This window comes from Acetobacter ascendens (assembly GCF_001766235.1).
In the GTDB taxonomy this organism is placed as follows: domain Bacteria; phylum Pseudomonadota; class Alphaproteobacteria; order Acetobacterales; family Acetobacteraceae; genus Acetobacter; species Acetobacter ascendens.
The window spans coordinates 2,677,501-2,735,171 of sequence record NZ_CP015164.1; the positions used below are offsets into that span (position 1 = coordinate 2,677,501).

Here is a 57,671-nt window from a genome sequence, read left to right on the forward strand (position 1 = left end):
TGTTGTCAGGTCTTAACGGATTGACTTGGCTTTTGGAGCATTCCAGGAAATAGCTCTGGCGTATAGACCGTACCCGAAACCGACACAGGTGGACTGGTAGAGAATACCAAGGCGCTTGAGAGAACGATGCTGAAGGAACTAGGCAAATTGCTCGTGTAACTTCGGGATAAGCGAGACCCGTTGGTGGGCAACCATTGGCGGGTGGCACAGACCAGGGGGTAGCGACTGTTTATTAAAAACACAGGACTCTGCGAAGTCGAAAGACGACGTATAGGGTCTGACGCCTGCCCGGTGCCGGAAGGTTAAGAGGAGGTGTGAGAGCACTGAATTGAAGCCCCGGTAAACGGCGGCCGTAACTATAACGGTCCTAAGGTAGCGAAATTCCTTGTCGGGTAAGTTCCGACCTGCACGAATGGCGTAACGACTTCCCCGCTGTCTCCAGCATCGGCTCAGCGAAATTGAATTCCCCGTGAAGATGCGGGGTATCCGCGGTCAGACGGAAAGACCCTATGAACCTTTACTGCAGCTTTACAGTGGCATCAGAGACATTCTGTGTAGGATAGGTGGGAGGCTTTGAAGCAGGGGCGCCAGTTCCTGTGGAGCCATCCTTGAAATACCACCCTGAATTTTTCTGATGTCTAACCGTGGTCAGTTAGCCTGATCCGGGACCCTGTATGGTGGGCAGTTTGACTGGGGCGGTCGCCTCCCAAAGTGTAACGGAGGCGCGCGATGGTGGGCTCAGGCCGGTCGGAAACCGGCTGTTGAGTGCAATGGCATAAGCCCGCCTGACTGCGAGAGTGACAGCTCGAGCAGAGACGAAAGTCGGCCATAGTGATCCGGTGGTCCCGCGTGGAAGGGCCATCGCTCAACGGATAAAAGGTACTCTAGGGATAACAGGCTGATCTCCCCCAAGAGTCCACATCGACGGGGAGGTTTGGCACCTCGATGTCGGCTCATCACATCCTGGGGCTGGAGCAGGTCCCAAGGGTTCGGCTGTTCGCCGATTAAAGTGGTACGTGAGCTGGGTTTAGAACGTCGTGAGACAGTTCGGTCCCTATCTGCCGTGGATGTTGGAGACTTGAGAGGATTTGTCCCTAGTACGAGAGGACCGGGATGAACATACCTCTGGTGCACCGGTTGTCGCGCCAGCGGCACCGCCGGGTAGCTAAGTATGGAAGGGATAACCGCTGAAAGCATCTAAGCGGGAAACCCACCTCAAAACTAGGTCTCCCTGAGGGTCGTGGTAGACCACCACGTTAATAGGCCAGGTGTGAAAGCGTGGTAACACGTGCAGCTAACTGGTCCTAATCACCCAATAGGCTCACTCTCTTACTGTCCCCTTAAAAGGACAGCCCGTGCACAGAAATCATCCATATAGACGCCTACTTCTTCATACCAACCGTCCTCCACACACCCTCTACAGGGTGGACTGGATGACCTGGTGGCCATGGCGGGGAGAGATCCACCCGATCCCATCCCGAACTCGGCCGTGAAAACCCCCAGCGCCTATGATACTGTGGCTTAAGCCACGGGAAAGTCGGTCGCCGCCAGGTCTTCCAATCCACCCTACTCAAATATTACCCCAGCAAATTTCAACACACTTACAACCGCGGGGTGGAGCAGCCCGGTAGCTCGTCAGGCTCATAACCTGAAGGCCGCAGGTTCAAATCCTGCCCCCGCAACCAAGCACAGTTTCTGAAACCCCGCTAAGTCCCTGACTCGGCGGGGTTTTGCGTATGTGACACGTCTCAACAGGCGTCTAAATCACTAGAAAAATACATAATGGTGTCCGCGGCGGGATTCGAACCCACGGCCCCAGGATTCTTACCACTTCAGCTTTCACTGCCGCCGCATCATAATACGCAACGTTCGTGGTCTGGACTGTCCCTTTGCCTTAAACCTGAAAACCTCAGATCGTTAGGCACTGCCCGTCCAGTCTCTACACCTTCCTTGTTCTATAAAAGCACAAGGCTTGGCTCGGGATTGGCACAATCTGTTTCCCAGATTAAGCGTTCCCCGACTTTGAGCAGATTCACTATAATGTTTCCAATTATAGTGCCCAATTAAATAGGAATCCTGTGCTCTATCCTGCTGAGCTACGCGGACACACGCTTTTCGTATACTGAAAGAGGTTGATACGAACAAGAGATAAAACGAACGGGCCTATCGTCTCGCCTGCATGGCTGCCCGTGCTGTTAAAGTGGAAACATATCGCCGGCACAGCAAAGCATCGGGGCTTCCTGTTTGTTTGCAGGCATATTCCAGAGCCTGCGTTTCTTCCACGGCTTTAGTAAGAGCTGGGAGAGACCACAACTCTAATGCTCTGTTAAAACTTGCTGTGCGTTTGAAAAAAACCGGGGGACGAAGTGCTTTAATGGCATCACTGCGGCTAATTCCCGCAGCCATAGCAGCTCTTACACGGCGTAGCCTATGCAGATGCCCTAGAAAAGATCTGGCAATGGCAATAGGGCTTGTATCCTCCGCCAATGCTCTTTCTAGGGCCGTGTCTGCGGCAATACGATTGCCCTCTGTTGCAGCAAAGGCAGCATCTTCCAAAGAAACGCTACCGGCATCTCCTATGCTTGCTCGGACATCATCTAGCGTTAGGCTGCCAGAAGCACCCGCATACAAACATAATTTTTCTATTTCACTACGCGCTGCGGCACGGTCTGCACCAAGCCGGCTGGTCAACCAATGCAAGGCATCAGAATCAATGCGTACATTATGTTCTGCCAGCATGCGCGTAATAGAGGATTCTAGATTACGACCTTCTTCAGGATAACAGCCGATACTAGCGCAGTTGGGATGTTTTTCCAGAAGGTTGCGAAGCTTGGAGCGCGATGAAAGACTCGGAGCTTCCAGTATAACGAGGGTATCACTGCTTTGAGCCAAAAAAGCTTCTAATGGCTTGAGCAGGGAATCGGATGTATCACGCACACGCACCACACGACGCCCTCCCATAAAGGAAAGAGCCGTTGCTTCTTCCATCAGCTTGTCATGAGTTTCACGGTCAAGAACCGCAACCCGGAATGGATCATCTGCTGATCCGGCTATTTTAATAACAGCGTCCTGAGCGCGTTCTTTAATAAGCCCTGTATCTTCACCATGCAGAAGAAGGATGCGCCATGCTCCAGGATCAGCCAGAACGCGGGATAGGTTGCGGGCGTCTATCTTCATGAAATAAAAGCCGGCTTAATACTGGCTTGGCCCGCCACGCCCAGTTGCCATATCTGGAATTGCATCAGCACCTTCCTGTTCCATAGGCACTTCTTTGTCAGATTCGGGCATGGCTGTTGGAATGGGATAAAAAGCTTTTGGCCCTTGATCACGTGAGACAGCCGGAGCCGCATGAGTGCGGAACCACGTAGAAACCTGCTGAGTAATTTGCTCACCAAGGGTTTGGGCTACACGCCCCATAGCTGTTTCGTTGTTCAATGTCTGGGCAAAATACTGTTCGTATGTGTTGGTGTAACCATCCATTGTGGTGGTATCACCTTGCGCCAGCACTTTGGGGTTTTGTTCTACAGTTAGCAATTGCCAGTGGGCATGGCCGGTAATACGCGTGCGCCCGGATGTGTTGTCTGAGTGAATGTCGATCGCTTCTGCATTGAAGGAAGGCATCACAATCAGTGTGTATTTATGTGGGTCTTCTGGTCCATCTGCAGCCATTTGCTGCTGCAAGGCCAACCGTAACTGCTGGCCTGTGCGTTCTGGTATATTGGCAACGTAAATTTCTTTAAGTTCTGAGTTAACATCTACGTTGTTCTTCCCGTTTTCTCCATACAGAGGCTGAAAGCCGCAACCGCTCAGCACAACTGGCAGAGCAACCAGTGGTGTGATTGCCAGAGCAAGACGTGCGGAGCGAAGGAGAAAACGGGAATAAGCCATTAGCCTGCCGTTACAAAGTTAACAATACGGTTGGGAACATGAACGCGTTTCACAATGCGTTTGCCTTCTAAAAGCCGCGCCACGTTGGACTCTGCTTCTGCGCGGGCAACAACAGTTGCAGCATCTTCATCTGGTTGCGCTTCAATAGTGCCACGCAGTTTGCCCATAATCTGCACAGCAATCGTAATATGCGTTGCTGTAAGCAGATCTGGCTGCGCTTCTGGCCAAGGCTGCTGTGCAGCCAAACCAGCAGAAGGCATAACCAGCGCAAACATTTCCTCAGCCAGATGTGGCATCATGGGTGCGCAAAGGAGGCAAAGTGCCTGTGCAGCTTCACGGCGTGCAAATGCCATACCGGGAACAGCCGCAGATTTTTCAGCTTCTGCCAGAGCAGATGTCAGTTCATGAATACGCGCCACAGCCACGTTAATGGCAAAGCCTTCCAGAGCTTCCGTTACGGCAGCAATGGTGCGGTGCGTGGTGCGGCGTAGTGTATCAGCCTGACGATCAATGTCTGTAGGGCATTCTGTTGTGGCAGGAACATCCTGCGCAACTGTGCGAATGGTGCGGAACAAGCGCTGGCTAAAACGGGCGGCACCAGCCACGCCAGCTTCTGTCCATTCCATGTCGCGTTCAGGCGGGCTGTCAGAAAGCACAAACCAACGGGCCGTGTCAGCGCCAAAGCGTTCAATAATGGCAACAGGTGCAACCGTATTCCGCTTGGATTTGGACATTTTTTCCACACGGCCAACGGTTACGGGCTCGGTGGTGCCGCGTTTCACACAGCCATTTGCTGTGCGTTCCACTTCTTCTGGATATAGCCAGTTACCCGCTGAATCCTTATAGCTTTCATGGCTTACCATGCCTTGGGTGAACAGCCCGGCAAAGGGTTCATCCACATCCAGATGCCCAGTGCGGTGCATGGCGCGGGTGAAGAAGCGAGCATACAGCAGATGTAGAATGGCGTGTTCAATGCCACCGATATACTGATCGACAGGTAGCCAGCCATCGGCCGCGGCTCTCACCGTGGGGGTAGGTGCATGCGGTGCTGTAAAGCGAGCAAAATACCAAGAGCTATCTACAAACGTGTCAAACGTGTCTGTTTCACGCGTGGCGGGCTTGCCGCATTGCGGGCAAGTCGTGTGCTTCCATGTGGGATGATGGTCCAGCGGGTTGCCCGGTTTATCAAAAGACACATCATCTGGCAGCTCAACAGGAAGTTGCTCATCCGGCACGGCAACCGGTCCGCAATCTGCGCAGTGAATGATGGGGATAGGGCAACCCCAATAGCGCTGGCGGGAAATACCCCAGTCACGCAGGCGCCAATTGACCACACCTTGCCCGATGCCCAGACCTTCCAACCGAGAAATGGCTTCTTTCCGTGCTTCTTCGGTGGAAAGACCATCAAGGAAGCCGGAATTGATCATGGTGCCATCGCCGGTATAGGCGGTGGTGGTGATAGTAAAATCAGCCTGATCTTTGCCAGTAGGCAAAACAACAGGAGTGACAGGCAAGTTATATTTATGTGCAAAGTCCAGATCGCGCTGGTCACCAGCCGGGCAGCCAAACAGAGCGCCTGTGCCGTAATCCATCAGCACAAAATTGGCGATCCAAACCGGAAAGCTTTTATCCATAAACGGATGGTTTACCCGTAGGCCTGTATCAAAACCGCGCTTTTCAGCCGTTTCCACGGCTTCTACAGATGTGCCAAGCCGGCGACATTCTGCCACAAATTCTGCCGCTTGTGGGTTCTGTTTGGCTGCCCATGCAGCTAACGGGTGATCTGGAGCAATAGCCAGAAAGGACATGCCAAACAGCGTGTCTGGTCGGGTCGTGAATACTTCTACAGCGTTCAGATTTTCATCAAGCCCAGCAGGTGGCTGATGGAGAGAGAAACGCAGTTTTGCCCCTTCAGAACGGCCAATCCAGCGTTCCTGCATGGTGCGCACACGTTCTGGCCAGCGGTCTAGCGTTTTAAGCCCATTCAGCAGATCTTCAGCAAAGTCCGTAATTTTCAGGAACCACTGTGAAAGCTGCTTTTTCTCAATAGGGGCACCAGAACGCCAGCCTTTGCCATCAACAACCTGTTCATTTGCCAGAACGGTCTGATCAATTGGGTCCCAGTTAACCCAGCTTTCACGTCGTTCAACCAAACCACCTTTCAGAAAATCCAAAAAGAGCTTCTGCTGTTTGCCGTAATAGTCTGGCAGGCAGGTTGCAATTTCTCTATCCCAGTTCAGAGAAAAGCCCAGACGCTGCAATGTGCCGCGCATGGTGGCAATATTGTTCAGCGTCCATTCCTTGGGGTGCACGCCACGTTCACGCGCTGCATTTTCTGCTGGCAGGCCAAACGCATCCCATCCCATAGGGTGCAGCACAGAAAAACCACGTGCACGCTTGTAGCGGGCAATCACATCTCCCAATGCATAGTTGCGCACATGCCCCATGTGTAGCTGCCCAGACGGGTAGGGAAACATTTCCAACACATAGTATTTGGGCTTGTTCGCTGGGGGAATGTCAGGAACGGTGAAAATATCGGCATCTGCCCAGGCTTTCTGCCATTTGGGTTCAACCATATTGAAATCATAGGACGTGGGCGTGCTGGAAGACTGGGACATGAATATTCTGTGTCTAAGACCTGATGAAGAGGAATGTGAAAAAAGGCGCCGGGATAAAATTAGCTATCCCGGTTGCCATTATCGGCCCGCAGCTTACGTGCGCGAGAGAGAATGCGTGCTGCAATATCAGATGCGGTATTGGGGGCTGGTGGTGTATCCACCCATTCTTCCCCCTGTTTGATCTGGCGGAACACGCTCAGGCGCAGGGCATCGGAACGCAGGCGCTTGTCCAAAATAAAGGCCGTTACCTTAAAGCGTTCATCATGGGCAGCAGGTGGGGTGTACCAGTCTGTCAGGATAATACCGCCTTCTGCATCTGCGGTAGAAACCGGCAGGAAAGAAAGGGTATCAAGGGTTGCGCGCCACAAATAGGCATTTACGCCCCCTTTGAGTTCTGCATCACCGCCAGATGCTCCGCGATCTTCGGCTAGCAGATGGTTGCGCGGTGCTGTCAGACCATTGTCTGATCTATCACCTGAAGAGCACGCAGCTAACAGGCCAATACTCGCACATGCGGTAAGCAGGGTGCTGGCGCGGCGAAACCCGGCAGGCGCGTGGCTGGCGGCGGGACGGCAGGGCATGAGACGACGAAGCATGGTGGCGGTACGGCTCCTTCAGCGCTGGGTATCCGTGTTTCCCGGTCGCCTTTGCAAATGTTCAGGTCTGGCTTCGGGGTCAAGAGAGTATTCTGCTTATCTCATATCCTTTCAGTTCTGTCCCGCCAAGCATTTGCTGGGGAGAGATGTTCAACCGCGTGTTGAAAATACAAGCAAGGCAAGGGAAATCATGCCCAGAAAACGTAAGTGCGATTGATGCTGAATGGATAAAATATAACTCAGCGTGTTACGGCAACACAGTTTAACCCCTGCTGCTTTAAGGACATGCAGATTGTGTCTGTCTGTGCGGATGGTAGGCCCGCCAGGCGTGAACGCCATACAGATTGTCCGCTACTTTTAAGGGCAATCCGGTCTATGCGGTCTTCCGCACGGGCTAGAGCGGGGGTGGATTGATGCGCAATCTGGATGGCATGCTGCGCTCTTTCTTGCGATGAAAAGGCACCAATTTGGATAATAGCGCCACCAGAGGGCGTATTTTGTTGCCATATCATAGCAGGCCCAGAAACAGGCACAGTGTTTGCGGCCTGATAGGCTGGCGGTGTGTTTGTTATTGGTTGGGTATCAGCCGAAGAGGATACCGGAATGGCACTGGTATCAGAAGCGGAAGGCGCTGGTGGCTCTATGTCATCTGTAATGGGGGGCGCGATCCCCGGTGAGGCAATGCTGGCAACTTGTTGAGCAGGCGCAACCGCTACAGCAGGTGTGATTGTTGGGGCTTGGGTGTCTGCAATGGCAATCGTGCTTGCTGGCGTAATAGCGCTTGGTACTGGATCATTCAGATGCGGCGTAACAGACGCCAGATAAGCTTTGGCATAAGAAGGCAGGGCCGTATGGCGCGTACGGTGGTTTTCCATACACTGGGGCCCGCAACTGTAAGCGGCCAGAAAATCAGGAGAACCAAACCTGTCATACAGTTGGCGGATGTAACCACTGCCCGCCATAATGTTGTCGTGCGGATTATAGAGGTCAGAGCCAAGCTGGTAGCGCTTGGCGAGTTCCCGGTAAGTGTCTGGCTTAATCTGCATAAGCCCTACGGCACCATGCACGGAGCGTGTTAGATGGCCATGCATATATTGGTGGCCCCCAGATTCCTGCTGCATTACAGCTCTGATCCATGCCTGAGGGATGGAAAAGCGGGTGGAGGCTTCCTGAATATAAGGCCCCCATTTATCTACGGCTGGGCCGGGTGGATTGTAGCTGGAACGTGGCTGGTTCGCGCAGCCTGCCAACATGGCAAGGCTGGCAAAAGCCATTAAAAACCGCTTTTTCTGACGCAAAGAGACAGCCAAAGAACAACCCATACGCAAAGACATGTTGCTTATGGTGCGCTGAGCGCCTTTGTGATGCAATCCTGATTTTATGCGAATGATGTAGAACTGGTATTTTACGGCGTTTTATGTGTTTTGGCAGCTACTTTACGTACCAGATCCGGGTTGGTGCGGCGGATCTGCCCTGCCCGTAAAACGCTGGCAGTGGAATAGGCAGGAGAAGCCACCCATTCTTGCAGAAACTGCAAGTCGGACAGACTGTCTCGTGTTTTATGCCCTGCGGAAATATTTGTGTTCTGGTGTCTCATGTTCAGTGTCGTGTTAGGTTTACGCAACATGGCGCAGATCCTGTGATTGTCCTGTATTTATTGTTGGATTGTCAGACAGAGGCCCGAAAGAGTTTGGGTTTGCCCAGCTTTTGAAAAACTGCGCTTTGTAAGGCAATAAGATTATGTCAATTTCAAGAACAAAAGCTCAAAATAACTTTTTTATTACAATATTATTGAGCAGATTATTCTTTAGGTTACGAACGTTTTTTATTCTGATTTTTCAAAATATCCGTACCCAAAGTTTCTAAAGCTTGCCGTAAAGGGCCTTCTTCCATTTCGGGAAGTGTGCAGGTTACGCCGGGTTTTTGGAGCTTTCTGCGTTGTGGGCGGGGGCGAGTGCCTGCGGCTGGGTCTTGCACAAAGCGCAGGCGGCTTACCAAAGGCTCCCCACACCATGTGTTGATACGTGTAATAAGCGTATCTCCCAGATGCTGAAGTTCCATGGCAACAGGCCCAGCGCACGCAATGGTTAATGTGCCAGCAGAAAGGCGGCGTGGGCTGGTAACAGCAGCATGTGCTGGGCCCACCACATCTGGCCACTGGCTCATCAACATAGCGCCTGTGGGAGAACGACGGCGAAAAGCCGGTGCCGTAACGGCTGGCAGCAGCGCAGCAAGGCTGCGCAAGTTTCTGGCGCGTGGCGGAGGGGCGGCTTCCGGCTTTTGGGGGCTACGGCGCGTGCTGCGGCTTTTAGGTGTTACAGCCTTGCCGCCGTTGGCTTCCTTCTTCATAACTGCCTCCGTGACACATCCATCAGCCCATGCATTGCTTCATTGGTATGACCGACACCGCCGCACTCTGCCGTGGCGTGTTGTCGGCCAATCTCATCCAGATCCGTATCGGGTATGGCTGAGCGAGATCATGCTACAGCAGACCACTGTTAAAGCGGTTGCTCCATATTATCTACGCTTTACAGAAAAGTTTCCGACAGTGCAGGCTTTGGCAAGTGCTGATCGGGAAGACGTTTTGGCCGCATGGGCGGGGCTAGGCTATTATTCCCGCGCCCGTAATTTGCACGCTTGTGCGCAGGCCGTGGTGGCTCTTGATGGGTTTCCGCAAGATGTTCAGGGTTTGCGTGCTCTGCCAGGTATAGGCCCATATACGGCGGCTGCGGTGGCGGCCATTGCTTTTGGTGTGCCTGTGGTGCCTGTAGATGGCAATGTGGAACGTGTAACGGCGCGCTTGTTCGCTATTACGGAGCCATTGCCGCCAGCCCGTAAAAAGTTGGCGCAACTGGCCATAACATTAAATGCAGACCCAGAAGCGCAGGAACGCCCATCTGACTTTGCACAGGCTTTGTTTGATTTGGGTTCTTCCCTGTGTTCACCGCGAGCACCGGCATGCGGCTTGTGCCCGTGGCAAGGGGAATGTGCTGCCCATAAACAGGGTATTGCAGCGGAATTGCCGCGCAAGCTGCCTAAGGCAGAGCGCCCTGTACGTTACGGCGCAGCCTTTCTTGCCCGAGATGCAGCAGGGCAGATTCTATTGCGTAAACGGGCAGAGAAAGGGCTTTTGGCCGCCATGACGGAATTGCCCGGCACCGATTGGCGATTAGAAAACTGGAGCGAGGCAGATATTTTGCAAGCAGCTCCGTTTGCGGCAGCCTGGAAGTTAGCAGGGCGTATTAAGCATGTGTTTACACATTTTACCTTATATCTGGATGTATATGTGGCCCAGATAAAGCATTTTTCCAATCAGGCTGTGAGTGATGGTTTTTTAGTGCCTGTGGAATGTGTGAAAGATACAGCATTACCTTCTGTTATGCAGAAATGCTTTGAAAAAGGTTTGAGCTGTTTGAAAGAAAAGAAGTTATAAACATGGTTTTTCATCATATTCCGCCCCAGCCGCAACACGCACAGGCAGCTCCGCGCGTTGGTATTCTTCTGGTTAATCTGGGCACTCCGGATGATACGGGATACCGGGCCGTACGCCGTTATCTTTCCGAGTTTCTGTCTGACCGCCGGGTAATAGAAGGGCCTCCGGCACTTTGGCAGCCCATCTTGCAAGGGGTTGTGCTTACAACCCGCCCACGCAGAAGCGGAAAAGCCTATGCGCGCATATGGAACACACATAAGGATGAAAGCCCCTTACGCACCTATACGCGCCATCAGGCTGAAGCATTGAGCGAGCGTTTTGCTGCACAAAACGTGCCTGTTGCATGGGGTATGCGTTATGGCACGCCGACTATTGCAGAAGCAGTGCATGAATTGCTTGAAAAAGGGTGTGATCGCATTTTGTGTATGCCGCTTTATCCGCAGTACAGTGCCACAACAACAGCAACAGCGAATGATCAGTTGTTTCGTGCGCTGATGCGTTTGCGTAATCAGCCTGCCATACGCACGCTTCCATCGTTTCCAGATCATCCGGCTTTTATTAAAGCCATTGCAGATTCTGTGCGTCTGGCAGAGGCAGAAGCCGATATTCCGTTTCAGATGGTTGTCGCATCCTTCCACGGTTTGCCGGAAGAATATGTGCGCAAGGGTGATTCCTATCGGGCAGAATGTGAAAGAACTGTTGTGGCTTTACGCAAAGCTTTAGGACGGGATGAAACAACCCTGCCCATGACTTTCCAATCCCGATTTGGGCCAACCAAATGGTTGGAGCCTTATACGGCACCATTTATCGCCGGTTTGCCTGAAAAAGGCATTACCAGCATTGCGGTTGTAACGCCCTGCTTTATGGCGGATTGTTTGGAAACATTGGATGAAATCGGCAATGAAGTGAGCGAAGAATTCATACAGGCAGGCGGGCAGGAATTTACGCAGGTGCCATGCCTGAACGATACGCCTGCCAGCATTGATCTGCTGGAAGCTTTAGCGCATCAGGAACTTGCTGGCTGGCTATAAGGATTTTGCCAGCCGGCTAGGGGCATGCCTGTGTGGGATTCTACCCGGCTAAGGTTTTAGGTGCTTTTACACGTGGCGCTGGTGTTTTGTCTGGAAACAGGCAGGGGTTTTTAGCATTGCAGCGCCAGCACTCAGGTTTTCTGGCTTTACAAACATATCTTCCCTGCAGAATCATCCAGTGGTGGGAAGGCTGGATCATTTCCAGAGGAATGCGGGCTTCCAAAGCTTTTTCAACAGCTTCCACTGTTTTGCCTCGTCCCAGCCCAGATCTGTTAGCTAAACGGAAAACATGCGTATCTACCGGCACGGTAGGCTTATGGAACGCAACATTTAGCACCACGTTTGCTGTTTTCCGGCCTACACCAGCCAGTTTTTCCAACTCATCCCGCGTGCCCGGCACTTCGCCCTGATGGTCTTCTACAAGTTGGCGGGAAAGTTCGACAACATTTTTGGCCTTATTACGCCACAGCCCAATGGTGCGAATAAGTTTGCCCACTTCTTCTTCCCCCAGTTTCACCATGTCTGCAGGAGTAGGGGCGGCCTCGAACAAAGCAGGTGTTACACGGTTGACGGAGGCATCTGTCGCTTGGGCTGAAAGCACAACGGCTACAAGTAGCGTAAAAGGTGTTGTGTAAAGCAGTTCCGTTTGAGCATCTGGCCATGCTTGGGAAAGGTCTGTCAGAAAACTGTATATTTCCTGTGGGGTCATATCCCGTGGTGCAATGGCAGTAGGTCCGCTACTTTGTGTTGCTGAGGCCGGTTTTTGGGCTGTCGTGCGTTTTTTTGCACGCGGCTTATCAGCCAGTTTATCTGAGTTTACGGGGACTGCAGTGGTGAGTTTTTTGGCCATATATACAGTGTAACGCGTCTGGCCGTCTGGCGTCCATGCTGATGCGTATTCCGTGTTTGCAGGGCTTTATGTCTCGGGATACACAACGGACCGGTTCTGTTTTTCAGGTTTTTATCATGTCGCAAACTTCAGAAAGTCATGTCGAATCCGAGCGTAAGGCATCGCTTTTTATAGATGTGCTGAAGTTTGTGGGGCGGCGCTGGATGGCGTTTCCAGTGCCCTTAACCATAACAGTCGGAAGCATTCTTGCTGCTACGGTGGCCGATGTGCTTATGCCTTTGGCCGCAGGACGTTTGGTAACAGATGTTTCTGCTCCGGCGGTGCAGGCAGGCAAAGTGCATGATGCACTCTGGATGCTGGGTGCCATGGCTGCATGCGGGTTCGGGAATGTGCTGTTAAAGCGGTACGCTTATTTGGGCATTACGCATCTGACCACTCAGGTTATGCAGAAAATAGGTTCTGAAGCTTTTGCACATGTACAAAAGCTTTCTGCGGAATGGCATGCCAATACGTTTGCAGGTTCCACTGTCCGGCGTTTAACACGCGGTATGGGGGCTGTGGATATGCTGGATGATACGTTGCTCCTGATGTTGATACCCGAAGCATGTTTGCTGGTGCTGACAACTTTGGTGCTAGGGTGGCACTGGCCCTTTATGGGGGCCATTCTGGGTGTGCTTTCCATTTTGTTTGTTGTGCTTTCTTGCACGTTAACTCTGCGTTACGTGGCACCATCTGCACGGGCGGCCAATGCGTGGGATAGCCGCATGGGGGCTGCCTTGGCAGACGCCATAACCTGCAATACGGTTGTAAAAGCTTTTGGTGCAGAAAAGCGTGAAGAAAGCCGGCTACAGGCACTTATTTCCCAATGGCGAAAAGCCACTATTTATACATGGACCAAAGGCACAGACAGCGCCAACATTCAGGCAGCCGTTGTTATGTGTATGCGTCTTGTTTTGGCAGGCGCAGCGGTTTGGTTATGGTGGAAGGGGCGTGCAGGCCCGGGTGATGTGGCCTACGTGTTGACCATGACTTTTTTGGTGCAGGGATACCTGCGCGATATTGGGCAGCAGGTTTCTGTGGTGCAGAGATCTGTTAATGAAATGGAAGAATTACTGGCGTTGTGGCGTACGCCTGCGGCGGTAGCAGACCCTGCCAACCCAGTGCCCTTGCAAGTGAATGCAGGGGAAATCCGCTTTGAACATATCTTATTCAAATATCCGGGGCAGGAGAGGGCTCTTTTTACTGATCTCTCCATTACGATTGCTGCCGGTAGTCGGGTAGGCTTGGTGGGGCCTTCTGGTTCAGGAAAATCAAGTTTCATCAAACTGCTACAGCGCTTTTATGTGCCACAGTCAGGCAGAATTTTGATTGATGGCATAGATATTGCACGCGTGCGTCAGTCTGATTTGCGAGAAAAAATTGCTTTAGTGCCGCAGGAAGCCGTGTTGTTTCATCGAAGTCTGGCAGAAAATATTGCTTATGGCAGGCCAGGTGCTACGCCAGAGCAAATTGCGCAGGCTGCTCAATTAGCGAATGCCTCTGGTTTTATTGATAGGCTTCCCGAAGGGTACCAAACGCTGGTGGGCGAGCGTGGTGTAAAGCTTTCAGGAGGGGAGCGTCAGCGCATTGCCATTGCTCGTGCCTTTTTGGCGGATGCCCCCATATTGGTGTTGGATGAAGCCACTGCCAGTCTGGATTCCGAATCCGAAGCGCTGGTGCAAGAAGCAATGGAACGCCTGATGACAGGCCGCACGGTTTTGGTAGTGGCACACCGCCTTGCCACTGTTGTCGGGTTGGATCGGATTCTGGTTTTTGAGCACGGCCAGATTGTAGAAGATGGTGCTCATACAACACTGATACAGCAACAAAACGGGCTGTACCGCCGGTTGTATGATTTGCAGTCCCTTTAACGCGCACTAGCGCGGAAAAATCTGTAAATAAGGAGCTTGGAGAAATTTCTATCTCTGGCGGAGGGGAAGGGATTCGAACCCTCGATACGACTTGACATCGTATAACGGTTTAGCAAACCGCCGCCTTCAGCCACTCGGCCACCCCTCCGCCGAAGAGTGCGAACATACACGACGTTTGCATCGCTGCTTTTAGGGGGTTCAACGCGTTCCGTCAAACCCCCTGAAAACTTATTTTTTCAAATTGTAGATTTTAGCCGTCTAGCTGAGCCTTCAGGGCCGAATTTACCAGAGCAGGGTTTGCCTTGCCTTTGGTTTCCTTCATGACCTGACCCACAAAGAATCCGAACAATTTGTCTTTGCCGCCACGGTATTCTGCCACTTTATCCGCATGTTTTTCCAAAATAGCGGCAATGGCAGCATCAATCACACCTGTGTCGGTAACCTGCCGGAGGCCTTTGCGTTCCACAATGGCATCCGGGCTATCGCCGGTTTCCACCATGTCTTCAAACACTTCCTTGGCGATCTTACCGTTGATGGTGCCATCAGCAATCAGATCAAGCATTTTACCCAAGGAGGCCGCACTGACAGGGCTGGTTTCTATGGTGTTGCTGGTGCGGTTAAGGGCCGCGAACAGATCACCAATTACCCAGCTTGCTGCCAGCTTGCCATCGCGCCCTTTGGCCACGGTTTCGTAAAAATCAGCTACGGCCTGTTCTGCAACCAGCACACCGGCATCGTAGGATGGAATGCCATAGTCTTTCTGGAACCGGGCACGCTTTGCATCCGGCAGTTCTGGCAGCTTGGATTTCAGATCATCCACCCATGCCTGTTCTACCACCAGTGGCAGCAGGTCAGGATCTGGGAAGTAGCGGTAATCATGCGCATCTTCCTTAGAGCGCATGGTGCGGGTTTCACCGCGGCCTGGATCAAACAGGCGTGTTTCCTGATCAACCTCGCCACCGTTTTCCCAGATTTCAATCTGGCGCGTGGCTTCCACTTCAATGGCCTGCATAACAAAGCGGATGGAGTTGACGTTCTTGATCTCGCAACGGGTGCGGAAAGGTTCGCCCGTTTTGCGCACAGAAACGTTTACGTCAGCACGCATGGAACCTTCTTCCATGTTGCCATCACATGTGCCCAGATAGCGCAGAATCTGGCGCAGCTTCCGTAGGTAAGCCCCGGCTTCTTCTGGTTCGCGAATATCGGGTTCGCTCACAATTTCCATCAGGGCCACGCCTGCACGGTTCAGGTCCACAAAAGATTTTGTGGGGTCCTGATCATGCAGCAGCTTACCGGCGTCTTGTTCCAGATGCAGACGGGTAATGCCAATCTGGCGTGTCTCGCCGCTCTGAAGCTCAATTTCGATAGAGCCCTTGCCGATGATGGGATGCTCGAACTGGCTGATCTGGTACCCCTGCGGCAGGTCGGCGTAAAAGTAGTTTTTACGGTCAAACCGGCTGAACAGGTTGATCTGGGCATTCAGCCCCAACCCGGTGCGGATAGCCTGCGCCACACATTCCTTGTTGATAACAGGAAGCATACCGGGGAAGGCCGCATCAACAAGGCTTACCTGTGTGTTTGGGTCGCCCCCAAATTTTGTGGAAGCACCGGAAAACAGCTTGGACTGGCTGATAACCTGTGCATGCACTTCCAGCCCCACCACAATTTCCCACGGGCCGGTTTTACCTTCAATTACGTAGCTCATGCGCCTGCTCCCGCATGTACGGACGGAAGGTGCGTAAAGCCTGCCGCCGCTTCCAACGCGCCGCCAATAGACAGCACGGTTTCTTCATCAAAATGTTTGCCAATTACCTGCAACCCCAGCGGCAGGCCATTACCATTTAGCCCCACCGGAACGGAAAGGGCAGGCACGCCGGCCATGCTAGCTGGCACGGTAAAGATATCGTTCAGATACATCTGCACCGGGTCATCCATGTTTTCACCCTGCGCAAAGGCAGCAGATGGCGCGGTGGGAGTAAGCAGCACATCTACGTTTTCAAACGCCTGTTCAAAATCACGCTTGATAAGGGTGCGGACTTTCTGGGCTTTCAGATAATAAGCATCGTAATAGCCAGCAGAAAGCACGTAGGTGCCCATCAGAATACGGTTGCGCACTTCTGCACCAAACCCTGCGGCGCGTGTAGCTTCATACACGCCATCCAGCGTGGGAGCGTCCTTGCGGATACCAAAGCGGATGCCATCATAGCGCGCCAGATTGGATGAGCATTCAGCCGGAGCAATAATGTAATATGTGGTCAGACCGTATTTGGTGTGCGGGAGAGAAACATCCACAATCTCGCAGCCCGCTTCTTTCAGCCACGCAATACCCTGTTCCCACATAGCCACAACTTCTACTGGCAGGTTGGGGGAGCGATATTCTGTGGGAATACCCACGCGCAGGCCTTTTACACTTTTGCCAACAGCTTTGCTGAAAGCAGGTACAGGGCGGTTTGAGCAGGTGCTGTCTTTTTCATCAAAGCCAGCCATGGCTTCCAGCATCAGCCCGGCATCGGCCACGCTGCGTGTCATGGGGCCAGCCTGATCAAGCGAGCTTGCGAAGGCAATGGTGCCCCAGCGGCTGCAACGACCATAGGTGGGTTTTAGCCCTACAATACCGCAATAAGCGGCAGGCTGACGGATGGAACCACCTGTATCTGTGCCTGTAGCGGCAAGGCCCAAGCCAGCAGCAACAGCAGCGGAAGACCCACCGGAAGAGCCACCGGGCACCAATGTGGCGGAGGGATCATCCTTGCGCTTCCACGGGCTTGCCACCGGCCCGAAAGCCGATGTGATGTTGGCAGAACCCATGGCAAATTCATCAAGGTTGGTTTTGCCAAGGAAAACCGCACCAGCTTTTAGCAGGTTGGCCGTTACTGTGCTTTCATAAGGCGGCACAAAGTTTTCCAGCATTTTGCTGGCAGCCGTGGTGCGCACGCCTTTGGTGCAGAACAGATCTTTGACGCCAATAGGTAGACCATCCATAAGTCCGGCAGTGCCTGCGGCGTAACGGGCATCTGCTGCATCTGCCGCGGCCAGAACTGTTTCTTCTGGCAGCACAGTAATATAGGCGTTCAGCACCGGGTTCAGGCGGGCAATGGCGTCCAGCTGGGCTTTGGCCAGTTCCCGTGCAGAAAATTTACGGGCGGCAAGCCCTTCACGCGCTTGGGTGAGCGTCAGTCCGGTCAGCATTATTCCACCACCTTGGGTACTGTATAGAAGGGGCCAGATGTTTCTGGCGCGCAGGCCAACAGGGCATCACGGCAGTTGCCGTCTGTTACCTTATCTTCCCGTTGGCGCAGGGTTTCGGTTTCTGTCCCCACCATGGGGGGAACGCCTTCCACATCCACTTCGGCAAGCTGGTCAATCCAGCCCAGAATACCGTTCAGCTTCTGGCGTGTGGCTTCAAGCTCATGCTCTTCCAGCCCGATACGGGCCAGTTTGGCAATGCGGCGGGTGGTCGCAAGGTCTAGCGACATGAAAGCGGACCCCTCTTTTCTTGATCTCAATAGGAAGAAAGCACCTAGCATAATCGCGCGAAAGGCAACATACCGTCCATATGACACTGCTTAGCCTGACAGACCTTGTTGCAACCCTGCCCAGACACGCACGCCTGCTAGGGATAGACCCCGGCAAAAAGCAGGTGGGGCTGGCGCTTTCCGATGTTTCCCGCATGGTGGCTTCACCATTTCAAACGGTAAAACGCGGGAAACTGGGGCAAATGGCCAGCTTTATTCGTGATCTTGCCAAAGAACACGAAATTGGCGGCATGGTTGTGGGGATTCCGCTTTCTTTAGATGGGTCCTTTGGCCCGGCAGCGCAGGCTAGCCGTGATTGGGCGCTTGCGCTTTCGGAACAGACAGGTTTGCCCGTGTGCCAGTGGGATGAACGTCTTTCCTCATCCGCAGTGAATCGTATGCTTATTAATGAGGCCGATCTCTCCCGCGCACGGCGAGCGGAAATGGTGGATCGGCTGGCTGCAGCATACATCTTGCAGGCCGCGCTGGATTCCCTGCCGCGTTAAAACGTGTTGGGCGGTACTGCCACGGATGTGGCGTACATTTGCCATAAAGCCTTTGAATACTTACCTTTAACGATATGGTTTTCACTTAAGAGGATGTATCTCGTGTCTCATTATTCTTTTCGGACGGCCGCTACAACTCTGCTGGGCGCTGCCATGTTTGCTATAAGCCTGCCTTGCGCCCATGCTGAAGAAGGCGCTTTGGGCCGCGCATGGGATAACACCCGTGAAGGCACCGAGCACGCGTGGAACAAGACCAAGGAAGGCACGAATAAGGCTTGGGAAAAGACAAGCAACGGCACAGAAAAAGTGTGGGACAAAACCAAGGACGGTTCTCGCAAGACCTGGGACAAAACCACCGAGGGCAGTGAAAAAGCGTGGGATAAGACCAAAGAAGGCACCCATAACGCTTGGGATAAAACCCGCGAAGGCACTGAAAAAACTTGGGACAAAACCAAGGAAGGCTCTCACAAAGTTTGGAACAAGACGAGCGATGGCACCGAAAAGGCTTGGGATAAAACCAAGGACGGTTCCCGCAAAGCTTGGGACAAAACCAGTGAAGGTACTGAACACGCTTGGAACAAGACCAAGGAAGGCACAGACAATGCCGCGCATGATGTTGGCCGGTGGGGCCAGAACACGTTCTCTGATGACAAAAAATAACGCTGCATAACGGCATTAAAAAGCCCGCTCTACCTTACGGCGTGTCGTCAGTTAAGCAGGATGATGATTGAGGCGAACTGCACGGCTGCGAGGAAGGTCGATTTCAGTTTATCGTAGCGGGTTGCGATAGCGCGAAACTGCTTGAGTTTATTGAAGAACCTCTCAACAAGGTTCCGTTCGCGGTAGAGAGAAAAATCGGTTTTCCGTCGTGTCGTTCTGTTGCGTTTTGGCGGGATGACCGGGGTAATCCCGCGCTGTATCAGCCGATCGATCAACCTGTCCGCGTCATACGCCTTGTCAGCAAGGAAAGCATCCGGTTCGATGTTTTCCAGAAGTGGTTCTGCCTGGGTGATATCGGCATCCTGTCCCGGTGTGATGCCGAGTTCCACTGGATTGCCCAGAGCGTCGCAGATGGCATGGATCTTTGTAGTTAGCCCGCCTCGTGATCGTCCGATGGCCTGATCCGTGCCCCTTTTTTGAGAGCTCCGGCACTATGCTGATGCGCTCGGACAATTGTGCTGTCGATCATCATGTATTCGTTGTCGTAATCAGCGGCCAGATAACGAAATATCCGTTCGATGACGCCGCTTTCACACCAGCGGCGCAGACGCCGGTGCACGTTTTTCCAGTCACCGAAACGGGCAGGAAGGTCGCGCCATGGAATACCCGCGCGATAGCGATACAGCACCGCCTCCACGAACAGACGGTTGTTCACCGCAGTGCCGCCGACATAGCCTTCTCGACCAGGAAGAAGATCCTTTATCCGCTCCCACTGGTCATCGCGTAAACTATAGCGCCGCATCTGTCTGTCTCCCCAAAAAAACGGGAAAACAGTCAGCACACGCAGACACAAAGTACAACCCTCACGTGCCACTCTCAGGGCTTAACTGACGACACGCCGTAGGTGGTAGGCGGGTTTTTTTATTGGTGGAGGAAGAACAAGGGGCCGGAATATTTAATGTTTGATATGTGCGGCTTTGCGCATTTTTAAATTATGCAAAGCGTGAAGTCGTTTGCGAAAAGAATTTTGTATTTGCAGCCAATACGCGCCAAACGCTGTCATTCTGGCCTCCTGTTTTTCTTAATCGTTATTTTTAAGAATAAGCAGGAATGATGGCCTGACTATGACAGTATATTTGGAGAATTTATCCTAATTTTATAAATACCTGATAATGCAAATAAAAAGGCGGCCCTAAAAAAGGCCGCCTTTTTGCTGGTTACGGCAGAAAAATGCAGATTAGGCTTTTGCTTCTTCCAGCAGAATCTGTTCGATGATGTCCAAGCCTTCATCAACCAGTTCATCAGATGCCGTAAGTGGTGTCAGGATACGAATGGTAGCGCCCTGCACACCACAAGCCAGCAGAATCAAGCCTTTTTCACAGGCACGGGCACACAGTTTGGAACCAAAGCCCTTACGCTGTTCTGCACCTGCATGGCGTTCCAGAATATCAAAGGCAACCATTGCACCCAGCCCACGTGGCATGCTGACAGGCAGCATATCTGTGCGTTTGTGCCAGCCTGCAATGCGGGCTTTCAGGCGTTCGCCCATGCTGTTGGCACGGTCCAGCAGCTTTTCTTCTTCAATAATATCCAACACAGCCAGACCAGCAGCACAGCCCAGCGGGGCGCCAGCATATGTGCCACCCAAACCACCCGGAGGAACCGAATCCATTAGTTCCGCACGGCCGATTACGCCGGAAAGCGGGAAGCCACCTGCCAGAGATTTGGCAATGCACACCAGATCCGGTTCTACGCCAGAATGCTCAATACCAAACAGTTTGCCAGTACGGGCAAAGCCGCTCTGCACTTCATCGGCAATCAGTTTGATGCCGTGTTGGTCGCAAATAGCGCGCAGTTGTTTGAGCAGCGCTGTAGGGGCAACGCGGAAACCACCTTCACCCTGTACGGGCTCAATAATAATGGCAGCCACATTGTTGGGGGAAATATCAGCCGCAAACAGGAAGTTCAGCATCTTCAGGCTGTCTTCGACCGTGATGTCATGATCATCGGGGAAGGGAATATGGTAAACTTCGCCCGGCAGTGTGCCGAAAGGTGCCTTGTAAGGCAGCACCTTACCCGTAAGTGCAGAAGCCAGCAGTGTGCGCCCATGGAAGCCACCGCAAAAAGCAATGACGCCATTACGACCAGTTGCTGCACGCGCAATTTTTACAGCATTTTCTGTGGCTTCCCCACCCGTAGTGAAGAAGATGGTTTTGGCATCGCCAGAAAACGGTGCGCGGGCATTCAGCTTTTCGGCCAGCTCAATATAGGGCTCGTAAGCAGAAACCTGAAAAGCCGTGTGGGTAAAACGGTCTAGCTGTTTTTTAACAGCATCCATTACTTTTGGGTGGCGATGGCCAACGTTCAGAACGGCAATACCGCCTGCAAAATCAACATAGCGCTTGCCTTCCACATCCCAGATTTCGGCATTTTCTGCACGATCTGCAAAAACTGGGGTGGAGGTGGCAACACCGCGTGGCACAGCATTGGTGCGGCGGTTCAGAAGGTCTTTATTCGTGGCCATTAATACGGGCTCCCGGGAACTATGTTGCGGGCAAAGTTGTTTCTGTTTCGTAAAATGTTTCGCACAGGAGGGGGAGGAGATTTTTTGTTGCCTCTGTGGTGATAAAAAGTCACCAGTAATTTAGCGCATACATATTGTTTTGCGGAACCCTTACTTCTTATTGGGGCAGGGTGGGTGTGTTTTGCGTTTCCAGCTCTACCTGTTCCAAAAGCCAGTTTCGGAATGTGATGAGGGATTTTTTCTCCCACGTGGCAGTAGATGCGCGCAGAAGGTAGGCTCCTAAGGCCACTTCTCGCAAAGGGGTTTGCGTAGGTTGCACACGCACCAAATGGCCTGTTTCAAGATCATTCCCCAGCAGGAAAATATTGCCCAGAGCAATCCCTTCTCCGGCGCGCGCAGCAGCCAGTGTAATGTGGGCCTGCCAGAGGCGCGTTGCGGCTGGCAGTTTTGTGCAGGCAACATTTTGCGCATGCAACCACAGTTTCCATTCGGCTTCATCTTCTTCCTGTAACAAGGGTGCACGTAGCAAATCTGCTGTTGTGCGCGGTTGACCACCCAGTTCTGTCAGGCAGATGGGGGCAGCCACCGGAAAAACATCTGGCCTGGCAATAATCATGCTGCGTGTGTTGCGTGGCTCTGCTAACGGAGCATCATCTCGCACATAGCCGATATGCGCATGATTATCTGTTTCCACACCGGTAACATGGAACGCCGTATTGGCATCTACTGGGCGCAACATAATTTCCAGTTGAGGATGCGCGCGCCGAAAAGTGGAAAGCCGTGGCAACAGCCAATGGTAAGCAAAACCATGCGCGCAGGTAATGGTAAGGGGGGGCGTATGGTTGCGAATATCTGCCGTAGCTGTGGCTAGTTCTTCCAATAGCGGAGTGATGCGGGAATAATAAGTGTGGCCTGCTAATGTAAGGGTTCCCGTTTCCTTATCTCGCAAGGGGGTGCCCAGAATATTTTCCAGATCCCGAATGTGGCGGCTGATAGCTGCGTGATCTACGCGCAATTCTGCGGCAGCCCGTCTGATACCGCCCGTGCGCGCAAATGCCGTAAAGGCATTGAGCATGGCAAGAGGTGGAATGCGGTATCGTTGGTCCATAAGTCGCCAGTCTGGGAAAAGTCTGGAGAGACAGGTGGGTTAAAATGGGGCCTCTGGCAAGAGTGATACGCGTATATTCAGGCAAAGATTGAAATATGAGACAAAAATAAGGTAAGGGTTGCGCCGTCTTGCAACGGTCCCGCGCAAGCGGGTTTGAAAGGGAATGCCGGAGGCTCCAGTGTTGGAACCAAGTCGGCAACTGCCCTCGCAACTGTAGGCGGAGAGCATATTACTCCTTGGCCGCATCACAGCGGCAGCCACTGGTGGCAACATCGGGAAGGCTGAGCAATATGCAATGACCCGCAAGTCAGGAGACCTGCCGTTGTTGTCTTGTTTAACCGCCGGGCGAGGGAACCGGAGGTGGATCATGTACTATGTTTACTCATCTGCTTTTAGCAGGTTTTTCCCGTAATCCCTTTGGTTGTTTTGCCTTCATGCTGCGCGGTGAAGTGTAGCAATGCCTTGTTTTACAAATAGAATTTGGAAGAAAGTCCCATATTCTCTGCCCTGTTTGCTTCTGGCCGGAGGGGTATTAGGCAACTTGCCCGCCTTAGCGCATAGTGAAGAGACACAGGCGGAGCAGGACCGTCGCCGTCTGGGCAATTCAGGGCCATTGATTGAGCAGATTGATCCGGCCACGGTGCGGGATTCCCAGCGTGCGGCAGAAGCGGCGGCGGCCGAGAAAAAGGGCGATGACACGCCAGACATGAGTGACCACCTGCTGGGCAACATGTGGGGGGCGCGGGATTGGATGGCCAAACACGGCATCAGCTTTGATATTCAAGAAGTGGATGAACTGTGGGGCAACGCCACAGGGGGCACGGCCTCAGGGGCTGATGGCGCCAGTGGCTCAGGCACCGGCCCAGCCTATGATGGGGTAACCATGCCCACCCTGACAGTGGATCTGGAAAAGCTGATCGGCCTGAAGGGCGGCACATTCAATGTTAGCGCCCTTCAGTTGCGTGGGCGCTCCATCTCGCAGGATCATCTGGCCAACTTCAACCCGGTCAGCGGGTTTGAGGCCGATCGCTCCACCCGTCTGTTTGAGCTGTGGTATCAACAGTCCTTTCTGGACGGCAAGCTGGATGTAAAGATCGGGCAGCAGGATCTGGATACCGAGTTCCTGATCAGTGATTACGGGGCATTGTATCTGAACTCCAACTTTGGTTGGCCCATGGCCCCATCGGTCAACCTGTATGCGGGTGGCCCATCCTGGCCGCTGTCTTCTCCCGCCATTCGTATCCGCTATCGTCCGTCAGACAAGTTCACCTTCATGTTTGCGGCAGCAGATGACAACCCACCGGGGAATCGCAACAACTCCTTTGGTATCCAGAACGGCGGCAACAGCGCAGACCCCACCAATCAGAACACTCATGATGAGGATGGGGCCAACTTCAACATGGGCACCGGTGCGCTACTGATTACCGAACTACAATATGCCCTCAACCCCAACCCGATGACATGTCACATGTCACCAAGGATCCCGGTCTGCCGGGCATCTACAAGCTGGGTGGGTATTACGATACGGCTAAATTCCCTGATTATCGCTACAACAATCAGGGGAAGGCTTTAGGGAGTGCGGCTGATACCACGGGTATTCCACGGTGGGATCGGGGCAACTGGATGGTTTATGGTATTATTGACCAGATGATCTGGCGGCCCTCACTTCAGTCTCCACAGTCTGTTGGCATTTTTGCGCGTGCTACAGGCAATGGTGGGGACCGCAACATGATCAGCTTTGCCATTGATGCGGGCATCAACCTCAAGGCGCCCTTCAAGGGGCGTGACAATGACACGGTTGGTCTGGGCTGGGGCATTGGCCGGGCTTCTTCTGGCCAGCGGCGGTATGATCGCAATTCTGGCGCACCTGTGCAGGGCAATGAAAACCATCTGGAACTCACCTATCAGGCGCAGGTGACCCCTTGGTGGGTCATGCAGCCGGACTTCCAGTATGTCTGGCATCCCTCTGGCGGTGTGACAGACTGGACAGGCAATCGCCTCGTCGGGAATGAAGCCGTCTTCGGACTCCGCTCCAATATCACTTTCTAGGGGTGGGGAGAGCAGCAGGCGTGTTCGGAATACCCTTGCTGTTAGGCTTTGTCATTCTATGATGAGGGCCGACCAAACCATGACGTTCTGTTTCAAGCTCTTTTGTGCCTGCTCCGGTAGGCTCTATTAAAAAGGATATAACATCATGAACACATCTGTTCATACAGCTATGCCAGTTGCCGTCGCGGGCCAGAGCATTCCGGTTCGTGCCATTTTGCCTTGGGCCGTTTTTGGCCTGATTGTTTCTGCACTACTGATCTACTTTGTGGGTGCAGAGCAGGGTGCCACTTCCCTAATTTCCGGGCACGCCGTACATGAGTTTGTGCATGATGGCCGCCACCTGCTTGGTTTCCCCTGCCACTAAGGCACTAAAAGAAAGTTTCACTCATGGTTGGTCGTCTTTTAGCCCGCGGCATGGTCGCGGGCATTCTGGCTGCATTGCTTTCTTTTGTTTTTGCAAAGGTTTTTGGTGAACCGCAGGTGGCTTTGGCCATTGCGTTTGAAGCGGCGCAGGATGCTGCCGCAGGTGCCGCACCAGAACCTGAAATTGTCAGCCGTAGCGTGCAGGCATCGTGGGGACTACTTACTGCTGTGTTAATGTACGGTGCCGCATATGGCGGTATTTTTGCTATTGTTTTTGCGTTTGCTTACCAACGCCTTGCAGCATTAAGCCCACGCAGTATGGCATTATTGCTTTCTGGGGTTGGGTTTTTAACGTTTGTACTGATACCAGACCTAAAATATCCACCAAACCCGCCAGCAGTTGGTCAGGAAGAAACCATTGGCTTACGGACGGAGATGTATTTTGCAATGGTTGGCCTTTCCATTGCAATTTCCATGATTTCTCTATTGGTAGGACGGGCACTGTCTCATGTTATAGGCTATTGGAACGCAGCTGTGTGTAGCATTGTTCTAGGGCTTGCGCTTGTTGCTGCGGTGCAGTTTGGCCTGCCGGATATCAATGAAGTGCCGGATAATTTTCCCGCTGTAGTGCTTTGGCGTTTTCGGGAAGCATCCATAGGAATGCAGATTGTTTTATGGTCAGTTCTGGGGGTGGTTTTTGGTGCTTTGGCAGAAAAATGTCTGCCATCGCCCAATGGTACAGTGCGGAAGGCTGCTTGATTTTTTGATGGTTGGTCCGAATAGGATTTATGGAAAATTTTATTTTCCATAAATCATAATAAAATAGACAGTTTTTAAATATTTTATGTGTGTAATGCACATTTATAAAAAGTATTTCCTGAGGTTGTGTTGTTCTGTGCTTTTAGAACCTGGAGGGTTCGAAAAACCCTCTGGTTTTAGGTCTCTCTGTGTGATTCCCTCTCTTGTGTGATGACTGGAGGAGTGGCTGATGACGCAGTCTGGTTTCTTTGATGTTGAAGAGCGGCTTGCTCGGTTGAGTGGGCTTGGTGACCAACTTGAAGCATTTTCCCAGACTGTGGATTTTGAGGTATTCCGTCCGGAGCTGAACAAGGCGTTGGCCTATTCAGACAGAAGCAAAGGCGGGCGTCCTCCGTTTGATCCAGTGCTAATGTTCAAAATTCTGGTCATCCAGACGCTGAACAATTTGTCCGACGAACGGACGGAATACCTGATCAACGACCGCCTGTCCTTCATGCGCTTTCTTGGTCTGGGGCTGTCTGACCGCGTGCCTGATGCCAAGACCGTCTGGCTGTTTCGTGAGCGTCTGACACAGGCGGGAGCAATTGATGTTTTGTTCAACCGCTTTGATGCGACCCTGCGGAATGCCGGTTATCTCCCCATGTCAGGTCAGATCCTGGATGCTACACTGGTAGCGGCCCCAAAGCAGCGCAATACCAATGAAGAGAAGGCCGATCTGCGCGAAGGACGGATCCCGCAGGATTGGCAGGACAAGCCCTCAAAGCTGTCCCATAAAGATCGTCATGCCCGATGGACATTGAAGTTCACGAAAGCAAAGCGTCAGGATGACGGGAGTATGCCCGCAACAGATCTGGCCATCCCTTTCTTTGGCTATAAATCGCATGTTTCCATCGACCGGAAATTTCGGCTGATCCGCAAATGGAAAGCGACCGATGCAGCGGCCAGCGATGGTGCCAGACTACGCGAGGGCCTGCTGGATAAAACCAATATGGCATCAACAGTCTGGGCGGATACAGCCTACCGCTCAAAAGCCAATGAGGACTTCATGGACAAGCATGGCTTTGTCTCGAAGGTTCACAGGAAAAAGCCTCATCTCAAGCCGATGCCACGACATATCCAGAGATCCAACGCCGGAAAGTCTGTTATTCGGTCGCGTGTCGAGCATGTTTTTGCCGATCAGAAATCGCAGACAGGACTGTTCATACGAACCGTAGGGATAACCCGAGCCACCATGAGGATCGGGCTGGCCAATATCGTCTATAATATGCGCCGCTTTCTCCTCCTGGAGCGGATTAACGCGAGCGCGTAGCAATTCAGGGCATGAGACCCTCTCTCTGCTCAATACGCAGAGTGAAAATCAGGTCCACGAACCAGCAATCAACTCGCTAAAAACCTGAAATCAGGCAGAAGGGAAATCAATCAACGGTTCTTCGAACCCTCCACCTCAGCCTACAGGAAATACTTTTTTATTTATCACCCCTAGAAAGTGATATTGGAGCGGAGTCCGAAGACGGCTTCATTCCCGACGAGGCGATTGCCTGTCCAGTCTGTCACACCGCCAGAGGGATGCCAGACATACTGGAAGTCCGGCTGCATGACCCACCAAGGGGTCACCTGCGCCTGATAGGTGAGTTCCAGATGGTTTTCATTGCCCTGCACAGGTGCGCCAGAATTGCGATCATACCGCCGCTGGCCAGAAGAAGCCCGGCCAATGCCCCAGCCCAGACCAACCGTGTCATTGTCACGCCCCTTGAAGGGCGCCTTGAGGTTGATGCCCGCATCAATGGCAAAGCTGATCATGTTGCGGTCCCCACCATTGCCTGTAGCACGCGCAAAAATGCCAACAGACTGTGGAGACTGAAGTGAGGGCCGCCAGATCATCTGGTCAATAATACCATAAACCATCCAGTTGCCCCGATCCCACCGTGGAATACCCGTGGTATCAGCCGCACTCCCTAAAGCCTTCCCCTGATTGTTGTAGCGATAATCAGGGAATTTAGCCGTATCGTAATACCCACCCAGCTTGTAGATGCCCGGCAGACCGGGATCCTTGGTGACATGTGACATGTCATCGGGTTGGGGGTTGAGGGCATATTGTAGTTCGGTAATCAGTAGCGCACCGGTGCCCATGTTGAAGTTGGCCCCATCCTCATCATGAGTGTTCTGATTGGTGGGGTCTGCGCTGTTGCCGCCGTTCTGGATACCAAAGGAGTTGTTGCGATTCCCCGGTGGGTTGTCATCTGCTGCCGCAAACATGAAGGTGAACTTGTCTGACGGACGATAGCGGATACGAATGGCGGGAGAAGACAGCGGCCAGGATGGGCCACCCGCATACAGGTTGACCGATGGGGCCATGGGCCAACCAAAGTTGGAGTTCAGATACAATGCCCCGTAATCACTGATCAGGAACTCGGTATCCAGATCCTGCTGCCCGATCTTTACATCCAGCTTGCCGTCCAGAAAGGACTGTTGATACCACAGCTCAAACAGACGGGTGGAGCGATCGGCCTCAAACCCGCTGACCGGGTTGAAGTTGGCCAGATGATCCTGCGAGATGGAGCGCCCACGCAACTGAAGGGCGCTAACATTGAATGTGCCGCCCTTCAGGCCGATCAGCTTTTCCAGATCCACTGTCAGGGTGGGCATGGTTACCCCATCATAGGCTGGGCCGGTGCCTGAGCCACTGGCGCCATCAGCCCCTGAGGCCGTGCCCCCTGTGGCGTTGCCCCACAGTTCATCCACTTCTTGAATATCAAAGCTGATGCCGTGTTTGGCCATCCAATCCCGCGCCCCCCACATGTTGCCCAGCAGGTGGTCACTCATGTCTGGCGTGTCATCGCCCTTTTTCTCGGCCGCCGCCGCTTCTGCCGCACGCTGGGAATCCCGCACCGTGGCCGGATCAATCTGCTCAATCAATGGCCCTGAATTGCCCAGACGGCGACGGTCCTGCTCCGCCTGTGTCTCTTCACTATGCGCTAAGGCGGGGGTGGTAGTAACGATAGTTGCACAAAGACAAAAAAACTTCAGAAATCTTCCGTTATATTTACGGTGTTTTTGCATAGTTACAGGGTGCTCTGATGATAGGTATGAAGGATCTGTATCCAGTAATAGAGAATCATTCTCAATTAGAGCGTATAAAAATGCAATTAGAATACGGCTGGTGTGAATGCAGGGCAGGAATGTAAAAAAGAGGAGGCAGCCCCCCTCTTTTTGAAGTTGGGTTATTACTTCTGTGGGTATGAGAAAGTAAAGGATTCCGTAAAGGGCTGCCAGAAGCCAGGTGTGCCGGTTTCTTTGTCTGTGTGATGAATGAAGCCGTTGGCTTCGGGTGAGCTGTAGCTGAACACAACCGTGTAGCTGCCAGGACCATCCATTTTAACATTGTTGGCGTAATGCGGGCCATCTTTTGCTGTCATGGGGTGTAATGTGCCCTGGTTTTTCCAGTCAGATCCCTTTTTGGTCAGGGTGTAGTCAACTTTTAGGTAGGGAACCCATGCACCATCGGGGAAGCCCCACTGGTTATCTGCTGTAGCATGCACATCTGTTTCCAGATGAATGGTATCCTTGCCCATGGCCATGTCTGATGTCATGGGCATCATGTCAACATCTAGCAGGTAGTTTGCTGCAATTTCCATGTCATGCGCATGTACGGGGCCACCCACCGGGTATTCACGTGCTGCAGCCGGAAGGGCAATGGCAAGGGTAAGAACCGATGCTGCGGAAAGAATTGAAAGATAAGATTTCATATGTCTGCACCTCAAGTTTTTGTAAGGCACAGTGGCAGATATTTTCTGCGCACCTGTGACTGATTATGAAGCGCTGGATTGAGGACGTGTGCGAACAAAGCGTTCAACAACAACCAGTCCGGCAAGTGTCAGCACCCATACAAGCAGCTGAATGCCCATTGGTCTGTCTGTGTATCCAATCAGAACCTTGGCCGTACGCCCAAGCATACTGCCATCAGATAACAGCCAGGATGTATCCCAGATATCGTAGCCCATGGCGGGGATCAGATCATCATTTGCCAGGATGGCAGCGGCCTGACTGGCCATGCCAGCAGCCAGAAAGGAGACCAGAACATTCGTGACTGCAAAAAGATGTTTCAGAGGAATAATAATCAAACCTCTGTAAAGTGCCCATGAAAGTGCGGCTCCGCCCAAAACGCCAAGGAGGCCGCCGGTAAACATGGGCACAAAACCGGTATGTGCGGAAACGGCAATACCATACAGGAACAGCACCACTTCCATACCTTCGCGCAGAACAGCTACTGCAACAACGGTAGCCAAAGCGAAAAGAGAGCGCCGGCCTTCTGATACTTCGTTGCCAACACTGCGCATTTCCTGAGCAAGTTCGCGGCCATGCCTGGCCATCCAAATAACATGCCAAGAAAGCATAAGAACTGCGATGCACAGAATAACAGCAGAAAAGATATCCTGCCCGTTGCCTGAGAAAGCCTGAGAGAGTTCACCCGCAAACATGGCTACAATTGCTGCACCAACAACACCTGCACCAATGCCGCCAGAAATCCACCATCCGCGCCCCGGAATGCTCCGTGTAGCTGCCAGCACAATGCCAACAATCAACCCAGCTTCCATAACCTCGCGAAAGACAATAATCAGGCTTCCAAGCATAATTTACTTCTTTTCTTCTGCTGTAACTGTACCTTTGGCCTCGTCTGGATGGTAATCATCAAAAAAAGTATAGGTTCCAGGGTGTAGAGGCCCGGCATGAACTTTGATTGTTCCTTGTGGGACAACAATTTTTTCAAATTTCATATCGTAGCTTTCGAACTCATCAGTTGTTGTATCCTGATTATTGAGTTCGATCATGAATCGCTCACCCGCAGGAACGGTGATATGATCAGGCTCAAAATGATGATCTTTGACAGTAAGCTGAAAAACTGTTTGAGAATGGGCCTGCTGAGGGAAACATATCCATGCACCTGCTAACAGAGGAATGGCTGCTACAAGCAGTTTCATTGTATGATACTCCATCAGTCATGCCGTTTGGATTAGTGCGAATCATTGTCAAAGTCAATCACACCAGATAACTCGCGAGCCTAACGCTTATGTCATCTCATCCCTTGGCGTTCTTACGCCTGCCCAACTCCTTGCTTATGGCGTTAGATAGTCGGGCTTATCATTTCTGGTTCCAGCCAGTGCATTACCTTGCAAGAATTGTGCATATTCTTACAATGGCAGCGTTTTTTGGTTTGGAATTTCTGTTTATTCTTGCGGTTATTCAAAATCTGGATCGGCAAACCGTGGTGCGTATTTCACGGTTTATGGTTAAGCCGCTGCATATCAGTTATGCCCTAGCTATGATCTCTGGTTTTGCTTTGTTCTTTTATGATCCGGTGCATATTGGCAATCGGGCATATCTTTCTCCTAAACTCATCGCATTGGCCGTGGCGGGTGTTCTGGCATGGTTTGGGCACAAATCCATTTACTGGCCGGTTATGGCTGGGCGGGACAATGAGTTGCCAAAATGGACAAAAGCGTTTTGCGTAGCATCCTGTGTGGTATGGGCCGCTGTTATTGTTTTTTCATGTTTGAATAGTGAAGGTGTGCCGAAAGTTTATTTAAGACATTATTTCTAATTGCATTATTTTTGACTGACAAAAAAAGCCCCGGACATATTGCCCGGGGCTTTTTTTGTTGTCAGTTTGATAACTTATTCTGCAGGCACATAAACTTTGCCCCCAGCTTGTCGAAACTCTTCGGTTTTCTGTTCCATGCCAGCAATGCGTAGGGCGTCTTCTTTTAAATCCTGACTGATACGCATTGAGCAGAATTTGGGGCCGCACATTGAGCAAAAGTGTGCGCTTTTATGTGCTTCACGCGGCATGGTTTCATCATGATACGCGCAGGCTGTATCGGGGTCCAAGGAGAGATTGAACTGATCTTCCCACCTAAAGGAGAAGCGCGCGCGGCTCAGAGCATCATCTCGATATTTTGCAGATGGGTGGCCTTTTGCAAGGTCAGCAGCATGTGCTGCAATACGATAGGTAATCACACCTGTTTTTACGTCATTTCGGTCTGGTAGGCCCAAATGCTCCTTGGGTGTGACGTAGCAGAGCATGGAGGTGCCAAACCATCCGATCATGGCCGCACCAATGGCAGATGTAATATGGTCGTAACCCGGAGCAATGTCTGTGGTCAGCGGGCCAAGCGTGTAGAAGGGGGCTTCCTTACATTCTTTTAGCTGCTTATCCATATTGGCTTTGATCTTGTGCATAGGCACATGGCCCGGCCCTTCGATCATAACCTGACAGCCCTTTGCCCAAGCAATCTCTGTAAGTTCACCCAGGGTTTCCAGTTCGGCAAACTGCGCAGCATCGTTGGCATCGGCAATGCTGCCGGGGCGTAGACCATCGCCCAAAGAAAAGGAAACATCATAGGCGCGCATGATATCGCAGATGTCTGCAAAATGTTCGTATAGGAAACTTTCACGGTGACCATTCAAGCACCAGCTTGCCATGATGGAACCGCCGCGTGAAACAATGCCTGTAACGCGGTTAGCTGTCAGCGGCACATGCTGCAACCGCACACCGGCATGAATAGTAAAGTAGTCCACACCCTGTTCTGCCTGCTCGATCAGAGTATCACGGAACACCTCCCAGCTTAGTTTGCTGACATCTCCGCCCACTTTTTCCAAAGCCTGATACAGGGGCACTGTGCCGATAGGTGTGGGGGCGTTTCGTAAAATCCAATCACGGATATTGTGAATATTCCGGCCAGTGGAAAGATCCATCACGGTATCCGCACCCCAGCGGATGGACCATACAAGCTTTTCAACCTCTTCTGCCGCAGAAGATGTAATGGCAGAGTTGCCGATATTGGCGTTAATTTTTACAAGGAAATTGCGCCCGATAATAACGGGTTCCAACTCTGGGTGATTGATGTTTGCGGGAATAATAGCGCGGCCACGGGCAATTTCCTGCCGAACAAATTCTGGCGTAATAAATTCTGGAATGCTGGCGCCAAAGGATTCACCATCTTCCAGACATTGGGCCGCATCATCCGCGGCCTTCTGGCGGCCCAGATTTTCGCGGTGGGCCACGTAAATCATTTCGTCTGTAATAATGCCAGCCCTGGCGAATTCATACTGGGTAACAAACTGGCCTTCTCGCCCTTTAAGCACGGTGTGTGGGGCAGGGCAGGGTGCTACAAGGTAGGTACCTTCTGCATTGCCGTTGTCTTCTGGCTTAATGTCGCGTGGTTTGATGTGCTCAAAGCCACGCACAGCCAGCCACGGTGCCCGAACTTTTGGCAGCCCTTGGTTAACGTCAATTTCTACAGTGCTGTCTGTATAAGGGCCGGACGTATCATATACACGCACTGGTGGTTCGTTTGCAGATGGTTCCAGCATGATTTCGCGGAAAGGTACACGCATATCGGGCCGATCTGCGGGGCTGGAATACACTTTGCATGAGCCACGAATGGCACCGGTTGTAACATGCCCCGGAGCAGGTGCGGCCGTATTGGCCGGTTTGGGGTTGCCTGCCACAATAGAAGGGGAGGCAGTCTGTTTGGAATCAACTGAAGACATGACGTTATCGTCTCCTCTGCCGAGGAGGACAGGTCTGAAGAGACTCCGCTTTTATGGGCGGCTAGGTTCGGGAAGAACATATCTGTCTTTTCAGGCACCAGTCCCTCCGCCGGTATAAGCCGGATCAGGTTCCCCGCCAAAACATCATGTTCTGGCGGCAGGGTCGCCACGGTGCCCGAACGAATCGTGCAAAAAGTAGCCTCTCAGTTCCTTACCGGAACCCCCCTTGGTATCGGACAGCAGATAGCCTTAAGCGCAATTATGTCAAGAAAAATCAAAGGGAAACGAAAAACGTATGCGTGCGTTTTAGAAGGGTAAAATGCGTAAGGCATAAAAGCCTATTTGTAACATAATAAATAAAATTATGTCAGCTATGCAATAATTTTCTGATTATGGCATAATCACGACATGAAATCTGAAAAGAAACGAGCTCAAGAAGCTATACAAAATCTCGATATTTCTCCGTATGCCAAGCACGTGTTGTGGATTGCAGCATTTGTTTCTGCCATCTGCGGTGGTCTTTACGGCTACGATACTGGTATTATTTCTGGTGCCCTTCTTCTTATTACAAAAGATTTCCATCTGACTTCTGGTCAGAAGGAAATTGTTACATCAGCTATTCTGGTGGGTGCCGTTATTGGTGCCATGGGCATTGCCAACTTATCAGAACGCTTTGGCCGCCGTGTTTCGGTTATGGTCGTTACCGCAGTTTTTGTCATTGGTGCATTAGCGTGTTCCTACGCGCCTAATCTTACCAGCCTCATTATTGCTCGTGTGTTTTTGGGCTGTGCAGTAGGTGGTGCCACGCAGGTGGTGCCAACATATATTTCGGAATTGGCCCCCGCCAGCAAGCGCGGCAATCTGGTAACGCTATTTAACGTGGCTATTGGGATTGGTATTTTTCTGGCCAACCTGGTTGGCTTTACCATGCGTGATAAATGGGGTTGGCGCCCCATGATTTCTGTGGCCGCCATTCCGGCTGCTTTTGTTTTTATCAGCATGTTTTTCCTACCCAAAAGTCCGCGTTGGACTGCTGAAAATGAAGGGCTGGAATCTGCGGTGGAACAGCTCGGGCGTGTGCGTTCTTCACGCAAGGTTATTCAGCGCGAGATCAATGAAATCCATGCCAATGTTCTGAATTTGGATGAAGATGAGCGTGGCTGGAAAGGTTTAAAGCTGCCTTGGGTGCGCCCTGCGGTGATAGCGGCTTTAGGGATTGCCTTCTTTACGCAGGCTGGTGGGTTGGAGATGATGATCTACTACACCCCCACTTTTTTGTCTGACGCAGGGTTTGGAAGTTCGTCAGCGCTGCTGACCAGCTTGGGAATCGCCCTTGTTTATCTTATCATGACCCTACTTGGGTGCCTGTTTGTAGATAAAATTGGGCGTCGGCGCTTGGTGCTGATTATGGGGCCGGGTTCTGTTGTAAGCCTTATTGGCTTGGGTATTGTTTTTGCCATGCACCCAGCTCAGGGTAGTATAGGAAGCTGGCTGATTGTGGCCTTCCTGCTGCTGTTCATGCTGTTTAACTCTGGTGGTATTCAGGTTGTAGGCTGGCTATTGGGCGCTGAATTGTTTCCGCTACCTATGCGTGCGGCGGCAACCAGTATTCATGCAGCCATGCTGTGGGGGGCAGACCTTCTGGTAACATCCACAGCTTTGACATTGGTGCAGACAGTTTCTCTGGGTGGCACCATGTGGATCTATGCTGCAGTCAACCTTGCTTCTGTCTTGTTTGTTTTCTTCTTTGTACCAGAAACTGCTGGTGCAACATTAGAAGATATTGAAACAGCTTTGCGCCGTGGCGAATTCCGCCCGCGAGTGGGGCAAGACCCGCGCATTCGCTCCTATGATGAGGAAGAAGAGGAAGCGGTTGGGGTTATGCCTACTGCCTGATCGGCTAAGGTTAACTGTGTAGGCACAAAAAACCCGGCGGCATCCTAAAAGGTGCGCCGGGTTTTTTGTGGGTAGTCAGAAAACAGTCGAACCGTGGTTTAGTGCGGCTTGGCTGTAAATTGTTCCAGCCAATGAATGGTGTATTCACCTTTTTGGAATTCAGGATCTTCCAGAATACGGCGATGCAGCGGAATAACGGTTTTAATACCTTCCACCACAAATTCATCCAAAGCACGCTGCATACGCGCAATGGCCTGTTCACGCGTGGGGGCATGTACGATCAGCTTGGCAATCATGCTGTCGTAAAAAGGTGGTACACGGTAGCCAGTGTAAAGGGCGCTATCTACGCGCACACCCAAACCACCGGGGGGATGGTAAACAGCAACCGTGCCGGGGCAGGGGGTGAAGCTATCTGGGTCTTCCGCATTGATACGGCACTCAATGGCGTGGCCAGAAAATGAAATATCTTTCTGCGTGTAACCAAGCTGCTCACCAGCGGCCAAGCGAATCTGCTCACGCACCAAGTCTACATCGCAAACCATTTCGGTGACTGGATGTTCCACCTGAAGGCGCGTGTTCATTTCAATGAAGCAGAATTGCCCATCTTGATACAGGAATTCCAGCGTGCCCGCGTTACGATAGCCCATTTTGGAAAGAGCCTGCGTGGCTGTCTGGCCAATGGCATCACGCTGTTCTGCTGTAAGGGCCGGAGAGCCGGCTTCTTCCAGAAGTTTTTGGTGACGGCGCTGGAGAGAGCAATCACGTTCCCCAAAATGAACCACGTTGCCGTAATTGTCCCCCAGAATCTGGAGTTCAATATGGCGCGGCCGATCCATGTATTTTTCCAGATAAACCGCATCGTTGCCAAAAGCAGCGCGTGCTTCGGCGCGGGCCATTTTCCAGGCGTCTTCCAGATCACCCGCCGTTTGGGCTACCTTCATGCCACGACCGCCGCCGCCAGCCGCAGCTTTGATCAGCACTGGATAACCGACGTTGTCAGCAACTTCGCGGGCTTGTTCCAGACTTGTCAGCTCACCATCAGAACCGGGCACCAAGGGCACGCCCAGCATCTGCATGGTGGTTTTGGCGGTAATCTTGTCCCCCATCATACGGATATGTTCCGCCGTAGGGCCAATAAAGGTCAGGCCATGTGCTTCTACCGTTTCGGCAAAATCAGCATTTTCTGAAAGAAAACCATAGCCGGGGTGAATGGCTTCCGCCCCTGTAATGGTGGCTGCAGAAAGAATTGCAGCCACATTCAGGTAGGAATCACGCGAGGCAGGCGGCCCGATGCAAACAGCTTCATCTGCCAGCCGAACGTGCATGGCGTCTTCATCCGCAGTGGAATGTACCGCTACGGTCTTGATCCCTAGCTCCCGGCAGGCGCGCAGGATACGAAGGGCAATTTCGCCTCGGTTGGCGATAAGGATCTTGGAAAACATTACTCAATAATAGCAAGTGGCTGGCCGTATTCCACCGGGTCGCCCGAAGCCACCAGCATGGCCTTAAGCGTACCACCTTTGGGAGCCTTAATCTGGTTGAAGGTTTTCATGGCTTCAATCAGCATCAAGGTCTGGCCGGCGGTCACAATCTGGCCTTCACTTGCAAAAGGAGGGGAGGACGGATCTGGCGTCAGGTAAGCCACACCCACCATTGGGCTGTTTACAGCGCCAGGGTGGCGGGAGAGGTCTGCCGGAGCGGCAGGCACTGCGGTTTCAGCCGGGGCTGCGGCGGGCGCCGGTGCCGGAGCTGCAACAGCCTGAGGCGCTGCGGCCACAGCCTGCACAGGGGCAGGCATGCGGGCAACGCGAATGCGGCTGTCCTTTTCCGATACTTCAATTTCAGTCAGGCCTGTTTCGGCCAGAATTTCAGCCAGAGCCCGAATGGCCTCCGCATCCACGAGCAATCCGCTCATCAGTCATCCTCATTCAGAATAAGATCGGTCATTGCCTGCAATGCCAGAGAATACCCCGCCACGCCTAGCCCACAGATAACGCCTGTAGCAGCGCGAGAGACATAGGAATGATGGCGGAATGGCTCGCGGCGGTGAATGTTGGAGATATGAACCTCAATCACAGGCAAGTCTGTTGTCAGCAGGGCATCCAGCAAAGCGATAGACGTATGCGTATAGCCAGCCGGGTTGATAATAATGCCCTGTGCCCGCTTGCGGCAGTCCTGCACCCAAGAAATCAGCTCACCCTCAATGTTGGTCTGGCGGAAATCTATGGCCAAGCCCAGCTTTTCAGCTGTTTGCAGGCAAAGTTGTTCCACGTCGTCCAGCGTTGCCCGCCCGTATATTTCGGGTTGGCGCTGGCCAAGCATATTCAGGTTGGGGCCGTTGAGTACAGCAATAAGAGGTCTTTCCATAACAGGAAGGGGCCGTAGCACGATGCCGCCCCGTATCCAAGAGAAGAGGCAGGCTGGGGGACAGGAAAATGCAGTCTAGCAAAAATACATGCAGCAGAGTTACGCGCTTTAAGGCCATATTTTTGTCACGATAAGCGTGTTGAACATAAGTGACTATAAATCTGTATTTGCACTCTGAGGGGCGAAAAAGATTGCTTTTGCAGTGTGAACACGGTCTTCTGGCGAACAGAACGATGTCAGAAAATGGAGTAAACAGGCGGATGTCAGCCCTGCGCCGGGCACTTCTTGGAAGTGTGTTTGTTATGTCTTCTCTTTTGTCGGCTTCTGCTGTTCAGGCGGCGGAGGTTGGGCAAGGTGGCACGGTGTGGGCAGATTCTGTTCGCCGTGCATTGGCTGGGCGTAGCGCACAGACAGTCGCCTCTGCGGATTCTGATACCAATCAGGCTCACCGCATTTTCCAGAAAGGCGTTGCCAGTTGGTATGGGGGGCGCTTTCATAACCGGCGCACATCTTCGGGTGAACGGTTTGACAAGGGTAGCCTGACAGCCGCGCATCCTACCGCTCCGCTGGGCAGTAAGCTCCGGGTTGTCTCAGAAGATACAGGCCGTTCTGTGGTGGTCACGATCAATGATCGTGGGCCTTACAGCCGTGGTCGTATTATTGATGTCTCCAAAGCAGCAGCAGCGGAACTGGGGATGCTGAACAGCGGTATTGCTCACGTGCGGGTAGAACCTGCTCCGGTTGAAGTGGCATCTGCGCCAGATGAAGGTGGGTTGGCTGATAGCAGCCTTTCCTTGCAGGATACTGCGCCGCATACAGCGCGCCCTCTTCGTAGGGCTCGTCACCGCCGCTAAGAGAACGCGCTAGGCTTTTACAAAAAGCATCGTAGAGAATTAAAAAAAGGGTATCCCGATCGGGACACCCTTTTTTGATAAGTTCTGGATTCTGGTTGGTCAGACTTCCAAAGGCTGCCGTGTAATGCCTCGGGCGTAACTTTCCATCTCGGCATTCAGTTCAGCGCCCATCAGTACAACCCATGCGGTTACAAAGAACCACATCATGATAGCAATAAAGGCGCCTAAAGGCCCATAGGTGGCGCTGTAACTGGCAATATGTGCCACGTAGTAGGAAAAGCCGAGTGAGGCCGCAATCCACGTTAATGTGGAACATACGGCTCCGGGCAGAACCCAGCGCCATTGAGTGGAAATGTGCCGGTTGGGGCCAAATCTGTACAGTGCAGAAAGCGCCAGAGTTTCAAATGTAAACATCACCACCGGGCCGCTCCACCGGGCCATAAATTCAATGGACCCAGGAGGGGTGGGGATATGTAGCCATGCCGGTAGGTTAAGCAGCAAAGGCATAGCCACCATAAGCGCCAAAGTTAGCACAGCACCCAAAATACCAGAGAGCGTAAGGGCAAAGGCGGTAATCTGGAACACAAAGAAATTACGATTTTCTCGTGTATTATACGCAATATTCAAGGCGGAAATAATGGACCGCGTTGCCGCAGAAGCAGACCACAACGCTACACTTACCGAAATAATCAGGTTGAATGTGAGAGAGGATGGAGGTTCTGCCACAAGTGTTTGCACCCGATCATACAGCAGATTGAAGGCATTGGGTGGCAGCAGGCTGCGCAAGACTTCCATCTGTGGCGCCACGGTCTGCACATCAAAAGCCAACCCATAAATGGAGATCAGGGAGCTGATGGCCGGGAATAGAGAGAGCGTGGTATAAAATGCGCAGCCAGCGGCAACCAGCGTGGTGGGGCCGGAAATAAGGCTTTTGACGGTGCGCTGCAAAATGATTTTCCAATCTTTCCGCCCCAGTTCAGAAGGACGAGAAAAATTGGGCTGCACATTTTCATGAATCATTTGAGAGTGAGAATCTGGGTGCACAGATGGGCGCGTATCGGGCTGACAGATAACCTGCATCGGGATTGGAGCGTCCTTCTTTAAGGTAAGAGGTATCTTCTGCGGCACCAGCGATAAACTTATAAAAGCACACCAAACAATAACGGCATGGTGTGCGGTAAAGAGGCATGCTTTCTTGCAGGAACAAGAAGTTAACTCTGCATGCTTTTGCCAAAAACGAACATAAATGCCGTGTATAAAGCTTGCTTTGTCTTATCGGGCATGATGGCCAAGTGCCATGTTTTTTTGTTTTTTGAATGTTTTTGACTTGCACTTGTTGCGCTTTGGCCTCATATGCACGCCCCTACGCAGCAACGCACGTGCCACTGGCCCTCTGAGGTTACGCAACGACGTCAAGCGTTCTGGCAATCGGGATGTTTCGTACATCTGCCTTTGGTCGCTGGTCCGTTAGACCGTTTCGCAACGTCCTTCTCCGCGCTGTTCAGGCGGGGGAGCCTGATCTGGGGGAGTGGGGATATGAATCCCAAAATCACCCGTTTTCTCGCCGAGCAAAAGCCGGCAACGCCTTGTCTTGTTCTTGATGTGGATGCAGTGGCAGACCGCTATCATGCGTTGGGCAAAGCCTTGCCGCAGGCTCGTATTTACTATGCCGTTAAAGCTAATCCAGCGCAGCCTATTCTGCGGCGGTTGGTTGAGCTTGGTTCCTGTTTTGATGCCGCATCGTGGGAAGAAGTTTCCCTATGCTTGCAGGCAGGTGCCAGCCCGGATGCTATTTCCTTTGGCAATACGGTTAAAAAAGTTTCCGCTATCCGCGCTGCTTATGAGGCCGGTGTGCGGATGTTTGTTTTTGACTGCCGCGAAGAGCTGGAAAAACTGGCCGCACATGCACCGGGAAGCCGCGTTTACTGCCGCCTTCTGGTGGACAATTGCGGGGCAGAATGGCCGCTTTCGCGCAAGTTTGGCACCACAGTGGAATCCGCCAAGGAACTGATGTTAGCTGCCAGAGAACTGGGACTGGACCCATATGGTCTTTCCTTCCATGTGGGCAGCCAGCAGCTTTCTGCGGAAGCTTATGAGGTTGCTATTGCCCGTGCGGCCGCGCTGTTTACAGATTTAAGCGCAGCCGGTCTGGATTTGCGCATGGTTAACCTGGGTGGCGGTTTTCCCATTCGCTATCGGGATGACGTGCCGGAGATTGATCACTTCACCAAGGCCATTTTCCGGGCCATGACTGAGCACTTTGGTAATGCCTTGCCAGAAATGCTGGTGGAACCCGGTCGCTTTATTGTGGGTGAAGCCGGTGTGGTGCGCTCAGAAGTTGTGCTTGTCAGTGCGCGTGGGCGTAAGGATGGGTTGCGCTGGGTGTATCTGGATATCGGACGGTTTGGTGGTTTGGCGGAAACAGAAAACGAATCTATCCGCTATGCGATTCGTACCAGCCGTGATGGTTCCCCCACAGGGCGTGTGGCGTTAGCCGGGCCAACCTGTGATGGTGCGGATATTATGTATGAGAAAACGCACTACGAACTACCGGTGGATCTGGCTGCGGGAGAGCAGGTTGATCTGCTGGGGGCAGGTGCTTATGTCTCCACTTATTGTGCTACGGGGTTCAATGGTTTTGCGCCATTAACCGAGCACTATATCTGATCCGATGTGAGGGCAGGCCAGCCTTGTGTTTGCCTGCCTTTGCTTTCGTGCTTTCTCGCTTAACAATCAGAACGTAAACAGGCCATTATGGATGGCGTTCAGAAAGGGAGAAATCATGAAAAAAACGGGTATGCTGTTGGGGGCTCTACTGGCTGCAACAACGGCTGTTGCGCCAGCGTGGGCACAACAGCAGGCAGCATCTACGGCCGCAGTGCCTGCAACAAATGCTGCAACAGCCGCACCAACGCAGGACTTCGGCCGCCTTTCAGACGATGGTAACACAGCGTTTGAAGAACTGATGCTGGCACGCCGCGCCATTTTTGATGGTGATCTCAAAGGGGCCAAAACCCTCATTACAAGCGCGCAGCAGGCGTTGGATCGGGCGCGGGCTGATAACACAGCTTTTCAGAAGGCAGAAGCTGAGCTGATGCCGGTTAAAACCAAACAGGCTCAGACAGCCAAAAAAGGCACGGGCAGCACCACGCCAGTGGCTTGGTTGCCGATTGATGGCGAACTGGTTCTGGATGAAACAGTTGAACCCACAACAGAAAAAAGCGCTGCTGTTGCCGCAGCAAACCGTCACCTACGCGCAGGTGACCCGGACCGCGCTTCTGAAGTGCTGAAAGTTTCTGGTGTAGATGCAGATTATGTGATTGCCGCTGTGCCGTTGGAACAGACACGGCAGGATGTAAATCATGCCGCTGAGTTCATTAAGAATGATCCGTACAAAGCCAGCGAAGCCCTGCGTGATGCAGAAAATTCAGTGCGCTATGCCTCTGTTGATATTCAGGCTGTAAGCCATCAGCAGGCTGCGTCTGGCAATACATCTAAGTAATTTTGCCAAACATGCTGCTGTTATGGCTCATTCAGATGGCCATAACAGCAGCATGTATAAATCTTTAGGTTATTCTGCGGCGGCCCTAAGGCCAGCCCCTGCTGCCAACGGGCAAAGTGGCAACGCACCTACTACAAATGCTGCCAAAAGTTCCAAATCCGGTTGCCAAGGCAGACCGGTGGATGCGGCATCAATCGCTGCAGCCCCAAAAATCAGTGCAGGTGTGGCCAGCGGTAGCGTAAGAAGTGGCAGAAGAACACCACCACGTCGCGCACCAAGCACGATAGATGCGCCCATTCCCCCAATAAGAGACAGCACAACAGACCCAAGGAAAAGCCCAGCCAAAAGAACCGGTAGGGCAGAGGCGGGTAGGCCCAACATGGTTGCCAATGGCACAGCCGCCAGAAGCAGAGGGATGCCGGTGGTCAGCCAATGTGCAGTTATTTTGGCCAAGGCGACAAGAGAAGCCGGAACGCCGAGAAGCAAGAGCTGATCCAGAGATCCATCTTCAAGTTCGGCACCAAATAGCCGATCTAGCGGCAGAAGCGCGGCCAGCAGGGCACAAACCCAGATAATGCCCGGTGCCATATGGCGCAGCAATTCTGGAGATGGGCCAAGGGCAAGCGGAAACAGGGTGGCCGTGACGATAAAGAAGAGAATGGCCCCCATTGTGTCCGCCCCGTGCCGGAGGGCAAGGCGGAGGTCACGCCCAACAATGGCCCAGAACAGTCCGATCATGCGTCATCTTCCTGCTGGTAAAAGGTGGAAGCGACCGAATCGCCCGCGCCTGGCAATGTAAGGGGCTGTGCGTTCTCTAGCGGCAGGGGCACATGTGTAGTGGCAATAACCAACCCACCTTGTTGCCTGTGTGCCGTAAGGGCTTGTCCTAAAAGGGTAATGGCATTGGCATCTAAGCCAAGGCTGGGTTCATCCAGTAACCATAAAGGCGCATTGGCCAGCAAAACGCGTGCCAGTGCTGTACGTCGTTTCTGTCCTGCAGAAAGCAGGCGGGCAGGCAGATTGGCAAGTGGCAACAAATCCATGGCCTCAAGGGCTGTTTGCATATCGCCTTGGCCTGCGCGTGCGAACAGGGCGAGGTTTTCTGTTACGGTTAGCCCCGGTTTGAGCGCATCCTGATGCCCCAGATAAGCGACTTTGCCGGCATGGGCCGCGCGATCCGCAAAAACCGATTCGCCATGCCAGAGCAACTGGCCGGAATCGGGTTTGCGTAGGCCTGCCAGAACGCGCAGCAAAGTGGACTTTCCTGCACCGTTAGGGCCGGTTAACAGCATGGCGGCTCCGGCTTCCATCTGAAAGCTGACACCATCAAGCACCAGTCTTTCCCCACGGAAAACACAAAGATCCTCAGCATAAAGTGCCGGAAATGCACCGGTTTCAGGCCCGATTGGGGCAGGTTGCCCGGCAGGGGAAGGACTGTGAGCGATAACACTTCTCCTTATTGTTACCGTGCAAGGCCGTAAAAGCCGGGGTGCTCGCGTTCTCGTGGTCGCTCCCCGGCTTGTGCCTTTTCCAACTGCCGGTATGTTCTAGGCCCAACGGGATATCAAGCCGGTTGCCCGGCAGATCTGGCAGGCACTCGGCGCCGAATGGCATGTTTACGGTGTCCTGAACGCATCACCAGCCATCGGCTGTGATCGGGGAGAGAGCGATTATGAAAACGGTTGGGCACGATAAGCTTAAGACAGGCCGCACCCTTGAGGTTGACGGCAAGACCTACCATTATTTTTCCATTCCCGAAGCGGCAAAAACCATTGGCGACGTAAGCCGCCTGCCGGTTTCGCTGAAGGTTCTTCTGGAAAATATTCTGCGGTTTGAAGATGGGCGTTCCTACAATGTGGAAGACGCCAAGTCCATTGCAGGCTGGTTGCCAAAAGGCAGCAGCAGCAAGGAAGTGCCTTTCAAGCCTTCACGCATTTTGATGCAGGATTTCACCGGCGTGCCGGGTGTGGTGGATCTTGCAGCCATGCGCGACGGGATTGTGAGCCTGAAGGGTGACCCGCAGAAAGTGAACCCAATGGTTCCGGTCAACCTTGTGATCGACCATTCCGTGATGGTGGACTATGCGGGCACAGAAGATGCGCTGCAGGAAAACATCACGCTGGAATTCGAACGCAACGCAGAACGTTATGCCTTCCTGCGCTGGGGCCAGGAAGCTTTTGAAAACTTCTCTGTTGTGCCGCCTGATACGGGCATCTGCCATCAGGTGAACCTGGAATACATTGCCCAGGTGGCATGGACCGCCAATGTAGATGGCAAGGAATACGTTTACCCGGATTCCCTGTACGGCACAGATAGCCACACCACCATGATCAACGGTCTGGGTGTGCTAGGCTGGGGTGTTGGTGGTATTGAGGCTGAAGCCGCAATGCTGGGCCAGCCCATTGCCATGCTGATCCCGGATGTGATCGGCTTTAAACTGACAGGCAAGCTGCCAGAAGGCGCAACCGCTACCGATCTGGTGCTGACAGTTACCCAGATGCTGCGCAAAAAAGGCGTGGTTGGTAAGTTTGTTGAATTCTTTGGTCCGGCACTTGACCATCTGCCAGTTGCTGACCGTTCAACCATTGCCAACATGGCTCCGGAATATGGTGCAACTTGCGGGTTCTTCCCGGTTGATGCCCTTACGCTGGACTTCCTGCGTCAGACCGGCCGTGATGAACACCGCATTAAGCTGGTTGAAGAATACCTGCGTGCACAGGGTATGTTCCGCACGCATGAAACACCCGAACCCGTATTTACGGATGTTCTGGAACTGGATCTTAGCACGGTTGTGCCGTCTCTGGCTGGCCCCAAGCGTCCGCAGGACCGCGTGGAACTAAAAAGCGCCAAAACCGCGTTTGAAAAAGAACTCACCAGCTCTCTGGGTGTGGCCGCAAACGATGCCGATAAAAAGGTGCCGGTTGCTGGAACCAACTATGATCTGGGGCAGGGCGATATTGTTATTGCCGCTATCACCTCCTGCACCAACACATCCAACCCGGCTGTGCTGATTGCGGCTGGTCTGGTCGCCCGTAAGGCACGCGCTCTGGGCCTGAAGCCTAAGCCTTGGGTGAAAACCTCTCTGGCTCCGGGGTCTCAGGTTGTTACGGATTACCTGAACCGTTCTGGCCTGACGACAGATCTGGATGCCATGGGTTTTAATACCGTTGGGTATGGTTGCACCACCTGTATCGGTAACTCTGGCCCGCTGCCTTCCCACATTGTAGATGCGATTGAAAACAACGACTTGGTTGCTGTTTCTGTCCTGTCTGGCAATCGTAACTTTGAAGGCCGTATTTCCCCCAACGTTCGGGCTAACTATCTGGCAAGCCCGCCGCTGGTGGTTGCATATTCCCTTCTGGGCACCATGCGGCAAGATATTACAACGGAACCGCTGGGCACATCCAAGGATGGCAAGCCGGTTTACCTGAAGGATATCTGGCCTTCTAATAAGGAAATTGCAGACCTTATTGCTTCCGCCATCAGCCGTGACGAGTTTATTAGCCGCTATAAGAACGTGTCCAAGGGCACGAAGGAATGGCAGGGCCTGAAGGTGGCTACGGGTTCTGAAACCTATAAGTGGGATCCGAAATCCACTTACGTGCAGGATCCACCGTACTTCAAACATATGGACGTTGAGCCCAAAGCTCCCGGCAATATTGAAGGTGCGCGTATTCTGGCCCTGCTGGGTGATAACATCACGACTGATCACATCTCTCCGGCTGGCTCCATTAAAAAGGATTCACCGGCTGGTCGTTACCTGATGGAACACGGGGTTGAACCGAAAGACTTCAACTCTTACGGCTCTCGTCGTGGGAATGACCGCGTGATGGTGCGTGGTACTTTTGCCAACATCCGTATCAAAAACGAAATGTTGCCGGGTACGGAAGGTGGGTATTCCAAGCACTTCCCTGATGGGAAGGAAGGCGCCATTTACGATGTGGCCATGGAATACAAAAAGGAACACACCCCGCTGGTGGTGATCGGTGGCAAGGAATACGGCATGGGTTCTTCCCGTGACTGGGCCGCAAAAGGCACCCTGCTGCTGGGCGTAAAGGCCGTTATTGCTGAAAGCTTTGAGCGTATCCACCGTTCCAACCTGGTGGGCATGGGCGTTCTGCCGCTGGTGTTCAAGGATGGCACAACCCGCAAGACCCTTGGTCTGACGGGTGATGAAGTGATCAGCATCAAGGGTGTTGATAAACTTTCGCCGCGCATGGATGTAATTATGACAATTACAAGAAATGACGGCTCCACGCAGGAAGTACCACTGCTTTGCCGTGTCGATACCCTAGACGAAGTCGAGTATTATAGGCATGGTGGCATTCTTCAGTACGTCTTGCGAGGGATGACGAAAGCTGCCTGAGAACCATTTCGTTCAAGGTGAACGTCGAAATGCCGACCCGGTACGCACCGGGTCGGCGTTTTCTGTGGAAGACCCAGTCGTTTTGAGTGCGGAACATCTGCACAAAAATTTCGGCGAGGGGGATGTCCTGTGTGGCGTATCCATGCAGGTGCGAAAGGGTGAGCTGGTTTCTATTATCGGCCCATCCGGTTGCGGGAAATCCACTTTTTTACGCTGTTTGAATTTTCTGGAAATTCCCGATAGCGGTAAGGTAACCGCCATGGGGGTGACCATAGAGCGCAAAGATGCCGTTTGGCGTCGTGCAGATGAGCATATGGCACACCGCTTGCGCACCCATGTGGGCATGGTGTTCCAAAGCTTTAATCTTTTTCCTCATCTTACAGTTCTGGACAACGTTCTGCTGGCCCCCCGCGTGGTGAAGGGTGAGGGCGGAGAGGTTGAACGTGCCGAGGCTATGGCTTTGCTAGAAAAAGTAGGACTGGCCCGCGTTGCGCAGCGCTACCCGGTTTCGCTTTCTGGTGGGCAGCAGCAGCGTGCTGCTATTGCGCGCGCTTTAGCCATGCGGCCAGAAATTATGCTGTATGACGAACCCACATCAGCGCTTGATCCGATTGTTGCGGAAGAAGTGCTGGGGGTAATGCGCACCCTTGATGATGAAGGGATGACGCAGATTATCGTCACCCATGATATGCGTTTTGCCCAAGTGGCATCGGATACCATTGTCTACATGGATGGCGGCCATATTGTTGAATCTGGCCCGCCGGAGGTTCTGTGTGTGAACCCGGCCCATGAACAGACACGCCGCTTTTTAAGGACACTTCTGTGAAACAGAACGCACAGCATTGCCCATCCCGCCTTTGGGGTTTGTTTCTGCGCTGTGTCTGTATGCTGCTAGCCGTAAGCTGGCTGGGTGCTGGCGCACATGTAGCACACGCACAGGAAGAAAAGCCGATCCGCTGGGCTGCGGATGCTTCATCAGATGTGCCCTATACATTTCATGATCTGAAAGATCAGGATAAGCTGACAGGGTTTGAATATGACCTGATGCAGGAACTGGGCAAGCACATGGGTGCGCCGCTTCAGTTCGTGCAGAATGATTGGGATGGTCTTATTCCCGGCTTGCAGCGTGGCCTGTATGAAATGGTCATCTGCGGTATTGAAATGACTGATGAACATGCCGAAGGCATTGATTTTTCAGAACCGTATTACATCACATCAGAACGCATTGTTGTGCGGCGCAACGGCCCGCAACTGAAAACCCTTGCGGACCTGAACGGCCACGCAATTGGCACAATCAAGGATACACAAGCTGAACGTATCCTGACCGAGAATGCTAAGGTTCAGCTTCGGACGTATGATGAAGAAACCGATGCGTTCATGGATCTGGCCAATGGACGTACGGATGCCATTCTGATTGATGGTCCCATTGCCAAATATTACGGTGATACCAACCCAGCCCTACAGGTGGTGGGTGCGCCTATTGGCCGTGTTGAATATGGCATTGCTTTTGCCAAAGGGCAGAATGTTGCCTTGCGTACAAAGGTAAATGCCGCGCTGGCAACCATGCAGCATGATGGCACGCTCCATCGCGTATTGCTGCGGTGGGATCTGTGGACGCCAGAAATGGCGCAATTTACTAACGATCACACCACGCTTAACGTTACGCCAGTGGCGTGGAACGCGTATGTGGCGGAGCTGGAAGGCAAAGGTGGCTGGCGGGTTAAGCTGGAACGCTACGTTGGCTTTTTGCCGCAACTGGCAAAAGCCGCATGGCTGACTTTGCTGGTTTCCCTGTGTGCAATGGTGCTGGCTGTTGGCGCAGGTTTGGCGTTGGCGCTTCTGCGTTTGTATGGCCCCACACCACTGCGGTGGGTGGCGACCACATATGTAGAAGTGGTGCGTGGCACCCCATTGCTGATTCAGGTTCTGTTTATTTTTTACGGTCTGCCTGAATTCGGCATCAGCCTTACCCCCTTTCTGGCCGGTGTTGTCAGCTTGGGTATGAACTATGCGGCTTATGAGGCCGAAAACTATCGGGCTGGTTTGCAATCTGTTGCACATGGGCAGATGGAAGCTGCATTGGCCCTGAACATGACGCACGCTCAGGCACTGCGTTATGTCGTGGTGCCGCAGGCTTTCCGTCTGGTTATGCCTGTTATGACGAACGATTTCATCTCATTGTTGAAAGATTCGTCACTGGTCAGTGTGATCACGCTGACAGAATTGACCCAGACTTACATCCGTTTGTCTTCTTCCTATTTCGATTATTTCGGAACGGGGCTGATGGTTGGCGCGGCTTATCTACTGTTGGGCCTGCCTTTTGTGCGTCTGGCACGTATGGCAGAAAAAAAGCTGGCACAACCGCATATGCGTCGCCGGTAAAACCTGTTTGGGATATCTGTTCCGTCTTGCGAGACAAATGCAAGTGCATCTGTCACATGGCGGAACAGAGCCTAACGGATATTGTGCAGCCAGCATCCTTGTTCCAAAATTGTCGATAAATCAGGAATACGCGCAACATTAGATACACTTCTTGCTGGTAAGGAGTTGTAATGTAATGTTCTCGTGTTCGCAGGGACAGTGCTGGACTTCAATGGATCTTCTTTCCGCGCTTCACAGCTTTGTTCGCGTTGCGGCTACAGGCTCGTTTTCTGCCGTCTCGCGTGAGACAGGTGTTAGTCAGCCCACAATTTCCCGCCATATTGCGTTGCTAGAAGCGCATTACGGCACAACGCTGTTTGCGCGCACCACACGCAGCCTCACCATGACAGAAGATGGCAGAAGTCTTCTTCCGCATGCCTATGAAGTGCTGGAAATTCTGGAAACCGCAGAAACAGTGCTGGGCCGCCGCCGTGCTTCTGTTTCTGGCTTGGTGCGTCTGGGCGTAACCACAGCTTTTGGTCTGTGTCTGACACGGCGGATAGGGGAGCTCCTGGAAAGGCACCCTGATTTGGCCATTGAAGTTGTCATGCGCGATGCGTTTGGTGATCTGGTTGAAGAAGGGCTGGATCTGGCTGTACGCGTAGGGGATATAGCCGAAGGTTCTCTTATCGCCCGTAAACTGGGCGTTGTGCGGAAATGGTTGGTGGCTGCGCCATCTTGCCTGAACCGTTGCGGCACGCCTATGCACCCGCGTGATCTGCCGGAATACCCGGGAGTCGTCTATAATTATGGCTCCAGCAGGCTGGATTGGAATTTTGAACGGGATGGTGAAGAGAGCGTTATTGCACCATCGGCTGTTTTCCGGGCCAATAGCAGTGAAGCTGTGCTGTATGCGGTGGAATCTGGGTTAGGCATTGGCCTGCTGCCAGAGTTTCAGGTGCGGGACGCAGTTGCCAGTGGCCGGCTCACGCGCCTGTTTGCAGATTGGAACATTCCTTCTCTGCCGTTTTATGCCGTGCATACTGGCCCACGTACGTTACCTTTGCGTACCCGGACAGTTCTGGATTTTCTGATAGAAGTTTCTGCAGATCTTCTGCGTGAAGGCAAACTTCATCAGGCTGTTTAACGGTTTCCTATACCTTACAGAAAGCATTCTAACGGTTGCTTAGCCGTGGAACGCAGGGTCTGCCGATACTGTTGTGGGCAGCGCAGTATCAGGGAGCTTACTATCAAACCCTTGGCGCAGATAAGGGCTCCATCCGCGTAGCCATGCATTGGTACGGCGGACAAAATCTGACACAGCAGACGAATCGGACATACCTGCGCGGGACCAGTTTTCTGGCGCACCCGGTACGGTTTTGCTGCCGGCTTCTGCCGGGCTTGTCAGCATATGGACACTCATAAAGTCCACACCGGGGCCGGATTTGCTTTTTTCAATCCGGTTCCACCCCGCATCTACTAGAACGGGGGGTAAATCAAAGCCCATGCCCGTCAGGCGTTGCACCGCCGGGGGAATAAACATGGGGCTTCCCAACAAAGCCTGTAATGCGGGGTTTGATGTCAGGAAAACATTATTCGCGACCCGAATAGGGGATGTCATCCAGCATTCTGTATGCGTGCCATCCTGCGGCAAGGCTTCTGACATAAAGTTAAAGTTGCTGTGGCATTCATCCTGCACCAACTGCGTATCCGTAATGGGCAAGGATTGCGTGGTGGCCTGCGCAACCAATAGGCCTGTAACAATGCCTTGTTCGGAACGCACATAAAGGGATGTCAGGATTTCCCCATGTGCAACATCATCCTGATAATTCAGAAGCGGGTGCCATTTGCCAGCGGGTAAGGGGAGCTGGCGGCCCGCAAAAGATAATGTGCCTTCAAATTGTGCATCCATAGGGGGTGCGGAAACGGTGCGCCGGTCTTCATCCGGCCGTAGAGCATCTTCAGACGAATCCGCAGATGACGCAGCGCTAGGCAGCATATGGCTGATTTTGAAAGTAAGCTTTGCATAGGCCGGCAAGCGTGAAGTTAGCCAAGGGGCAGGAAACATCACGGAAAACACACTGCATGCGCCAGCGGTAAACAGCGCTACACGCCAAACAGGAGCGCGTTGCCACAATCGGGTAAAAGCAGACATGCAGAACAGCCTTGTGCCGGAGGAGTAAACAGTAAAGGGCCGCTTATGGAATCAGACGAGCATGAATGCCATCACCTTCATCCGTGCGGTTATCCGCCACTTTTGCAACCACTGCGCCATCATCTTCCTTCACCAACCGTACCATATTGGCACCCTGCTGGCGGGCCACGATCAGGGATTCGCTGATCATATCTTCAATGGAGCGCACCAGATCGCGGGCAGAGGCTGCATCCCCCATGCGGCTCTGGCGGCGCATAACATCCATCAGCAAGGTGGCATCAATCCCACCGGTTTCTACTTTCAGGCCGTAGCTTTCAATCATGGTTTCAATTTCCAGTGCGGCCACGCGGGCAATATCCAGCCCCTGTAGCGCACGGAAGACAAAAATCCGATCCAACCGGTTTAGAACTTCCGGGGCAAATCCGGCCTGACGCAGGGCTTCTACCGATTCGGCACGCATACGGTCTGGGTCATCATGCAGGCGGTCTGCAATTTCTGTTAGAGCATCCGTGGCAATGTTGGATGTCAGCACAAAAATGGCACGCACGGTAGAAATCTGCTGTCCTGTAGAGGCTTCGGTAATGTGTCCGTCGTTCCAAGCTGTCAGGAATTTTTTGAACACATCTGGATGTGCTTTTTCAATTTCATCCAGCAGCACAACGGCATCCGGTTTTTCCTTCAGGCCGCCGGTCAGCTTTCCGTAAGTGTCTGAACCCACATAGCCTTTGGGGGAGCCAAACAACTGAGTTGCAGCGTGGGGGCTGCTCATCTGTGTCATGTCAAAATGCAGCAAGGGGCGTTCAAGCTGGCGGGCAAGCTGCTTGGCCAGATAGGTTTTGCCTGTGCCTGGAGGGCCTGCCAACAGAAAAATGCCTACTGGTTTACCACGTACCTGCAAGGCAAGGCGGCGGCGCAATTGCACAGCCACATCCTCACATACCTGATCTTGCCCAATAACGCGGGCGCGCAGGTTGGCTGCCAGTTCTTCCGCATCAATGGTGGTTTCACGCTGCTCGCGCGCCATCATTTCTTCCAGTGCGGCGCGGTTGGTCAGTCTGGCAAGAACGTCCATGATGAATCCCCGTCGGCGTAAAAGCCCTTTGCGCGCCAGCTTTTCGGCGCGTGTTTCAAACAGCAGCCCCGCTACTGTAAGTATAATGCCACTTACGGCCAAAATCGGCCATGCGGGTGCGCACCACTGCAAAACGTGCGTAATGGAATGCAGGGAAAGATGCAGGCTGAGGGCAATCTGTATGCTGGCAAGCACCAGAAAGATTACCATCATTAACGGCATCAGCCGGTTTAGGGCGGGTAACAGTCCCTTCATTGCGCAATCACCGTTAGTGGCAAAGTATCCCCTTTATACATAATCGGCAGTGTTTGTGGGCCAAATACCGTAATGGCACCGCTACCAATACCAGCAGGCCCAGGGTCTGATGCCGGTATGATATCTACATTGCCGCTGATCGTAATAGGTAGAATGACGGTTTGCGGGGTGGGGGACAAATGTACGGTTTGGTGCCACGGGCCGCAAATAAGCGTAATTGTGCCACCTGTGCCTGTGGCATCGTAAACAGGCATGGCTACCAAGCGAATATCCCGCCGCTTTATGCCTGCTAGAATATCTGCCTGTTCCTGATCCGTGTAATTGGATTTGGCCAAAGTTTGAGCCGCTTTTTGCGAGGCAATCAGCGTAAGAGGAATTCCCATCCGGTTGGCGCTGTTATCATGGTCTTGCGTATTGTTTTCTGCGGCGGGGGTAGCGGTATTTCCGTGCCCCTCACCCATAAAATGCACGCCAGCTCCTGCCATGATAACGCATGTGGCCAGCCCGATCAGAGCCATGCGCACGCCAGAGGGTTTATCTGCCGCCTGAGGTTGCGGCTGTGGCTTCCACGCGGGTTCTGGCTCTTTGTGCATATTGAAAGGTCAGCCCTTGCAGTGTGTAGGATGGCAAATATGTCGCAATAGAGTTAATAAAAGCATGTCCGGCGTGCCCTGCAATGTGCAATTTGCATCCAGCCTGTAAAATTGTTTTTTATAAAGGGTAAAGATTTGCATGGCGGGCAGTAGCTTTATTCTGCCCTTGCGGTTTCACCCTGCATACCTTACATAAAGAGCCATCCTTCTCAATTTGTTTTACGTTTCGGGGGGTGGCCTTGACGGCCGCCTTTTTTGCATTGGATACAGACCTTTCTACTCACTCTGGCCTAGAAGCCCGCGTTGCTGCGCTGATAGCCCCTGCCGTTGAGGATATGGGTTATGAGATTGTGCGTGTTGCTGTGCTGGGGCGTGAGCGTCCGACCGTGCAGATCATGGCAGACTGCAAAGATGGCTCCCTGATTAATGTGGAAGATTGTGAACGGATCAGCCACGCGGTAGGTGCCGTGCTGGATGTTGAAGACCCCATTCCCGGGGCATGGACGCTGGAAGTTTCCTCTGCCGGGATAGATCGGCCCCTCCCCCGTGCGAAGGACTGGAACCGCTTTGCCGGGCACCAGGCCAAGGCAGAAGTTCTGCTGCCGGTAAATGGGCGCCGCCGCTTTTCCGGCACGGTTCTGGGGTCTGATGGAACTGTTGCGCGGATGCGTCTGGATGATGGCACAGAAGTTGCCTTGCCGCTGGAAGAACTCCGGCGTGCACGGTTGGTGCTGACAGATGCTCTGATTGAAGCTAGTGCCCGTATGGTGCAATCTGCGCCCGGCACTGATCCCGCCCAGAAGAATGACGACGATTCTTCCGGGCCCAAGGTGCATTGATAAAGCTGCCTGTTTTGGAGAGCTGAGAGTATGGATACCTCTGTTTCCCGTCCTGAACTTTTGCTGGTTGCAGACGCTGTCTCGCGCGAGAAAGGTATTGAGCGTGAAGAAGTGCTGGAAGCCATGGAACAGGCGATCCAGAAAGCCGGACGCGCCAAATATGGGCACGAAAAGGACATTCGTGCCACCATCGACCGCAAGACAGGTGATGTGCGCCTTTCCCGCTGGACGGAAGTGGTGGACGAAGTGGAAAATGAAGATACGCAGATTGCGCTCTCCATTGCCCGCAAGTTTCGCCCTGAAATTCAGGCAGGCGAATATCTAATCGATCCGCTGCCCCCGATTGATTTTGGGCGTATTGCCGCGCAAACTGCCAAGCAGGTGATTGTGCAGCGCGTGCGTGAATATGAACGCAAGCGCCAGTATAACGAATTCAAGGATCGCGTAGGCGAAATCGTAAACGGCACCGTTAAGCGGACCGAATACGGCAACCTGCTGGTTGAAATTGGTTCGGCAGAAGCACTGCTCCGGCGTGATGAGCTGATCCCGCGTGAAACGTTCCGCAACTCAGATCGCGTGCGCGCCTACATCTATGATGTGCGTGATGAGCCGCGTGGGCCGCAGATTTTCCTTTCCCGCACACATCCAGTCTTTTTGGCCAAGTTGTTTGCGCAGGAAGTGCCGGAAATTTATGATGGCATTATTGAAATTAAAGCTGTTGCGCGTGACCCCGGTTCTCGCGCCAAAATGGCTGTGATTTCTCGTGATGCTTCTATCGATCCTGTTGGGGCTTGCGTAGGTATGCGCGGTTCCCGTGTGCAGGCCGTTGTGGCCGAACTGCAGGGCGAAAAAATTGATATCATCCCGTGGAGCCCGCAGGCCGCTACCTTTGTGGTGAATGCGCTGGCACCTGCTGAAGTTAGCAAAGTGGTGATGGATGAAGAAGCCGGTCGCGTAGAAGTGGTTGTGCCGGATGAGCAGCTTTCTCTGGCTATTGGTCGCCGTGGGCAGAATGTCCGTCTCGCCAGCCAGTTGACACGTTGGGATATTGATATCCTGACAGAAGCGGAAGAATCCGAACGCCGTCAGGAAGAGTTCCGCCGTCGGACAGCGCTGTTTGTTGAAGCTCTGGATGTGGATGATGTGATTGCAGGTCTGCTGGTTACAGAAGACTTCCACTCCATCGAAGAACTGGCTTTTGCAGATCCAGATGAGCTGATCGGCATTGAAGGATTTGACGAGTCGGTGGTTCAGGAGCTGGTTCAGCGTGCTGAATCTTACCTCGTTCAGCAGGAACAAAAGCTGGATGATCGGCGGAAAGAGCTAGGTGTTGTGGACGATATTGCCGATATGGGCGTGTTTACAAACCAGATGCTTGTGACATTGGGTGAAAAAGGTGTAAAAACCTTAGACGACCTTGCAGATCTAGCTGGTGATGAACTGGTTGAGATCTTGGGCACCGATGCCATTGAGGAAGATGCCGCCAATGAAATTATCATGGCAGCACGTGCTCATTGGTTTGAGGATGAAAATCAGCAGCCTTCCGATACCAAGGAAGGTGAGGCCAACGCCTGAGGCCTGATATAAAGTGGGTGGTGATTTCTTGCCAGAAACAGAAGAGAAAGGCAGCCTTCGGAGGTGCGCGGTAACGCGTGAAGAAGGCGAACCTTCTTTAATGATCCGGTTTGTGATTTCACCATCTGGTGAAGTGGTGCCTGATCTAGATGCACGTCTGCCGGGGCGGGGAATATGGTTGAGCCCCCGCCGGGATGTGATAGAACAGGCGCGTGTTCGGGGCGTTTTTTCACGCGCCGCACGCCAGCAGGTTAAGGTGCCGGAAGATATAGTGGCTCGTGTAGAAGCAGGGCTGCTCCGGCGGATGAGTGAACTTGTGGGGCTGGCTCGCAGAGCTGGTCAGGCTACAAGTGGATTTATGAAGGTGCGGGAATGGCTGGTGCAGCGCAAAGCTGCGATTGTTGTTCACGCGCTGGATGGAAGCAGGGAAGAGCGGGAGAGGCTGGTTTCCGGCCAACGCGATATTCCTGTCGTTGAGGCGTTGTCATCTGAAGATCTGGCAAAGATTTTTGGGCGGGAACGAGTGGTGAACGTAGCGCTTTCAGCCGGTGGGCTGGCTCAGCGTTTACGTTGTGAGAATAAGCGTTTTACGAGGGTTGCTGAAGGCGGCCCTCGCATGCCTCGGACCTTTCCGGCGCATGGGTGTGAACAGGCGGGTCAATGAGCGAAGGCAAGGATCAGGATCAGGGTAAGGGGCGTTTGTCCCTTCGGCCGGCAGGGCGTTCGGAGGTCGGACGGACGGTTGATGCCGGGTCCGTGCGGCAGAGTTTCAGTCATGGCCGTTCCAAGGTTGTGCAGGTTGAAGTGCGCAAAAAACGTGGTGCCGGCCCGGGTGGTTCTGGCGGACGTGCCGGTGGAGCGCGCGGTGGCGGTCGTACGCTAACAGCCGCTGAACTGGCCATCCGGCAGCGTGTGCTGGCGGAACAGAAAAAAGCAGCGGAAGAAGCTGTCCGGCGTGAAGCTGAACAGCGCGAAGCTGAAAAAATCCGTATTCTTTCGGCTGCTGAAGAAGCACGCCGTAAGAAAGAGGAAGATAAGCGCGCGGCTGAAGAAGCCGAAGCAGCAAAGGTTGCTGCTGAAGAGGATGAGCGCAAATCGCGCATCGATTCCATTCAGCCTATTGCCGTGAAAGAACCAGTTGTTTCTGCTGTGCCCATTCCGGGTGAAGTAACGCTGGCTCCGCCGGTTGGGCGTCTGCGTCCGTTGGCTGAACGTGCAATTATGCCAGCCAAGCCGCTAAAGCCTGTTCCTTCACGCTCTCAGCCTGCTGAAGCTAAGGAAAAAGAACCAGCGGCTGCGCAAACCCTGCGTCTGCGTAGTGGCCGTGATATGGAAAGTGACGATGCGCCGCGCCGTGGCGCATCTCGCAAGGCACCTCCTGGCAACCATCGTAAAAGCGGTGGTGGGCGTAAGTCCGATGTTGGTGGTGGTCGCCGTGCAGGCCGTATTGACGTGCAGGCCGCGATTGAAGGTGATGACGACAAGACGCGTTCACTCGCATCTGTCCGTCGTCAGCGCGAACGTGAACGCCGTCAAGCTGAACTGGAACGCCTGCGTTCCGATCAGGTTAAGGTCGTGCGTGATGTGATTCTGCCGGAAAACATTACTGTGCAGGAACTGGCAAATCGTATGGCGGCCCGTCAGGGTGAAGTTATCAAAGCGCTGATGAAAATGGGCGTGATGGCAACGGTTACCCAGACCATTGATGCGGATACAGCTGAACTGATTGTTGAAGAATTCGGCCACCGTGTGCGCCGTGTTTCTGAAGCAGACGTTGAATTGGGGATTGAAGGTATGGAAGACGCACCCGAAGCTCTGCGTCCACGTCCGCCAGTTGTTACAATCATGGGTCACGTTGACCACGGTAAGACATCTCTGCTGGATGCTCTGCGCACAACAGACGTTGCGGGTGGAGAAGCTGGCGGTATTACCCAGCATATTGGGGCTTATCAGGTTACACTGCCTTCTGGTTCCAAGATCACATTCCTGGATACCCCGGGTCATGAAGCCTTCACGGCTATGCGTGCTCGCGGTGCATCCATTACGGACGTGGTGGTGCTGGTTGTGGCGGCTGATGATGGTGTTATGCCTCAGACGGTTGAAGCCATTAAACACGCCAAGGCTGCAAACGTGCCGATGATTGTTGCTATCAACAAAATCGACAAGCCGGGCGCCAAGCCTGATCGGGTGCGCCAGGAACTTCTGAGCCACGAAATTGTGGTGGAATCCATGGGCGGTGACGTTCAAGATATCGAAGTTTCCGCTCTTAAGCGTATTGGTCTGGACAAGCTGGAAGAAGCTATTCTTCTGCAGGCAGAAATTCTGGAACTGAAAGCAAACCCGGATCGGGCCGCTGAAGGTGCCGTTATTGAAAGCCGTCTGGATCGTGGCCGCGGTTCTGTTGCTTCTGTGCTGGTGCAAAAAGGCACGCTGCATAAAGGCGATATCGTGGTGGCTGGCACCGAATGGGGCCGG

50 protein-coding genes, 2 tRNA genes, 2 rRNA genes, 1 pseudogene and 1 riboswitch (2 of these 56 only partly in view) are annotated in these 57,671 nt (G+C 52.9%); of the genes and pseudogenes, 25 read left to right on the forward strand and 30 right to left on the reverse strand.

Annotated features, from left to right (window positions below; genetic code table 11):
- From A4S02_RS13075 to A4S02_RS13085, 3 genes are all read left to right on the forward strand, one after another.
- Nucleotides 1-1,329, forward strand: a 23S ribosomal RNA gene (locus tag A4S02_RS13075) (it extends 1,413 nt beyond the left edge of the window).
- Between the two features lie 108 nt (nt 1,330-1,437).
- Nucleotides 1,438-1,553 (forward strand): 5S ribosomal RNA (gene rrf, locus A4S02_RS13080).
- A gap of 55 nt (nt 1,554-1,608) precedes the next feature.
- Nucleotides 1,609-1,685, forward strand: a tRNA-Met gene (locus tag A4S02_RS13085).
- Nucleotides 1,686-2,163: 478 nt separating this feature from the next.
- Here A4S02_RS13085 and holA read toward each other — a convergent pair.
- From holA to A4S02_RS13120, 7 genes are all read right to left on the reverse strand, one after another.
- Nucleotides 2,164-3,177 carry a DNA polymerase III subunit delta gene (holA, locus tag A4S02_RS13090; protein WP_070324029.1) on the reverse strand — a complete coding sequence of 338 codons (1,014 nt, stop codon included), beginning with the start codon at nt 3,175-3,177 and terminating at the stop codon, nt 2,164-2,166.
- 15 nt (nt 3,178-3,192) lie between these two features.
- A complete protein-coding gene (locus A4S02_RS13095; RefSeq protein WP_070324030.1) occupies nt 3,193-3,888 on the reverse strand; it encodes an LPS assembly lipoprotein LptE in 696 nt (231 codons plus the stop codon).
- Complete coding sequence (gene leuS, locus A4S02_RS13100; protein WP_070324031.1) at nt 3,888-6,506, reverse strand: leucine--tRNA ligase; 2,619 nt, start codon at nt 6,504-6,506, stop codon at nt 3,888-3,890. Before leuS ends, A4S02_RS13095 begins: the two co-directional genes overlap by 1 nt.
- Nucleotides 6,507-6,565: 59 nt before the next feature.
- Complete coding sequence (locus A4S02_RS13105) at nt 6,566-7,102, reverse strand: DUF3576 domain-containing protein (protein WP_082246845.1); 537 nt, start codon at nt 7,100-7,102, stop codon at nt 6,566-6,568.
- Nucleotides 7,103-7,341: 239 nt separating this feature from the next.
- Nucleotides 7,342-8,436 carry a lytic transglycosylase domain-containing protein gene (locus A4S02_RS13110; protein ID WP_070324278.1) on the reverse strand — a complete coding sequence of 365 codons (1,095 nt, stop codon included), beginning with the start codon at nt 8,434-8,436 and terminating at the stop codon, nt 7,342-7,344.
- A 71-nt stretch (nt 8,437-8,507) separates the two neighbouring features.
- Entirely contained in the window at nt 8,508-8,729 is a 222-nt protein-coding gene (locus tag A4S02_RS13115) for a hypothetical protein (protein ID WP_070324033.1), read from the reverse strand.
- Nucleotides 8,730-8,914: 185 nt separating this feature from the next.
- Nucleotides 8,915-9,451 (reverse strand): DUF721 domain-containing protein, encoded by a 537-nt coding sequence (locus A4S02_RS13120; RefSeq protein ID WP_070324034.1) that lies wholly within the window; start codon nt 9,449-9,451, stop codon nt 8,915-8,917.
- A gap of 10 nt (nt 9,452-9,461) precedes the next feature.
- On the opposite strand from A4S02_RS13120, the gene A4S02_RS13125 reads away from it, so the two are divergent.
- On the forward strand, nt 9,462-10,535 hold the full coding sequence (locus A4S02_RS13125; RefSeq protein ID WP_070324035.1) for an A/G-specific adenine glycosylase: 1,074 nt from the start codon (nt 9,462-9,464) through the stop codon (nt 10,533-10,535).
- Nucleotides 10,536-10,537: 2 nt separating this feature from the next.
- Nucleotides 10,538-11,566 carry a ferrochelatase gene (gene hemH, locus A4S02_RS13130; protein ID WP_070324036.1) on the forward strand — a complete coding sequence of 343 codons (1,029 nt, stop codon included), beginning with the start codon at nt 10,538-10,540 and terminating at the stop codon, nt 11,564-11,566.
- A gap of 40 nt (nt 11,567-11,606) precedes the next feature.
- Here hemH and nth read toward each other — a convergent pair whose 3' ends face one another.
- Nucleotides 11,607-12,416: an endonuclease III gene (gene nth / locus A4S02_RS13135; RefSeq protein ID WP_070324037.1), complete on the reverse strand. Its 810-nt coding sequence runs from the start codon at nt 12,414-12,416 to the stop codon at nt 11,607-11,609.
- A 116-nt stretch (nt 12,417-12,532) separates the two neighbouring features.
- Here nth and A4S02_RS13140 point away from each other — a divergent pair, with 116 nt between their 5' ends.
- Nucleotides 12,533-14,326 carry an ABC transporter ATP-binding protein gene (locus tag A4S02_RS13140; protein ID WP_070324279.1) on the forward strand — a complete coding sequence of 598 codons (1,794 nt, stop codon included), beginning with the start codon at nt 12,533-12,535 and terminating at the stop codon, nt 14,324-14,326.
- A 55-nt stretch (nt 14,327-14,381) separates the two neighbouring features.
- On the opposite strand, the gene A4S02_RS13145 is transcribed toward A4S02_RS13140, so the two are convergent.
- The 4 genes from A4S02_RS13145 to gatC form a co-directional block, all read right to left on the reverse strand.
- Nucleotides 14,382-14,474: transfer RNA gene (locus A4S02_RS13145), tRNA-Ser, on the reverse strand.
- 102 nt (nt 14,475-14,576) lie between these two features.
- Nucleotides 14,577-16,031 (reverse strand): Asp-tRNA(Asn)/Glu-tRNA(Gln) amidotransferase subunit GatB, encoded by a 1,455-nt coding sequence (gene gatB / locus A4S02_RS13150; RefSeq protein ID WP_070324038.1) that lies wholly within the window; start codon nt 16,029-16,031, stop codon nt 14,577-14,579.
- Complete coding sequence (gene gatA / locus A4S02_RS13155; protein WP_070324039.1) at nt 16,028-17,515, reverse strand: Asp-tRNA(Asn)/Glu-tRNA(Gln) amidotransferase subunit GatA; 1,488 nt, start codon at nt 17,513-17,515, stop codon at nt 16,028-16,030. Before gatA ends, gatB begins: the two co-directional genes overlap by 4 nt.
- Complete coding sequence (gatC, locus tag A4S02_RS13160; protein WP_003626251.1) at nt 17,515-17,802, reverse strand: Asp-tRNA(Asn)/Glu-tRNA(Gln) amidotransferase subunit GatC; 288 nt, start codon at nt 17,800-17,802, stop codon at nt 17,515-17,517. Before gatC ends, gatA begins: the two co-directional genes overlap by 1 nt.
- Before the next feature lie 80 nt (nt 17,803-17,882).
- On the opposite strand from gatC, the gene ruvX reads away from it, so the two are divergent.
- On the forward strand, nt 17,883-18,347 hold the full coding sequence (ruvX, locus tag A4S02_RS13165) for a Holliday junction resolvase RuvX (RefSeq protein ID WP_070324040.1): 465 nt from the start codon (nt 17,883-17,885) through the stop codon (nt 18,345-18,347).
- Nucleotides 18,348-18,350: 3 nt separating this feature from the next.
- A complete protein-coding gene (locus tag A4S02_RS13170; RefSeq protein ID WP_026019230.1) occupies nt 18,351-19,007 on the forward strand; it encodes an endoglucanase in 657 nt (218 codons plus the stop codon).
- Between the two features lie 47 nt (nt 19,008-19,054).
- Here the strand turns inward: A4S02_RS13170 and A4S02_RS15400 are convergent.
- From A4S02_RS15400 to A4S02_RS13190, 3 genes are all read right to left on the reverse strand, one after another.
- Nucleotides 19,055-19,809, reverse strand: a protein-coding gene (locus A4S02_RS15400; RefSeq protein WP_087651418.1) for an IS5 family transposase whose coding sequence is annotated in 2 segments (ribosomal slippage) — nt 19,055-19,470 and nt 19,470-19,809 — 756 coding nt in all. Because the reading frame shifts where the segments join, the coding sequence is not laid out codon by codon here.
- 435 nt (nt 19,810-20,244) lie between these two features.
- Entirely contained in the window at nt 20,245-21,531 is a 1,287-nt protein-coding gene (gene gabT, locus A4S02_RS13185) for a 4-aminobutyrate--2-oxoglutarate transaminase (RefSeq protein ID WP_019088137.1), read from the reverse strand.
- A gap of 157 nt (nt 21,532-21,688) precedes the next feature.
- Complete coding sequence (locus A4S02_RS13190; RefSeq protein ID WP_070324041.1) at nt 21,689-22,639, reverse strand: LysR substrate-binding domain-containing protein; 951 nt, start codon at nt 22,637-22,639, stop codon at nt 21,689-21,691.
- A 117-nt stretch (nt 22,640-22,756) separates the two neighbouring features.
- Nucleotides 22,757-22,977: riboswitch (cobalamin riboswitch) on the forward strand.
- Between the two features lie 119 nt (nt 22,978-23,096).
- Here A4S02_RS13190 and A4S02_RS13195 point away from each other — a divergent pair.
- The 4 genes and pseudogenes from A4S02_RS13195 to A4S02_RS13210 all read left to right on the forward strand — a co-directional run bounded on the left by A4S02_RS13195 (nt 23,097) and on the right by A4S02_RS13210 (nt 27,119).
- A pseudogene (locus tag A4S02_RS13195) lies at nt 23,097-24,688 on the forward strand (carbohydrate porin).
- A gap of 145 nt (nt 24,689-24,833) precedes the next feature.
- The gene (locus A4S02_RS13200) at nt 24,834-25,052 is read left to right on the forward strand and encodes a CbtB domain-containing protein (RefSeq protein WP_019089634.1); all 219 of its coding nucleotides are present in this window, start codon (nt 24,834-24,836) and stop codon (nt 25,050-25,052) included.
- Between the two features lie 23 nt (nt 25,053-25,075).
- On the forward strand, nt 25,076-25,810 hold the full coding sequence (locus A4S02_RS13205) for a CbtA family protein (protein WP_019089635.1): 735 nt from the start codon (nt 25,076-25,078) through the stop codon (nt 25,808-25,810).
- Nucleotides 25,811-26,036: 226 nt separating this feature from the next.
- Nucleotides 26,037-27,119, forward strand: a complete 1,083-nt coding sequence (locus A4S02_RS13210) for an IS5 family transposase (RefSeq protein WP_208858931.1) — start codon at nt 26,037-26,039, stop codon at nt 27,117-27,119.
- 170 nt (nt 27,120-27,289) lie between these two features.
- On the opposite strand, the gene A4S02_RS13215 is transcribed toward A4S02_RS13210, so the two are convergent.
- From A4S02_RS13215 to A4S02_RS13230, 4 genes are all read right to left on the reverse strand, one after another.
- Entirely contained in the window at nt 27,290-28,870 is a 1,581-nt protein-coding gene (locus tag A4S02_RS13215) for a carbohydrate porin (RefSeq protein ID WP_070324042.1), read from the reverse strand.
- 164 nt (nt 28,871-29,034) lie between these two features.
- Entirely contained in the window at nt 29,035-29,586 is a 552-nt protein-coding gene (locus tag A4S02_RS13220) for an iron transporter (RefSeq protein ID WP_019088626.1), read from the reverse strand.
- Between the two features lie 33 nt (nt 29,587-29,619).
- The gene (locus A4S02_RS13225) at nt 29,620-30,441 is read right to left on the reverse strand and encodes an FTR1 family iron permease (protein WP_070324043.1); all 822 of its coding nucleotides are present in this window, start codon (nt 30,439-30,441) and stop codon (nt 29,620-29,622) included.
- Between the two features lie 3 nt (nt 30,442-30,444).
- On the reverse strand, nt 30,445-30,804 hold the full coding sequence (locus A4S02_RS13230; RefSeq protein ID WP_014457553.1) for a cupredoxin domain-containing protein: 360 nt from the start codon (nt 30,802-30,804) through the stop codon (nt 30,445-30,447).
- Between the two features lie 74 nt (nt 30,805-30,878).
- Here A4S02_RS13230 and A4S02_RS13235 point away from each other — a divergent pair, with 74 nt between their 5' ends.
- Nucleotides 30,879-31,409, forward strand: a complete 531-nt coding sequence (locus A4S02_RS13235; protein WP_019088624.1) for a hypothetical protein — start codon at nt 30,879-30,881, stop codon at nt 31,407-31,409.
- 74 nt (nt 31,410-31,483) lie between these two features.
- Here the strand turns inward: A4S02_RS13235 and thiC are convergent, their stop codons facing one another.
- Entirely contained in the window at nt 31,484-33,361 is a 1,878-nt protein-coding gene (gene thiC / locus A4S02_RS13240; protein ID WP_070324044.1) for a phosphomethylpyrimidine synthase ThiC, read from the reverse strand.
- 408 nt (nt 33,362-33,769) lie between these two features.
- On the opposite strand from thiC, the gene A4S02_RS13245 reads away from it, so the two are divergent.
- Nucleotides 33,770-35,257 carry a sugar porter family MFS transporter gene (locus A4S02_RS13245; RefSeq protein WP_070324045.1) on the forward strand — a complete coding sequence of 496 codons (1,488 nt, stop codon included), beginning with the start codon at nt 33,770-33,772 and terminating at the stop codon, nt 35,255-35,257.
- 98 nt (nt 35,258-35,355) lie between these two features.
- Here the strand turns inward: A4S02_RS13245 and accC are convergent, their stop codons facing one another.
- From accC to aroQ, 3 genes are read right to left on the reverse strand one after another with little or no spacing between them, the layout of a single operon-like run.
- A complete protein-coding gene (gene accC / locus A4S02_RS13250) occupies nt 35,356-36,699 on the reverse strand; it encodes an acetyl-CoA carboxylase biotin carboxylase subunit (protein WP_019088621.1) in 1,344 nt (447 codons plus the stop codon).
- The gene (gene accB, locus A4S02_RS13255) at nt 36,699-37,172 is read right to left on the reverse strand and encodes an acetyl-CoA carboxylase biotin carboxyl carrier protein (protein WP_019088620.1); all 474 of its coding nucleotides are present in this window, start codon (nt 37,170-37,172) and stop codon (nt 36,699-36,701) included. The genes accC and accB overlap by 1 nt, the downstream gene beginning before the upstream one ends.
- The gene (gene aroQ, locus A4S02_RS13260; RefSeq protein WP_003626846.1) at nt 37,172-37,624 is read right to left on the reverse strand and encodes a type II 3-dehydroquinate dehydratase; all 453 of its coding nucleotides are present in this window, start codon (nt 37,622-37,624) and stop codon (nt 37,172-37,174) included. The genes accB and aroQ overlap by 1 nt, the downstream gene beginning before the upstream one ends.
- 260 nt (nt 37,625-37,884) lie before the next feature.
- Between aroQ and A4S02_RS13265 the strand changes: the two genes are divergently transcribed.
- Complete coding sequence (locus A4S02_RS13265; protein ID WP_026019298.1) at nt 37,885-38,478, forward strand: septal ring lytic transglycosylase RlpA family protein; 594 nt, start codon at nt 37,885-37,887, stop codon at nt 38,476-38,478.
- Nucleotides 38,479-38,577: 99 nt separating this feature from the next.
- On the opposite strand, the gene A4S02_RS13270 is transcribed toward A4S02_RS13265, so the two are convergent.
- The gene (locus A4S02_RS13270) at nt 38,578-39,558 is read right to left on the reverse strand and encodes a YihY/virulence factor BrkB family protein (protein ID WP_228142395.1); all 981 of its coding nucleotides are present in this window, start codon (nt 39,556-39,558) and stop codon (nt 38,578-38,580) included.
- Nucleotides 39,559-39,831: 273 nt separating this feature from the next.
- Between A4S02_RS13270 and A4S02_RS13275 the strand changes: the two genes are divergently transcribed.
- Both A4S02_RS13275 and A4S02_RS13280 read left to right on the forward strand, forming a co-directional pair.
- Nucleotides 39,832-41,145, forward strand: coding sequence for a type III PLP-dependent enzyme (locus tag A4S02_RS13275; RefSeq protein WP_208858891.1), 1,314 nt, complete (start codon nt 39,832-39,834; stop codon nt 41,143-41,145).
- Nucleotides 41,146-41,260: 115 nt separating this feature from the next.
- Nucleotides 41,261-41,980, forward strand: a complete 720-nt coding sequence (locus tag A4S02_RS13280) for a YfdX family protein (RefSeq protein WP_228142396.1) — start codon at nt 41,261-41,263, stop codon at nt 41,978-41,980.
- Nucleotides 41,981-42,049: 69 nt separating this feature from the next.
- On the opposite strand, the gene ccmB is transcribed toward A4S02_RS13280, so the two are convergent.
- The 3 genes from ccmB to A4S02_RS15730 are packed head-to-tail and all read right to left on the reverse strand — an operon-like array spanning nt 42,050 to nt 43,594.
- A complete protein-coding gene (gene ccmB / locus A4S02_RS13285) occupies nt 42,050-42,718 on the reverse strand; it encodes a heme exporter protein CcmB (protein ID WP_006115092.1) in 669 nt (222 codons plus the stop codon).
- Nucleotides 42,715-43,425: a heme ABC exporter ATP-binding protein CcmA gene (gene ccmA, locus A4S02_RS13290; RefSeq protein WP_408736041.1), complete on the reverse strand. Its 711-nt coding sequence runs from the start codon at nt 43,423-43,425 to the stop codon at nt 42,715-42,717. Before ccmA ends, ccmB begins: the two co-directional genes overlap by 4 nt.
- Nucleotides 43,376-43,594: a hypothetical protein gene (locus A4S02_RS15730; protein WP_157885559.1), complete on the reverse strand. Its 219-nt coding sequence runs from the start codon at nt 43,592-43,594 to the stop codon at nt 43,376-43,378. The genes ccmA and A4S02_RS15730 overlap by 50 nt, the downstream gene beginning before the upstream one ends.
- Nucleotides 43,595-43,652: 58 nt before the next feature.
- On the opposite strand from A4S02_RS15730, the gene acnA reads away from it, so the two are divergent.
- From acnA to A4S02_RS13310, 4 genes are all read left to right on the forward strand, one after another.
- Nucleotides 43,653-46,346 carry an aconitate hydratase AcnA gene (acnA, locus tag A4S02_RS13295; protein ID WP_070324049.1) on the forward strand — a complete coding sequence of 898 codons (2,694 nt, stop codon included), beginning with the start codon at nt 43,653-43,655 and terminating at the stop codon, nt 46,344-46,346.
- Between the two features lie 64 nt (nt 46,347-46,410).
- Complete coding sequence (locus tag A4S02_RS13300) at nt 46,411-47,172, forward strand: amino acid ABC transporter ATP-binding protein (RefSeq protein WP_019088613.1); 762 nt, start codon at nt 46,411-46,413, stop codon at nt 47,170-47,172.
- Nucleotides 47,169-48,728 (forward strand): ABC transporter substrate-binding protein/permease, encoded by a 1,560-nt coding sequence (locus A4S02_RS13305; RefSeq protein WP_070324050.1) that lies wholly within the window; start codon nt 47,169-47,171, stop codon nt 48,726-48,728. The genes A4S02_RS13300 and A4S02_RS13305 overlap by 4 nt, the downstream gene beginning before the upstream one ends.
- Before the next feature lie 211 nt (nt 48,729-48,939).
- Nucleotides 48,940-49,854, forward strand: coding sequence for a LysR family transcriptional regulator (locus A4S02_RS13310; protein ID WP_026019295.1), 915 nt, complete (start codon nt 48,940-48,942; stop codon nt 49,852-49,854).
- A gap of 39 nt (nt 49,855-49,893) precedes the next feature.
- Here A4S02_RS13310 and A4S02_RS13315 read toward each other — a convergent pair whose 3' ends face one another.
- The 3 genes from A4S02_RS13315 to A4S02_RS13325 are packed head-to-tail and all read right to left on the reverse strand — an operon-like array spanning nt 49,894 to nt 52,782.
- Nucleotides 49,894-50,862 carry a hypothetical protein gene (locus A4S02_RS13315; protein WP_070324051.1) on the reverse strand — a complete coding sequence of 323 codons (969 nt, stop codon included), beginning with the start codon at nt 50,860-50,862 and terminating at the stop codon, nt 49,894-49,896.
- A 43-nt stretch (nt 50,863-50,905) separates the two neighbouring features.
- The gene (locus A4S02_RS13320) at nt 50,906-52,189 is read right to left on the reverse strand and encodes an AAA family ATPase (protein ID WP_019088609.1); all 1,284 of its coding nucleotides are present in this window, start codon (nt 52,187-52,189) and stop codon (nt 50,906-50,908) included.
- Complete coding sequence (locus A4S02_RS13325) at nt 52,186-52,782, reverse strand: hypothetical protein (protein WP_070324052.1); 597 nt, start codon at nt 52,780-52,782, stop codon at nt 52,186-52,188. Before A4S02_RS13325 ends, A4S02_RS13320 begins: the two co-directional genes overlap by 4 nt.
- 233 nt (nt 52,783-53,015) lie before the next feature.
- Here A4S02_RS13325 and rimP point away from each other — a divergent pair, with 233 nt between their 5' ends.
- The 4 genes in view from rimP to infB are tightly spaced (at most 30 nt apart) and all read left to right on the forward strand, a layout consistent with a single transcriptional unit that may run on beyond the window.
- Nucleotides 53,016-53,621, forward strand: a complete 606-nt coding sequence (gene rimP, locus A4S02_RS13330) for a ribosome maturation factor RimP (protein ID WP_070324053.1) — start codon at nt 53,016-53,018, stop codon at nt 53,619-53,621.
- Nucleotides 53,622-53,651: 30 nt separating this feature from the next.
- Complete coding sequence (gene nusA, locus A4S02_RS13335) at nt 53,652-55,196, forward strand: transcription termination factor NusA (RefSeq protein WP_070324054.1); 1,545 nt, start codon at nt 53,652-53,654, stop codon at nt 55,194-55,196.
- 13 nt (nt 55,197-55,209) lie between these two features.
- Nucleotides 55,210-55,860, forward strand: a complete 651-nt coding sequence (locus A4S02_RS13340) for an RNA-binding protein (protein ID WP_070324055.1) — start codon at nt 55,210-55,212, stop codon at nt 55,858-55,860.
- Nucleotides 55,857-57,671, forward strand: partial view of a translation initiation factor IF-2 gene (gene infB, locus A4S02_RS13345; protein WP_070324056.1) — the 5' portion only. 855 nt of this gene lie beyond the right edge of the window; only the first 1,815 of its 2,670 coding nucleotides appear in the window; its start codon is at nt 55,857-55,859; the stop codon falls past the right edge of the window. The genes A4S02_RS13340 and infB overlap by 4 nt, the downstream gene beginning before the upstream one ends.

Bases quoted from the DNA above. Each gene is read 5' to 3' on its own strand.
- A4S02_RS15730 (WP_157885559.1), bottom strand. From the start codon at position 43,594: ATGCCATTCGGCGCCGAGTGCCTGCCAGATCTGCCGGGCAACCGGCTT.
- acnA (WP_070324049.1), top strand. From the start codon at position 43,653: ATGAAAACGGTTGGGCACGATAAGCTTAAGACAGGCCGCACCCTTGAG.
- A4S02_RS13265 (WP_026019298.1), top strand. From the start codon at position 37,885: ATGTCAGCCCTGCGCCGGGCACTTCTTGGAAGTGTGTTTGTTATGTCT.
- A4S02_RS13095 (WP_070324030.1), bottom strand. From the start codon at position 3,888: ATGGCTTATTCCCGTTTTCTCCTTCGCTCCGCACGTCTTGCTCTGGCA.
- aroQ (WP_003626846.1), bottom strand. From the start codon at position 37,624: ATGGAAAGACCTCTTATTGCTGTACTCAACGGCCCCAACCTGAATATG.
- A4S02_RS13190 (WP_070324041.1), bottom strand. From the start codon at position 22,639: ATGGACCAACGATACCGCATTCCACCTCTTGCCATGCTCAATGCCTTT.
- A4S02_RS13200 (WP_019089634.1), top strand. From the start codon at position 24,834: ATGAACACATCTGTTCATACAGCTATGCCAGTTGCCGTCGCGGGCCAG.
- A4S02_RS13205 (WP_019089635.1), top strand. From the start codon at position 25,076: ATGGTTGGTCGTCTTTTAGCCCGCGGCATGGTCGCGGGCATTCTGGCT.
- nusA (WP_070324054.1), top strand. From the start codon at position 53,652: ATGGATACCTCTGTTTCCCGTCCTGAACTTTTGCTGGTTGCAGACGCT.
- hemH (WP_070324036.1), top strand. From the start codon at position 10,538: ATGGTTTTTCATCATATTCCGCCCCAGCCGCAACACGCACAGGCAGCT.
- A4S02_RS13230 (WP_014457553.1), bottom strand. From the start codon at position 30,804: ATGGAGTATCATACAATGAAACTGCTTGTAGCAGCCATTCCTCTGTTA.
- thiC (WP_070324044.1), bottom strand. From the start codon at position 33,361: ATGTCTTCAGTTGATTCCAAACAGACTGCCTCCCCTTCTATTGTGGCA.
- nth (WP_070324037.1), bottom strand. From the start codon at position 12,416: ATGGCCAAAAAACTCACCACTGCAGTCCCCGTAAACTCAGATAAACTG.
- A4S02_RS13270 (WP_228142395.1), bottom strand. From the start codon at position 39,558: ATGCAGGTTATCTGTCAGCCCGATACGCGCCCATCTGTGCACCCAGAT.
- A4S02_RS13310 (WP_026019295.1), top strand. From the start codon at position 48,940: ATGGATCTTCTTTCCGCGCTTCACAGCTTTGTTCGCGTTGCGGCTACA.
- gatC (WP_003626251.1), bottom strand. From the start codon at position 17,802: ATGTCGCTAGACCTTGCGACCACCCGCCGCATTGCCAAACTGGCCCGT.
- gatB (WP_070324038.1), bottom strand. From the start codon at position 16,031: ATGAGCTACGTAATTGAAGGTAAAACCGGCCCGTGGGAAATTGTGGTG.
- A4S02_RS13235 (WP_019088624.1), top strand. From the start codon at position 30,879: ATGTCATCTCATCCCTTGGCGTTCTTACGCCTGCCCAACTCCTTGCTT.
- A4S02_RS13275 (WP_208858891.1), top strand. From the start codon at position 39,832: ATGCACGCCCCTACGCAGCAACGCACGTGCCACTGGCCCTCTGAGGTT.
- A4S02_RS13215 (WP_070324042.1), bottom strand. From the start codon at position 28,870: ATGCAAAAACACCGTAAATATAACGGAAGATTTCTGAAGTTTTTTTGT.
- accB (WP_019088620.1), bottom strand. From the start codon at position 37,172: ATGAGCGGATTGCTCGTGGATGCGGAGGCCATTCGGGCTCTGGCTGAA.
- gatA (WP_070324039.1), bottom strand. From the start codon at position 17,515: ATGCTGACCGGACTGACGCTCACCCAAGCGCGTGAAGGGCTTGCCGCC.
- A4S02_RS13315 (WP_070324051.1), bottom strand. From the start codon at position 50,862: ATGTCTGCTTTTACCCGATTGTGGCAACGCGCTCCTGTTTGGCGTGTA.
- A4S02_RS13105 (WP_082246845.1), bottom strand. From the start codon at position 7,102: ATGCTTCGTCGTCTCATGCCCTGCCGTCCCGCCGCCAGCCACGCGCCT.
- leuS (WP_070324031.1), bottom strand. From the start codon at position 6,506: ATGTCCCAGTCTTCCAGCACGCCCACGTCCTATGATTTCAATATGGTT.
- accC (WP_019088621.1), bottom strand. From the start codon at position 36,699: ATGTTTTCCAAGATCCTTATCGCCAACCGAGGCGAAATTGCCCTTCGT.
- A4S02_RS13320 (WP_019088609.1), bottom strand. From the start codon at position 52,189: ATGAAGGGACTGTTACCCGCCCTAAACCGGCTGATGCCGTTAATGATG.
- ccmB (WP_006115092.1), bottom strand. From the start codon at position 42,718: ATGATCGGACTGTTCTGGGCCATTGTTGGGCGTGACCTCCGCCTTGCC.
- A4S02_RS13140 (WP_070324279.1), top strand. From the start codon at position 12,533: ATGTCGCAAACTTCAGAAAGTCATGTCGAATCCGAGCGTAAGGCATCG.
- A4S02_RS13120 (WP_070324034.1), bottom strand. From the start codon at position 9,451: ATGAAGAAGGAAGCCAACGGCGGCAAGGCTGTAACACCTAAAAGCCGC.
- gabT (WP_019088137.1), bottom strand. From the start codon at position 21,531: ATGGCCACGAATAAAGACCTTCTGAACCGCCGCACCAATGCTGTGCCA.
- A4S02_RS13280 (WP_228142396.1), top strand. From the start codon at position 41,261: ATGAAAAAAACGGGTATGCTGTTGGGGGCTCTACTGGCTGCAACAACG.
- A4S02_RS13225 (WP_070324043.1), bottom strand. From the start codon at position 30,441: ATGCTTGGAAGCCTGATTATTGTCTTTCGCGAGGTTATGGAAGCTGGG.
- holA (WP_070324029.1), bottom strand. From the start codon at position 3,177: ATGAAGATAGACGCCCGCAACCTATCCCGCGTTCTGGCTGATCCTGGA.
- A4S02_RS13325 (WP_070324052.1), bottom strand. From the start codon at position 52,782: ATGCACAAAGAGCCAGAACCCGCGTGGAAGCCACAGCCGCAACCTCAG.
- A4S02_RS13245 (WP_070324045.1), top strand. From the start codon at position 33,770: ATGAAATCTGAAAAGAAACGAGCTCAAGAAGCTATACAAAATCTCGAT.
- ruvX (WP_070324040.1), top strand. From the start codon at position 17,883: ATGACACTGCTTAGCCTGACAGACCTTGTTGCAACCCTGCCCAGACAC.
- A4S02_RS13110 (WP_070324278.1), bottom strand. From the start codon at position 8,436: ATGTCTTTGCGTATGGGTTGTTCTTTGGCTGTCTCTTTGCGTCAGAAA.
- A4S02_RS13115 (WP_070324033.1), bottom strand. From the start codon at position 8,729: ATGTTGCGTAAACCTAACACGACACTGAACATGAGACACCAGAACACA.